A 41752-nucleotide genomic window follows, 5' to 3' on the forward strand; every position below is an offset into this window, starting at 1 on the left:
ATTGCTAAAAAAGTTTATCCGATTGTTTTTGACCTAAAGGAAGCCGCGATGAGTAAAAATGCGATTGCGCATGTGCGCCAGTCCGATGGATTACAGCAGTTACTTATTGATCATTTATTCGAAACCTCTTCGATTTCCGGACAGCTTGCCTCAAAGCTAAATTTAAGTTTAGCCGCCGAACTCCTCGGTCTCCTTCACGACTTCGGTAAATATTCCCAATGCAATACTGGAAAAACAAAGCGATTGCTTTTCTATTGCGGAGATGCAAATGTCTGAATTCATCGCCCATGCCCGCCAAGATTCAAAATGGCATTTTCACCCGCTACAAAACCATCTAGCAAAAGTAGCCAAACTCGCCAAACGCTTTGCGGGGCGTTACGGAGCTTTGTTTGCCGAATATGCAGGGCTTTTGCATGATTTGGGAAAATTTCAGGCAGCTTTTCAGGAATATATCCGTAAGGTTACAGGATTTGAGCGGGAAAACGCGCATCTTGAGGATATTGAATCTTCCAAACCCCACAAAATTCCCCATTCAACCGCAGGTGCAAAATACGCAATGCAGAATCTTGAGCCCTTCTTCGGCCATTTATTGGCATATTTAATCGCAGGGCATCATGCCGGTTTGGCGGATTGGCATGACAAAGGCAGCTTGAAACACCGTTTGGCACGGGCAGATGATGAATTGGCAGAATCTTTAGCCGGTTTGGAAAAAAGCGGGCTGCCTGAAGACTTTTTATCCTTATCGGATGATGCACTTGAAGAAGACCTTTTAAACTTTTGGAAAAACGGAATCAATCCTGAAGAACTACATATTTGGATGCGTTTTCTCTTTTCTTGTTTGGTGGATGCCGATTTTTTAGATACCGAAGCCTTTATGAACGGTTTTGCCGATGCGGATGCGGTGCAACAGGCAGGTTTCCGCCCGAAATTTCCCGGTTTGGAAGAGCTGCACTGCCGTTATGAGCAGCATCTGTTTGAGCTTGCAGAGAAACCGGATAAGGATTCGGCATTAAACCAAGAGCGTCGTGCTATTTTGGCGCAATGTTTTTCTGCCGCAGAATCCGACCGCACTTTATTTTCTTTAACCGTGCCGACAGGCGGCGGCAAAACCTTGGCAAGCTTGGGGTTTGCTTTAAAACATGCTTTGAAATTCGGCAAAAAACGCATTATCTACGCCATTCCTTTTACCAGCATTATTGAACAAAACGCCGATGTTTTCCGTAAAGCATTGGGCGATGGTGCAGTGCTGGAACATCACAGTAATTTGGAAGTCAAGGAAGACAAGGAAACTGCCAAAACGCGCCTTGCTACGGAAAACTGGGATGCGCCGTTGATTATTACCACCAATGTGCAATTGTTTGAAAGCCTGTTTGCGGCAAGAACCAGCCGCTGCCGCAAAATTCACAATATCGCCGACAGCGTGATTATTTTGGATGAAGTCCAACAGCTTCCGCGCGATTTTCAAAAACCGATTACCGATATGATGCGGGTATTGGCACGTGATTACGGCGTTACCTTTGTGCTTTGCACGGCAACCCAGCCGGAGCTTGGCAAAAATATTGACGCATTCGGACGTACCGTTTTGGAAGGTTTGCCGGATGTGCGCGAGATTATGGCGGACAAAATCGCCTTATCGGAACGTCTGCGCCGCGTCCGTATCAAAATGCCGCCGCCAAATGATAAAACGCAGAGCTGGCAAGAGATTGCCGACGAAATTACCGAACGTTCATGTGTTTTGGCGGTGGTCAATACCCGCAAACACGCCCGCAGGCTTTTTGCCGCGCTGCCTTCGGGCGGTATCAAACTTCATCTTTCCGCCAATATGTGTGCTACGCACCGTAGCAAAGTGATTGCACTGGTTCGCCGTTATTTGGAACTGTATCGCAAAGGTCGTCTGAAAAAGTCTTTATGGGTAGTCAGCACCCAACTGATTGAAGCGGGCGTCGATTTGGATTTTCCCTGTGTCTATCGGGCGATGGCGGGGCTTGACAGCATTGCTCAGGCAGCCGGACGGTGCAACCGCGAAGGTAAATTGCCGGATTTGGGTGAAGTCATCGTTTTTCGAGCCGAGCAAGGCGCGCCAAGCGGCAGCCTGAGACAGGGGCAGAACATTACCGAAGAAATGTTAAAAGCAGGCTTGCTTGCCGACCCGCTTTCTCCGTTGGCATTTGCCGAATATTTCCGCCGCTTCAACAGCAAAGGCGATTTGGATAAACACAAAATCACTGCGCTTCTGACGGCAGAATCTTCAAATGACAATCCGCTGGCAATCAAGTTTCGCACTGCAGCTGAGCGCTTTCGCCTGATTGACAATCAAGGTGTGGCACTGATTGTGCCGTTTATTCCGCTTATTCATGAAAACGGGGACAAATCGCCAAAAATCGTCCAGGCAAGTGAGCTAGACGATTTTTTCAGACGACATCTTGACGGCGTGGCGGAATCGGATTGGCAGAAAACCTTGGATGACTATCGTTATCCGTCGCCACCCGATAATCATTTTGGTCAGACCGACAAACCGCCTCTACCCGAACCGTTTGAAATGTGGTTTAAACTTTTGGAAGCCGACCCGCTTAAAAACAAATGGGTTTACCGCAAATTGCAGCGTTACACGATTACGGTATATGAAACCGAACTGAAAAAACTGCACAAAGACGCGGTTTTCTCCAGAGCGGGTTTATTGGTGCTGGATAACGGACATTATCATGATGTACTTGGCGCAGATTTTGATGATGATACTGTTTTGTCGTCTAATAGGTTAGTTTTATAAAAAAATGCCCCTATTATTAGGAGCATTTTGCCATTTTTAGTATGGAGTTATAGTTTCAACACACAGCCGCCCGACGGCGGCTGCCGCCCCTCAACTCTGCTTAGCGGCAGTAAGTTGAAGTGAAACGTATTTTACAGGGTATCAACAAAATAAGCGAATCATGCTTGACATAAATTTAAAGTTATATCGGTATGGATTTATAGAAATTTAATTGGAGGTGAGATGAGCTTTATCCTAGAAATCAGTGGCGAACTGGCGTGCTTTACCCGACCCGAACTCAAAGTGGAACGCGTCAGCTATCCGGTTATCACGCCGTCTGCCGCCAGAAATATCTTGATGGCGATATTGTGGAAGCCCGCTATCCGCTGGCGTGTGCTTAAGATAGAAATATTAAAACCGATTCAATGGATTAATATTCGACGTAATGAATTAGGTAGTAAAGCAACAAGAGATGCCGAATGTTTATATATAGATGATTTAAAATATGATGCAAAATCAGATAGTTTTAAACTAAAGCATCGCCAGCAGCGCGCGTCAATGTTGCTCAAAGATGTGGCTTATCGTATTCACGCTGATTTTGAAATGACGGATGAAGCGGGAGAAAGTGATAACTATATGAAATTCGCCGAAATGTTCAGACGACGTGCCAAAAAAGGACAGTATTTTCACCAACCTTATTTGGGCTGTCGCGAGTTTCCCTGCCATTTCAGGCTGCTTGAAAAAACAGAAGACGGCTTGCTGCGCGAAGATATTACCCAAGATTTCGGTTTTATGCTTTACGACATGGACTTCAGCAAATCCGACCCGCGCGATTCCAACCGTGCCGAGCCGATGTTTTATCAATGCAGAGCGGTAAACGGTGTGATTACTGTGCCGCCTGCCAATAGCGATGAGGTGAAACGATGATTCTGCATGCACTCACCCAATATTATCAACGCAAAGCTAAGTATGATGGCGGCGTTGCGCCTGAAGGATTTGAAAATAAAGAAATTCCTTTCATTATCGTCATTGATAAACAAGGCAAATTTATTCAGCTTGAAGATACCAGAGAGCAAGAAAGAAAAAAGAAAATAGGACGAAAGTTCCTTATTCCCAAAGACCAGCATACAACAGGTAAAAATGCTTATAAAGTAAGTAACATTTTGTGGGATCACTATGGTTATGTACTAGCTTTTCCGAAGGAAGTAGAAGGAATTTCTAAAAAAACACCAGAAGAGATTGAAGCTGAAAAGAAAAAAATTATATTTTAGCCAATAATCAGCACATCAGCTTTATCGCCAAAGTAGATGAGCTAAAGCAGGCATTGCCCGACGATACAGGCATTTCTGCGGTTGCTGCCTTTTTGGCTTCTTCGGAAGAAAAACACAAAGTCATGCAATCTAAAAACTGGGCGGAATGCAGCAAAATCAAAGGCTGCAATTTAAGTTTCCGCTTGGCAGAAGAAACGGCGGCTTTAGTGTGCCAGTCGCAGGTGGTACAAGACTATTTGCGCCAAACCAATCAGGATAATTCCGACAATGCGCCAAAGGGAATTTGCTTGGTAACGGGTAAACCTGCTTCAATAGCCCGTCTGCACAATGCGATTAAAGGCGTAAACGCCAAACCTTCTCCGTTTACCTCGGTAAATTTGTCGGCGTTTGAATCTTACGGCAAAGAGCAAGGCTTTATCTTCCCTGTCGGCGATGTTACGACAGTATGTTGGGGCGAAAACAGGGCTGACTACATTTTTGGAATGTTCTAAAAAAGCGGAAAGTCATAGAGTATCAGCTAATTCTTTTTTGAAGATTAAGAATAAGGCTAGACATTTAAGAGAGGTAAAAAGCAAAGTAATTAGCGATGAAGAATATGAAAGGTTAGTAAATGAACTTTTGGAGCAGAAGGATGAATTGAATTCAATTAGCTTGGCTATCCCAAAGTTTGCATATAAAAAGGCGCAAACTGAAATAGAAAAAGGGTTTGCAGATTATCGCATTGATAGAAAAAAGGATTAAAGATGACAGTCAGTTCGTATTTAAATGATTTAGCTGATCAATTGATTATTAGAGATTCAGAAAAAGATTCAATCAGAAGGTCTTTTAGTACATTAGATTATCGTTTGAATAACTATTTTAAGGACGATATTGAATTTGTAAGGAAATTTGGTTCATACCATAGAGAAACAATACTACCAAGAGACTACGATATTAGTTCTGACGTTGATGTCTTGGTTAAGTTCACAGATAAATCATATAAGCCACAAACATACCTAAATAAACTGAAACAGTTTGCTGAACATTGGTATTCACATTCAGAAATTTATCAATCAAGCCCTACTATCGTGCTAGAGTTAAATCACATTAAGTTTGAATTGGTTCCTTGTCTTGATGCTGAATGGTATGAAAGCGGTAACTATAAAATACCATCAAAAGCCAGTGATTATCAGGAATGGTTATTAACATCACCATTTGAGTTTAATGATGCGCTTACAAGAAAGAATAAAATATTTAACTATAAAATCAAGCCATTGATTAGAGTTCTGAAACGATGGAATGTAAGTACTAGATATTCAAAAATTTATGATTCTTTTAAATTGGAAGAAAAAATTGTAAACCATGGTTTTTCTTACCTAAATAGCTGCCTAAAAGATTATTTCTTTGATTTTGTAACGAATATGAATGGATTTGATTTGCCCGATTATAAAAGAGAAGAAGTCGAAAAACTAGTTAATATGGTAAAGGAAATACAGCGTGATGAAGATAATTATCCTATTTGGGCTGAAAATGAATTGAGAAAAATTTTTGATTAGCAAGCCGTAGCCTGTATCCATCCAACGCGTGCGTGGCTGCGCCACACACCCTACCTGTGGAATGGCACGAAACTTTAAAATCAACGCGTAGGGTGTGTGCGGAACGCACGCACGCGGGGTGTGGTGTTTGAATCGAAGTCCTAAATTTCAGGCTGCCTTAAATATGGCAAGCAAGCGTAGGTTAGGTTAGCCAGGCGTAACCCAACAGAATGCTGAAATTCTTCAGTCAAGGTCGTCTGAAAAATAATATTTGAAAAACCAAGCCGTTGTGTTGGGTTACGGCGTTCCGCCTAACCCAACCTACCGATAATTTTCAGGTAGCCCAACAACCCGTTAACCCCCCAAAAGTGCGGTCAAAACTTAAGGAGTTTTCCCATGCGGAAACTGCAAAACACGCTCTACATCACCACTCAGGGCAGTTATCTGCATAAGGAGCGGGAGACGCTGGTGGTGGAGCAGGAGAAGAAGAAAGTGGCGCAACTGCCGGTGCATTCCATCGGGCATATTTTCTGTTTCGGCAATGTGTTGGTGTCGCCGTTTCTCTTGGGATTTTGCGGGGAGAATAATGTCAATCTGGCGTTTTTTACTGAAAATGGGCGTTTCTTGGGTCGGCTTCAGGGGCGGCAAAGCGGCAATGTGCTGTTGCGGCGGGTACAGTATCGGGTGTCGGAACAAAATCCGGTGCCGATTGCGCGCAATATCATCGCGGCGAAGATTCAGGCGAGCAAACGGGTGCTGCAGCGGCAGATTCGCAATTATGGGGCAAATGCACAGCTCCAAAGTGCGGTCGATTCTTTGAATGTTTCCTTACGGCAACTGGCTTGCGCCGAAAATCTTGATGAGGTTCGTGGTATCGAGGGCGATGCGGCGGCGCGTTATTTCGGCGTATTTAATCTGCTTATTCGTGAGAATACGGGGTTTCATTTTGACGGTCGAAACCGTCGCCCGCCAAGAGACGGCGTGAATGCTTTGCTTTCTTTTTTATATAGTGTTTTGGGGAAAGATATTAGCGGTGCGCTGCAAGGCGTGGGGCTGGATCCGCAGGTGGGTTTTCTGCACGCCGACCGCCCGGGCAGGGATAGTCTGGCGCAGGATATTTTGGAAGAATTTCGCGCGTGGTGGGTCGATCGTATGGTGCTTAGTATGATTAATCGCTTGCAGATTAAACCGGCGGATTTTATGAGTGAAGCGGGTGGTGCGGTAACTTCGAAACCTGAAGCCAGAAAACTGCTGTTTCAGGCGTTGCAGGCGAAAAAGCAGGAGAAGATTGTTCATCCGTTTTTGGGAGAAGAGGTGGAAATCGGTTTATTGCCTTATATTCAGGCTATGTTGTTATCACGCCACTTACGTGGGGATTTAGCCGAATATCCGCCATTTTTGATGAGGTGAAAAATGTTAATGTTGATTACCTATGATATTTCTTTAGGAGACTCGGAGGGGCAAGCCAGGTTGGGCCGTATTGCGAAGCATTGCTTGGATTATGGCGTACGGGCGCAGTATTCGGTGTTTGAATGTGATGTAACGCCGGATCAATGGGTAAAATTGAAGGCTAAGCTACTAGCGACTTATGATCCGGATTGTGATAGTTTGCGCTTTTACCACCTAGGCAGCAAATGGCGGCGCAAAGTGGAGCACCACGGGGCGAAGCCGGCGGTGGATGTGTTTAAAGATGTGCTTGTTGTCTAGCTCGCTAACCCCTGGTTCTCATCAAATTCCTGCTGAGCTAGCGATCCTTGTTTTCTTTAACAATTTGGAATAGTTAATTCATTTGTATAACGACGATATGCCCGTTATACTTATTCCACTCTCTATTTTGAAATAAGTTAGCGAAATGCAGTAAGTAATCTACTGATTTTTCTTATTTTTTCATATAGGGACAGCCACCTTCAGGTGGCTGTGTGTTGAAACAGGTAAGCATTCAGGCAAAGCCGAAAAAAACGAAGCAGCCACCTTCAGGTGGCTGTGTGTTGAAACACCAATACATGAACGTGGAACGCATAGAAGACATCAGCCACCTTCAGGTGGCTGTGTGTTGAAACAAATTAGTGTAAGAGGTCATTTATGGCATTAGTGCAGCCACCTTCAGGTGGCTGTGTGTTGAAACATCGCCGGAATGTGTACCGGTCTGCCAGTTTGGCCAGCCACCTTCAGGTGGCTGTGTGTTGAAACGGTAGAAATCCAACAAGTAAAACCAAAACCCGCCCAGCCACCTTCAGGTGGCTGTGTGTTGAAACACTACCGGCACCTGGAATTGGTTAGCCAATACCCGCAGTCACCTTCGGGTGGCTGTGTGTTGAAACGGGGACTCTGTTACATCTGAACTCTGATACCAACTAAACTAAGCGCTTTATAAAAATAAGGTGCTTTTCTTTTCCCGCATACCAACACAAAACTCCTTGCCCTTCCTCCACAAAATATATAGACTGAGTTCCGTTATTAGTCGGGGTGCTTTGTGCTGAGATGATACCCGTGAACCTGATACAGTTAATTCTGGCGTAGGAAACTAACAGAGAATCATATTTCCTTTCTTTTTCTCTTCTTCTCTTCATCGTCATTATTGCTGATTATCTTTTTTCATCGAAAAGGAAAAATTATGCAATATGGTTTTTGTCGCCCTGTGCCGGTAAATGGCGGAGGGCATTATGAGTAAGGTTGCGAGGGTTGACTATCGCCGGTTAGGACAGCGGCGGCGGTGCATGTCGTTTGGTTCATCGGTGACCGTGCAAAATACCTTGAACATGGTTGATATTTATGCCGTATCACTCTAAACCATCCAATGTCAGCTGAAAGCCATTGTGACAGATTTTTGATATTCGCACCTTTAAAATCGGTATGCCGGTCGGGCTGGCGGAGACTCCGGTGATGATTGCCAAAAGCGTTAGCGTGAAACAGACTATTGAAACCGTGAAAGATTATATCACGGCAGCCATCCGTTAAATATCGGGCACGGACCGACTAATCACTGGGCGTATCACGACAAGGATTAATTCAAACAGAGGAACAGACAAATGAAAAAAACACTTTTATTTTTGACCGCACTTTCTTTAACCGTAGGCACGGCGTTCGCCGACAATCAGAGGGAAAGCGTGAACATTTACACTTACGACTCTTTCACTTCCGATTGGGGCGCCGGTCCGAAACTTAAGCAGGCGTTTGAGCAAAAATTTCCCCGTTGCGTGGTGAATTATATGCCTTTTGAAAGTGGCGGCACGTTGTTTAATCGTGTGCGTTTGGAAGGGCATAAAACCAAAGCGGATATTGTGTTGGGGCTGGATAATTTCGTCTTGGATGAAGCTAAAAAAAGTAAATTGTTTGATGTGAATAAGGTGGATTTGAGCAAACTTTCGCTGCCGAGCCAATGGGCAGATAACAGCTTCCTGCCTTACGATTTCGGCACTTATGCTTTTGTGTATGATAAAAATAAACTGAAAAATCCGCCGAAAAGCCTGAAAGAATTGGTGGAACGTGAGGATTTGCGCGTAATTTACCAAGACCCGCGCACCAGCAGTGTCGGACGCGGTTTGTTGGTATGGATGAATGCCGTTTACCCGGCGGATCAAGTGGCGCAGGCGTGGCAGCAGCTTACGAAGCACACGGTGACGGTGGGGAAAGGCTGGTCGGACACTTACGGCGCATTTCTGAAAGGTGAGGCGGATTTGGTGTTAAGTTACAGCACGTCGCCTTTGTATCATCAATTATTTGAAAATAAAGATAATTATGTCGCCACCGAATTCGCCGAAGGCAATTTGACGCAGGTGGAACTGGCGGCGCGCATTGCCGAACACAAAAATCAATGTGCTGATCAGTTTATGGATTTCCTCATTACACCGGAAGCGCAGAAACACATTGTGACGGATAACGTGATGTTGCCGGTGATTCACGCGCCTGTTGAACCGCACTTTGATGCGTTAAAAGAAAAATTGTTACGGCAATCTTTCCTGAACACCTCCAACGTCACCCCAGAAGCGTTACGCAGCTGGATCAGCCAATGGCAAACCACCTTAACGCAATAACCTGAACGATGTTTTTGTCGTCCCCATCCTTATTCGCCAATCCGCAATTCCACCCGCGTCATTATGTGGGCGGCGTTGCGGTGATGTTGTTAATTTCTCTATTTTACGGCTTCGCCTTGCGCGCGGTATTGGCGCAGGGCAGTGAATTTCAGTGGCAACAGGTCTTTTCCGATGCCTATTTGCATCATGTTATCGCCTTTAGTTTCGGTCAGGCGTTGCTTTCCGCGCTGTTGTCGCTGTTTTTCGGCGTGCTGTTAGCCCGTGCTTTTTATTATGTGGATTTTCCCGGCAAGGTATTTTTGCTGAAAATCATGTCGCTGACGTTTGTGCTGCCGGTGTTGGTGGCGATTTTCGGCTTAATCGGCATTTACGGCGCTTCCGGTTGGATTGCGCAAAGTCTCGGTTTGTTCGGCGAAACCTGGCAGGGCAGCATTTACGGCTTATCGGGTATTCTAACCGCCCATCTTTTCTTTAATATTCCGCTTGCTACCAAGTTATTTTTGCAAAGTCTGGAAGCCATTCCTTACGAACAGCGCCAACTGGCGGCGCAACTGAATATTCGCGGTTGGCGTTTTGTGCATTTGGTGGAGTGGTATTATCTGCGCCGCCAAATCCTACCCACTTTCAGCCTGATTTTTATGCTCTGTTTCACCAGTTTCACCGTGGTGCTGACCCTCGGCGGCGGACCGCAATATACCACGCTGGAAACGACGATTTATCAGGCGATCCTGTTTGAATTCGATTTGCCGAAAGCGGCGCTGTTTGCGTTGCTGCAATTTGTATTTTGCCTGCTGTTATTCAGTGCCGGCAGCCTGTTTAGTTCCACCGCGCAAACTACGTTAAGCAGCCCTTATCGTTGGCTTGATACGCCCAAAAGTGCGGTCAAAATTTTCCACGTTTTTTTGCTGGTGATGTTTCTGTTGTTTATGTTATCGCCGTTGCTGAATATTATGGTGAGCGCGCTGACCTCGGAAAAATTATTGACGGCGTGGCACAATCCGCAGTTGTGGAAAGCCTTGGGTTATTCGTTAACCATTGCGCCCACGTCTGCGCTGCTGGCGTTGTTGATGGCGGTGGCGTTATTGCTGTTATCCCGTCGTTTGCAATGGCTGTATTATGTGAAAACCGCGCAATTTATCATCAATGCGGGCATGGTGATTTTGGCGATTCCCATTTTGGTGTTGGCGATGAGCTTGTTTTTATTGCTGCGCGAAATCGATTTTAACAACGCTTATTTATTCGCCATCGTGGTCGCCTGTAATGCCTTGAGTGCCATGCCGTTCGTGTTACGCATTCTCACCGAACCCTTTAATAACAATATGTTGTATTACGAACGTCTGTGCAATTCCCTTGGTATTCTTGGTTGGCGGCGTTTTCGGCTGATTGAATGGCACGATCTTCGTGCACCACTAAAATATGCGTTCGCCTTGGCGTTTGCCTTATCCTTAGGGGATTTCACCGCTATTGCCTTGTTTGGCAATCAGGATTTTACCTCGTTGCCCCATTTGCTGTATCAACAGTTAGGCAGCTATCGTCATCAGGACGCGGCGGTGACGGCAGGCATTTTGCTGTTATTATGCGGGGGGATTTTCGCCTTAATTGAGAATCAAAAGGAACAATATGATTCGCTTAGATAACTTATTTTTAGCCGACGACGCTTTGCCCATGGAATTTGATTTACAGGTGGCGGCAGGGGAGCGTGTTGCCGTGGTCGGTCCGAGCGGCGCAGGCAAAAGCACGTTACTCAATTTAATCGCCGGTTTTGTGTTACCGACACGCGGCGAGATTTGGCTGAACGGCGAAAATCACACCCGCAGCGCGCCTTATGAACGACCGGTGTCCATGTTGTTTCAGGAAAATAACCTGTTCCCGCATTTAACGGTTCAACAAAATTTGGCGCTGGGCTTAAAAACGTCTTTAAAACTGACCGCACTTGAGCAGCAACAGTTGACGCAGGTCGCCGACGCCGTGGGGTTGGGCGCCTTTTTGCCCCGCCTGCCGAACAGTCTTTCCGGCGGGCAAAAACAACGGGTGGCACTGGCGCGCTGTTTGTTGCGCGATAAACCGATCTTGTTGCTGGACGAACCTTTTTCCGCCCTTGACCCCGAATTGCGCGTGGAAATGTTAAACCTGATCGACGAACTTTGTCGCAGCAAACACTTAACCCTGTTGCTTGTCACCCATCAACCTTCAGAGCTGGCGGGAAAAGTGGATCGTATTCTGCGTATTGAGAATGGTCGGATAACCTCGTTATAAGCGAATTGCTATTATGTGCGGACTAAATAGCATAAAAATGTAATCTATAGATTACAATTAAATCAAATTAAGGGATAATATGAATATTCTTTTAACCAGTGAGAAATTTGATAAGTGGTTAAGTCGTTTAAAGGATAAATTGGCGGTTGCTATGATCGCCCGTCGATTAGATCGTGCCAGATTGGGGCACTTTGGCGATTGTAAGTTTGTCGGGCAAGGTGTATATGAAATGCGGATTGATACCGGAAAAGGGTATCGAATTTATTATGCCCGGCAGGGAGAAGTGACCTATTTTTTAATCAATGGCGGTGATAAACATAGCCAACAACAGGATATTAATGAAGCCATTAAATTATGGCTTGAATATCAACGAGGAGAATCAGCATGAAGTTCGTCGAATATGATGCGGCAAAATATCTAACAGATGAAGAAACGATTGCATTTTATTTAACAGACGCATTGGAAAATGGCTCGGAAGCGGAGTTTTTACTTGCCTTGAAAAATGTTGCAAAGGCAAGGGGAATGACACAGTTAGCCAAGGATTCCGGTGTGCCTCGTGAAAGTTTATATAAAACTTTATCGGGCGAGAGCAAACCCCGTTTTGAAACGATTACTAAAATTGTTAATGCGTTAGGCGTAAATCTTGCCTTTACCCCTAAAATCACTAATGTTTAATTTATCGAGAGACCTATGTTAACCAGTACCCTGCAGATTTACTCCATCACACCGCACCCAAGCGTGGAATATTGGTCGGTGTGCAAAGTGGAAGCATTGTTTGAAACGCCGTTTTTAGATTTAGTTTATCGCGCGGCACAAGTGCATCGTCAGAATTTCAATCCGCGTGCCATTCAGCTTTCAACTTTAATGTCTATTAAAACCGGTGGTTGCCCTGAGGATTGTGGTTACTGCCCGCAATCGGCGCGTTATCAAACGGGCGTGCAAAATCAGCAATTATTGGATGTAGAAGAAGTTGTCGCTAAAGCGAAAATCGCCAAAGCCCGTGGGGCGGGGCGTTTTTGCATGGGGGCGGCATGGCGCGGACCAAAACCGAAAGACATTGCCAAAGTGACGGAAATTATCAAAGCGGTGAAAGCCCTCGGCATGGAAACTTGCGGCACCTTCGGCTTATTGCAAGACGGCATGGCGGAAGAATTAAAAGACGCGGGCTTGGATTATTACAACCACAATTTAGATACCGCGCCGGAGCATTACAGCGAAGTTATCGGCACACGCCGTTTCGACGATCGGATCAGCACTTTGGGCAAAGTGCGCAAAGCAGGCTTGAAAGTGTGCTGCGGCGGCATCGTGGGCATGAACGAAACCCGCAAAGAACGCGCCGGGCTGATTGCCAGTCTCGCCAATTTGGATCCGCAACCGGAATCCGTTCCGATTAACCAATTAGTGAAAATTGAAGGCACTCCGCTTGCCGACGCGGAAGAGTTGGATTGGACGGAATTTGTTCGCACCATCGCCGTGGCGCGTATCACCATGCCGAACAGCTATGTGCGTTTATCCGCCGGTCGCCAGGGCATGAGCGAAGAAATGCAGGCAATGTGCTTTATGGCGGGCGCCAATTCCATTTTCTACGGCGACAAACTCCTCGTCACCGGCAACCTGGAAGAAGACGGTGACCGTCTGCTGATGGAAAAACTCGATTTAGAACCGGAGACGGAAGAAAACAAGCATTTGCGTTGATGATGGATTAGAAAGGAAAAGCTACTTTGTATGTAAAGTGGCTTTTGTTTATAGCTAGGCAACATCTAACTATAAAAACCGTACGCTATGCGTATGGAATCAAAGAGCTTAAGTGGTCAACATAAAAAATCACGTCAATGATAAGTAAAGTCAATGACGACTCAAGTCTATCACACACCAAATGGAACTGTAAGTATCAACATTGTCTTCACACCGAAATAGAGAGGAAAAGCCATTTACGGAAAGTTTAGAACGGATATAGGTAGCATATTAATAAATTATGCGACTACAAAAATGTGGAAATAATAGAAGCATATGCGATGAAAGAGCATATTCATATGCTTACAAATCCTGCCTAAATTATATCTGTATCAAGTTTTATAAGGTATTTAAAGGGGAAATCATCGTTAATGATTTTTGAAAGGCATGCGAACCTAAAATACAGCTATGGTAACCGATATTTTTGGTCGAAAGGCTATTATGTAAGCACGGTAGGGCCAAATACAAAGGTAGTGTAGGAGTATATAAGGAATCAGGAAAAGGAGGGCATGATTCAGGATAATTTATTGAAGAAAGAATATGTGGACCCGCGAAGTACTAGGTCTTTATAGGGTAGTCTAAAAATCGCATGTTTCCCGTGCAGGTTGGTATTTTTGCCGAAAATTAAAAATAATGTGCTAAAGGTTGCTACCGGTTATCTGACATGTCATCAACATATCCCGTGCTATTTAAGTAAAGTTCTTCATCCTTATCACCTACAAAATCAAAAGTGTAACCATGTTTTTAATAGGAATGTTGTAGAACATTAAATTTTACTTTGACATGTCTATCGATATTTTCGTCTTGCTCGCTGGCTTGTTCTCCGCCTTTGGTTTCCAACAGCCAAATCAAGCCATCCTATGTTTGTATAATGTAATCGGGGAAAAATAAGAGTTGTTTACCGAATCGTGTGTTGTAAACAATAGAAAGATAGTTTTTGTGCCGAATAGCCATTTTTATAAAATATATTGGCATATTTTGAATCGGGCGGTGTTGGCTTTTTTGTTTATACATTGAAAAAAGTGGGTTAATGCCTCGTACTATAAAGCCTTAACCCACTTTTTATCAACTATTTTACCTGCTATGCCTTGAGAAAATGGTTAGTTAAGCGAGGTAGTATCATATCGCAAAACGCCTTGATTTTTGACCGCACTTTTTTATGGCTTATCGGCTTTTATCTTCTTAGTTAATAAAAAAGCTTGGAGAATGTTCCAAGCTTTTATCAATAGTTAGACGAAAACTCACTTCACTTTTGCTTTAATCGCCTCCGCTATCAATTCTGCTTCGGGGCCAAGAATCACTTGTAACCCGTCATTACCTAGTTTGGCATTGCTTTTAGAACCGAGGGATTTGAGTTGTTCCTCGTTGATTTTGTTACGATCAACTAAGGTTAAGCGCAAGCGGGTGATACAGGCGTCAATGGTTTTGAAGTTGTCAGCACCACCTAAAGCGTCGATAAATTTGACCGCTCTTTCTTCACGGGATTGATTGTTTACGCTTTGCACAGGGACGGATTCTTCCGTTTCTTCCGTGCGACCGATGGTTTTTAAATTAAAGGCTTGGATGGCGAAACGGAATACCAAATAATAAATGGCGAAGAACACTAAACCTTGCACCAATAACATATACCAGTTAACGGCAAGCGGGTTGCGGGAGGAAAGCACCATATCCACCAACCCGGCACTGAAACCGAAGCCCGCGATCCAGTGCATACTGGCGGCGATAAATACGGAAATCCCGGTTAATAAGGCGTGTAAGACATAAAGAATCGGCGCCACGAACATGAAAGAGAATTCGAGCGGCTCGGTAATACCGGTAAAGAAGGAAGCGAAAGCACCGGCGAGCATGATGGAGGCGACTTTCACTTTTTGGCTTGGTTTCGCACATTGGTAAATTGCCAGTGCCGCACCCGGTAAACCGAACATCATGACCGGGAAGAAGCCCGCTTGATACATACCGGTGACGCCCACGGTTGCCGTGCCTTCGGCGATGGATTTGGCGCCGCCTAAGAAATTCGGAATGTCGTTAATGCCCGCAACATCAAACCAGAACACGGAGTTTAACGCGTGGTGTAAGCCAACCGGGATTAACAAACGGTTGAAGAATCCGTAAATCCCTGCGCCCACGGCACCGAGATCTTTGATGGATTCCCCGAAGGACACTAAAGCATTGAAGATATAAGGCCATACGTAGAGTAAAATGAAAGACAAGGCGATCATGACGAAAGATACCACAATCGGCACTAAACGTTTTCCGCTGAAGAATGACAGGGCTTTCGGCAATTCCACTTGGTAAAAGCGATTGTAAAGTTCGGCGGAAAGCACACCGATTAAGATGCCGATAAATTGGTTATTGATTTTGCCGAACGCGGCAGGCACCTGGCTCGGATCAATATGTTGCAATTGCGCCACGCCGCCCGGTGCAAGCAGGGTAGTGACCACATAATAGCCCACCAAACCGGAAAGGGCGGCGGAACCGTGTTTGTCTGTGGACAACCCGAACGCCACGCCCACGGCGAATAATAAGCCCATATTGTCGATGATCGCCGCGCCGGACTTGATTAATAAGGCGGCCGGTTGGCTGTTGGCGCCCCAGCCGTCGGGGTCAAGCCAGTAGCCGATCCCCATTAATACGGCGGCTGCCGGCAAAACGGCAACAGGCACCATTAAGGCTTGCCCGATTTTTTGGGCATAACTTAAAACACTCATAAGAACTCCTTTAATTTATTTTTGATTCCATAAGATTTTTCATTAAACGGAAGACAGCATATGCCTATGCGATTTCCTTTGGCAAATAAAAACTTCCGTTTTTGTGAGAAGTATCATGCAACGGCGTGTTATTAGCGGCGGCTCATTTTAAAACGGTTTCCTTTTCCGTAAATTTTCGTACGCCATAATAACAATGAAGGATTAAACGTTATCGGTGTAATCCTTCATTTTTTACGTATTTGGCAGATTATTCGACACTTAATTTTTTGCCGTCGTAACTCATGCTTTGTACGGAAGTTAGTGCTTTGCCGCTGTCGGTTTCACCGCCAATCAAAAGTACTTGATTGTTGTAAGACACCGCAACGCCATAGCCGATACCGGCAGGCAATTCACCGATAATTTGCCATTTGCCGTTGTTTAAGGTGTAAATGTCTTTATGCCAGGCTTTGCTGAAGCCTTTGTGGGCGTGAAGTATCCCTGCTTTAAATTGCTTGACGGAGCCCGGGAAATTCGCCCCGCCGGTGACCAAATAATGACCGTGGCTATAACCTGCCATGGCGCCCGCTAAACCGTCTTGGCTTTGCCCTTTCGGTGCCGGCAAATCAGGCAGGTTTTTCCATTGCACGCCTTTGTCGGTGAATTTACCCTGATGGGTTTCCGCTGTGCGCAAGCCCGGTTTGATTTCGCCGTTCACGACGATTAACTCATTGCCTTGAATGGTGAACGCCGCGCCGGCACGTCCGGAGAACGGCACGCGACCTTCATTGCGCCATTTGTTGGTGGATGGTTCATAGCTGAGCAATTCGGTGGTGAAGAAATAATCTTCAGGGCGTTGTTCAAAATAGGCTTTGGCGATGTCGTCTTTTTTCGCTTTGTCTTCACCGGCGGCAACGGTGTCTTGGAAGAAGCCGTTGAAAATGGAGAGATTAGAACCGCCGACGATATAGACTTTGTCGCCGTGAGACGCACCGCTGGATCCCACTAAACCACGCGGTGAACGGGTCGGCAATTTGTTCCAGATATTGCCGGCAGGGTTGTAGCTGTAAGCGTCATTGATGAGTTGTAATTCGCCTTTTTCATTTTTTTGTAAGCCGCCGAAAACGTACAATTTGCCGTCAACCGCCACCGCGACAGGTTGGTTACGTTCGCCACCCGGGAACGCGGCAATTTCTTTCCATTGCGCGTTCGGGGTTTTTAAATCCAAGGCATAAAATTTATCCCCGCCGGAGCCCAAGCCCACATAAACCGTATCGCCGATTAATGCGCCCGCACCGCTTTTAATCGCCACGGGTAAGTCGGGATAGGCCGCTTGCGTAGTCGCGGCAAAAGCCGTTGCAGCAAAAAATAAAGTCGCTAATGTTGTTTTTTTGAATGTCATAACACACCTCGTTTTGAGTTATTGTTTGCTATTCGTAAACGGCATGAATAGGTTTTTTATGGTAGGGCGCTGGTTGCCCCCCTACGGTTTTAAGTGCGGTTAAAATTCACAGCGTTTTTCAACCGCACTTTTTTCCTAAGGTATTAATAAATTCGGCACAAAGGTAATAATTTGCGGAAAGATGGTGATTAATACCAAAGTAATAAAAATCGGTACTAAGAATGGCAATACCCCTTTGGTCACGGTGGAGACGGACATATTGCCCACCCGTGCGACCACGAACAATGCCATTCCCATCGGCGGTGTTAAGATACCAATCATCATGTTCAAGGTGGTCATTACACCGAAGAACACAAGGTCGATACCAAATTGCATGGCGATTGGAATAAGCATCGGTAATACCAAGAATTGCAAGGCAAGGGCGTCAATAAACATACCGAGGAATAATAACAAGGCGTTAATCATCACCAATACCATTAACGGGGAATCCGCCACGGCAACGAACACATCGGCAATACGCATTGCCACTTGTTCGCGGGCGATCATGTCGCCGAAGAAGGTCACCGTCATGATCATCAGGGCGACTACGCCGGTAATCGCCATGGCTTCCACACAGCTGTTGAACAGTATTTTAAGGGTAAGTTCTTTATACACGAATTTACCGATAATGATGGAATAGAATGCCGCCACTACCGCAGATTCTGTCGGGCTGAATAAACCGGAGAAGATCCCGCCGATAATCAATAACGGGGTTAAAATCGCCCAGAATGCCCCTTTAAAAGAGGCGCAAAGGTGCGCCCGGGTGGTTTTAGATGTTTTTGGATATCTGCGTTTTTTAGCAATGTAATAGTTCATACCCATTAGTGCGATGGTGACTAAGACGCCCGGGATGAAGCCGGCAATAAATAATTTCGCAATGGATTCGTTGGCGATAACGCCGTAAATAATCATGGCGATACTTGGCGGCACTAGCGGACCAATGATACAGGAAGCCGCAGTGATACCACCACACACGTCGTCGTCATAACCTGCGTCGCGCATGGCTTTGATTTCCAGTTGACCTAAACCGCCGGCATCGGCAAGGGCAGAACCCGACATACCGGAGAATAATAAGCTGGCGCCGATGTTAACGTGTCCCATTCCGCCGGTATAGTGACCTAATAAAGTTTTGGCGAAATCAAAGATTCGGGTAGTGATACCGCCGGTGTTCATTAAAATTCCGGTGAGAATATAAAATGGTACGGCAAGGAGTGGAAAACTGTCCAAGCTCATGGTCAGTTTTTCGGAAGCCGCATTGACCACGTTCCAACGGGTCATAGAGAAATAAAGCAGGGTAGTGATGAATAGTGACCAGCCCACCGGTACGCCTAAAAACATGATAATCAACCAGAAGACCAGTGCGACATAAACCGCATTGGAACCAAATTTGACATATTCCGTGATGCGCAGTGCCCTGTACCATTCAGGGGTGGCAAATAAAATACCCAATAAAATAACTGCACTTATAATGAAAAAGGTTGCCGGCAGATAGCTTTTATTGTCTTTGAAATTATCCGCTTGCGCTTGAAAGAAGCGAATTAACATCAAAATGGAAATAATCGGCAGGGAAGCGTAAATCCATTTTTCCGAAATACCACCTAAGGCATCAATGGGGAAACCGGCACCTGCGAAGGTTTTTATACCGAAATGGATAAAGAAAATCACACCGAGGAAAATCACCAATTGCACAAAGGAATTGACGACTTTTTTGATTGTCGGCGGCATTAAGTTGGTGAGAAAGTCGATATAAACATGTTCTTGTTTTCTGATGGCGACACTGATACCAAGCATACCTACATAAACGAACAGCAGTTTTGCCAGTTCTTCACTCCAAATTAATGGAGAGTGGAAAGCTTGTCTGAACAGAATTTGTAAAACAAGAATGCAGAATATCACGAGGAATAAGACACCACCGATCCATTCTTCAAGTTTATTAAAGATTTTCATTTTCAACTCCGTTCAATCATAATGGAGGAAATGCCTGCCGAAACAGGCACACGTATGCGTCAATTATTTGTTAATTGCTTGAATCTGTTTGAGAACTTCTTCCCCTTTTGTGCCGGTTTGTTTTACAAATTCGGCATAGTAAGGTTTCATGGCGTCTTTAAACGGTGTTAAATCAGGATGCGTAACGGAGACACCTTGTTTTTCAAAGAAAGTCACCAATTCTTTTTCCCCGTCAACGAAGAGTTTGGTGTGATATTCCGCCGCTTTTTGGGCGGCTTCTTTCACCACTTTTTGTAAAGCTTCCGGTAGGTCGGCGAAGGTTTCACTGCTGACCAAATAAAGTTGGTCGTTCAGAATGTGGTTGGTCATCGCCAAGTATTTTTGCACCTCATAGAATTTTTGCGCCTGCACGGTTGCCAATGGGTTTTCCTGACCGTCCACGGAATTGGTTTGCAGCGCTAAATATACTTCGGAGAATGCCATCGGTGTCGGAGAGGCGCCCACATATTTGGCATACGCCAGGTTGGTTGCGGCATTCGGTACGCGCAGTTTCAAGCCTTTCATGTCGGCAATGCCGTTGATGGCGCGGTTTGAGGTGGTTTGGCGAGTGCCGTTGTAGGCTTGGGATAACAAGGTTAAGCCCAATTCTTTGTTCATTTTTTGGATTAAATCTTTACCGAATGCAGTGTCATGTAACGCTTTTTGCGCCACTTCATAATTGGTGATCACATAAGGCAGGGCAAATACTGCCGCCTCAGGATAGAATAATTGGAAACGAGCGGATTCCGCAAAGGTGAAATCCAATGCGCCGTCTTTTAATTGTTTTAACATGGCGCGGTCGTCACCCAATTGGGAACTCGGATAAAGGGAAATTTCAATTTTGCCGTTGGATTTTTCTTTCACTTCTTTGGCAAACATTTCGGCAGCTTTGTATTCATTGGATGAAGTGCCTGCATTCATACCGAATTTCAAATCATATTCGGCGGCATTGGCAATGGAGGTCATACCTAATGCAATTGCAGTTGCAAGGAAAAGTTTGGTTAGTTTCATGGCTACACTCCTGTAGTAACAAATAATGAATATGGGATGTTTGAATTACAGCTCAGTTTGCATTCTAAAGTAAAAAAATCGTTTTTAAATAGAGAATGAAGCTTTATTTCAAAAATGAGAAGTAGATCACATAGTTGGAATATCACTTCAAAAAATATTTTAAAATGAAATTTTATTTTAGTAGAATGTCCCCACTGACTAGAATGACTGCCAAATGCAGTTGTAAAAAAGAGGAGTGTCTATGTCACAGCGATTACAAAAATTATCTCATCAAGCCGTTTTCGCTCAACTTCAGAACGGGTTAATTGCCTCCTGCCAACCGGTGGATGATGGTCCGATGGATAAACCGGAAATTGTCGCCGCCATGGCACAGGCTTCGGTTGCCGGCGGGGCAGTGGGGCTGCGTATTGAAGGCGTGGACAATTTAAAAGCCGTGCGCCCGATCGTAAATGTGCCGATCATCGGTATCGTCAAACGGGATCTTCCCGACAGCCCGGTGCGCATCACGCCGTTTTTACAGGATATTGAAGACTTGGCGCACGCCGGAGCGGATATTATCGCGGTGGACGGTACTCATCGCCCGCGTCCGGTGGACATTGAAAGTGCGGTCAAAAAAATTCATGAAATGGGCTGTCTTGCTATGGCGGATTGCTCCAATTTGGAAGAAGGGTTGTATTGCCAAAAACTCGGCTTTGACATCGTGGGCAGCACCATGTCGGGCTATACCGGCGGCACCGTACCGACAGAACCGGATTATCAGCTGGTGAAAGATTTGAAAGCGGCAGGTTGCAAAGTGATGGCGGAAGGGCGTTATAACACGCCGGAACTTGCCAAAACCGCCATTGAAATCGGCGCGGATTTCGTCACCGTCGGGTCGGCATTAACCCGCCTGGAACACATCGTCAGTTGGTTCACAAGTGCGGTCAAATCTGCAGACAAATAAAAGAGGGATTCATGATGCGTTGCTTAGCCTTAGATATCGGCGGAACCAAAATCGCCGCCGCCATTGTTGATCAGAACCAAGTCACACAACGGAAACAAATTCATACGCCACAGGAAAATGTGGTGGCGGCAATGCATCAAACTCTCGCGCAATTACTCACGGATTATGCGGGGCAATTTGATTACGTTGCGGTTGCCTCAACGGGCATCATCAATAAAGGAATATTGACCGCACTGAATCCGAAAAATCTGGGAGGACTTGCCTACTTCCCGTTAAAAGAAAGCCTTTCCAAGCATACGTCCAAGCCGGTGTATTTATTAAACGATGCGCAGGCGGCGACTTATGCGGAATATCAACTGCAAGATAAAAATAACATTCAAAACTTTGCCTTCATTACCGTCTCCACCGGTGTGGGAGGCGGGTTAATTTTAAATCGCCAATTACTTACCGAGCCAAACGGCATTGCCGGTCATATCGGACACACCATTGCGGATCCGAACGGACCGCTGTGCGGTTGCGGACGTGTGGGCTGTGTGGAAGCCATCGCATCGGGGCGCGCCATTGAAGCGGTTTCCAGACAATGGGACGATCTTTGCGATACGAAAGAAGTGTTCGCCCGTTTTCGAAAAACGGACGAAAAAGCCACCGCACTTGTATTCCGTTCAGCAAAAGCCATCGCTAATCTGGTGGCGGATTTGGTTATCGGTATGGATATTCAAAAAGTGGTTATCGGCGGCAGTGTAGGGCTGGCGGAAGGCTATTTGCCTTTGGTGCAAACCTATTTGCAGCAGATGCCGGAAGTGTATCGCGGCGCTATCGAATCGGCGCAATTAGGGCAGGATGCAGGGCTTATCGGTGTGGCTTCATGGACGCTGGCGCAAATCCAGGCTGCTGCGTAAGGGGAATTTATGGCAACCAATGGCAATGTGCTTAGCACCATTAGCGCGTTATATCAGAGTTTAACCAAAACGGAAAAGAAAATTGCCGATGTGATTTCGCAATCGCCGGAAATGGTCATGCAATATTCTCTTTCCGAGCTTGCGTCGAATTTGAATGTGGGCGAAGCGACTTTTGTGCGTTTTTGTCGGACCTTGGGTTTCAAAGGCTTCAGTGATTTCAAACTGGCGTTTTCCATTGAGCTGGCAACTGCCAGAGAAAGCCGTGACGACACCGTACTTGAAACGGAAATCATGCCCGATGACGATTCATTGAAAATCGCCCACAAATTGCAAGCGGCGATTTCCAAAGTGATGGACGAAACGGTGAATTTGCTGGATTTCCAACAGCTTGAAGACGTGGTACGGGCAATTCAAAAAGCCAAACGGGTCTTTTTATTCGGCGTGGGTTCCTCCGGCGTGACGGCGGAAGATGCAAAAAATAAATTTATGCGTATCGGCGTGCCGGTGGATGCCACAGGCAATAATCATTTCATGTATATGCAGGCGGCACTGCTGAAGGAAACCGATGTGGCGGTTGGGATCAGCCATTCCGGTTATTCGCAGGAAACCGCTCATACTTTAAAGATCGCCAAACAAAATGGGGCGACGACGGTGGCGTTAACGCACAGTTTGCGTTCGCCTATTACCGAACATGTGGATTTCGTGCTGGTCAACGGTAATAAACAGGGAAAACTGCAAGGGGATTCCATCGGCACGAAAATCGCTCAATTATTTGTATTGGATTTGATCTACGCGTTATTGGTGCAAGCCGAACAGGACGCGGCGACCAAAACCAAACAGAAAACACTTAATGTTATTTTAGAACAACGTATTAAATAGGAGAAAACTATGCGGGATTTAAAAGGAATTTTCAGTGCATTATTAGTATCATTCAACGAAGACGGCTCCGTGAATGAAAAAGGTTTGCGTGAAATTATTCGTTACAACATCGATAAAATGAAAGTGGACGGCTTGTATGTGGGCGGTTCCACCGGTGAAAACTTCATGCTCTCCACGGAAGAGAAAAAACAAATCTTCCGCATTGCCAAAGATGAAGCCAAAGACCAAGTGGCGTTAATCGCTCAAGTGGGTAGCGTGAATTTACAGGAAGCCGTTGAACTCGGTAAATACGCCACCGAATTAGGCTATGACAGTCTGTCTGCGGTCACCCCGTTCTACTACAAATTCAGCTTCCCTGAAATCAAACATTACTACGACACCATCATTGCCGAAACCGGCAACAACATGATCGTGTATTCCATTCCGTTCTTGACCGGTGTGAACATGGGGATCGAACAATTCGGCGAGCTTTACAAAAATCCGAAAGTACTTGGCGTGAAATTCACTGCAGGCGATTTCTATTTGTTGGAACGCTTGAAAAAAGCCTATCCGAACCACTTAATCTGGGCAGGTTTCGACGAAATGATGTTACCGGCAGCCTCTTTAGGCGTCGATGGTGCCATCGGTTCAACATTCAACGTAAACGGTGTTCGTGCGCGCCAAATCTTTGAATTAACCAAAGCGGGTAAACTCAAAGAAGCCCTCGAAATTCAACACGTCACCAACGATTTAATCGAAGGCATTTTGGCGAACGGTTTATATTTAACCATCAAAGAATTGTTGAAATTGGAAGGCGTACACGCCGGCTACTGCCGTGAACCGATGACCGCCAAAGCCACACCGGAACAACTCGCCAGAGCCAAAGAATTAAAAGCGAAGTATTTATAATCTAATGGAAAAAATGACCGCACTTTAATTCGCTTTGTAGGGACAGGGAGAAAGCCGGTCCCTACAATAGATCGGATAGTGCGGTCAATAATAAAGGAATTTCACTATGCGTCTTATCCCACTCACTACAGAACAACAAGTCAGCCGTTGGGCGGCTCGTCATATTGTGGATCGAATCAATCAATTCAAACCCACTGAAGATCGTCCTTTCGTTTTAGGCTTGCCGACCGGCAGCACACCGTTAAAAACCTATCAGGAACTCATTAAACTTTATCAAGCGGGTGAAGTGAGTTTTAAACATGTGGTGACATTTAACATGGATGAATATGTCGGTTTGCTGAAAGAACATCCGGAAAGTTATCACAGCTTTATGTATAACAACTTCTTCAATCATGTGGATATTCAGCCGCAAAATATCAATATTTTAAACGGCAACACGGAAGATCATGATGAAGAATGCCGTCGTTACGAAGAAAAAATCAAATCCTACGGCAAAATCAATTTATTCATGGGCGGCGTGGGCGTTGACGGGCATATCGCCTTTAACGAACCGGCGTCTTCCTTAAGCTCCCGCACCCGTATTAAAACCTTGACGAAAGACACCTTAATCGCCAATTCCCGTTTCTTTGATAATGATGTCAACAAAGTACCGAAATATGCGTTAACCATCGGAGTGGCAACATTATTGGATGCAGAAGAAGTGATGATCTTAGCCACCGGACACCCAAAAGCCCTTGCGGTGCAAGCGGCGGTGGAAGGCTCGGTGAACCACCTCTGGACAGTCAGCGCGTTGCAATTACATCGCCACTTTATTTTGGTTACGGATGAAGCGGCACTGCAAGAACTGAAAGTGAAAACCGTGAAATATTTCACCGAATTGGAAGAAAGAGCCATTCACAGCGTGTTATAGTTAAACGCCGCACGAAAGTGCGGTTGTTTTTTTCGATAAATTTGGGAAGATAAGAATGAAATATGCATTAACGAACTCTGTGATTTACACAAAATATGAGGTGCTACGGGATTATGCCGTGGTGATTGAAGGCGAACATATTCAAGCCGTGGTTCCGCAAAGCGAATTGGAAAGCGGCATTAAAACCATTGATTTGCAAGGACATAACCTCACGGCGGGGTTTATCGATTTGCAACTTAACGGCTGCGGCGGCGTGATGTTTAACGATCAAACCAGCGTAGAAACTTTAGAAATCATGCAAGCCACCAATTTGAAATCGGGCTGCACCAGTTTCTTACCGACCTTTATCACCGCGCCCGATGAAGGCATTAAAAGTGCGGTCAACATTATGCGCGAATATTTAACCAAGCATAAAAACCAAGCGCTTGGCTTGCACATTGAAGGACCGTATTTAAGCGTTGAGAAAAAAGGCGTACACCGCCCAGAATACATTCGCGAAATTTCGCCGGAAATGAAAGATTTCCTTTGTGAAAACGCCGATGTGATCACCAAACTCACGATTGCCGCGGAAAATCCGACCGCCAATTACATTCTGGATTTCGTGAAAAGCGGCATTGTGGTTTCCATCGGGCATTCCAACGCCACCTATGAAGTAGCAAAAGCGGCGTTCCATAAAGGTGCCACCTTCGCCACCCACTTACACAACGCCATGTCGCCGATCAGTTCCGGACGTGCTATGGGCGTGGTTGGCGCGGTGTTGGATTCCGACATTTACACCGGCATTATCGTGGACGGTGTGCATGTGAATTTTGGCAACGTGCGCATTGATAAAAAAGTGAAAGGCGACAAACTCTGCATCGTCACCGACTCCCTTGCCGCCGCCGGCGCAGGCCCGGAATTGGAGAGTTTCACCTTCGTGGGGAAAACCATTTATGTGAAAGACAGTCGTTGCTACGACGGCAACGGCACCATCGCCGGCGCCTCCATCACCATGATGGAATCCATCAAAAACGCTGTGGAATATGTGGAAATCCCGCTCGCCGAAGCCGTTCGTATGAGTAACCTTTACCCTGCACGCGCCATCGGCGTGGACGATCGTTTGGGTTCCGTGGAAGCCGGCAAAATCGCCAACCTCGCCGTATTCACCAATGATTACAAGGTCATCAGCACCGTGGTAAACGGCGAGTGGAAAGCGAATTAATCAATGGTAGGGTGGGAGTTATCCCACCGTTTAAAACTACAATATTTTTAAATTTCGATGGCGCGTGTCTCCTGACCACAGTTGTTCGAAACATTGTAACTATTTATATAAAAAGAAAAAAACTTGGCTCCCCTCGTTCACGGGGGGAGCCGGGCGAAGCCCTGAGGGGGGGCAAAATCTCAATTTTTAAGCATGATCTTGTGGAAACATCAAGATAAATCCCCCCTTCCGCCCTTCGGGCACGTTATTCGCAAGCTCGGAAACTCACTTGCTCACCCCTTTGGGGTCGTTGGCAGAGCCAACGCTCAAAACGCATTGCGTTTTGTCCCCCGTAAACGGAGGAAGGCAAGATATTTAAAAAATATCAATGAATTATAATGTTTCGAACAGCTGTGGTCTCCTGACGCGTGCCTTTTTATATCAACGGGTCATCGGCACAGGCTGTAAAGCGTGCGCCATCAAATATTCTGAAAACAAAAGTGCGGTGGATTTTCCAAGTGTTTTTTAAAACACCGAAAAAATCTACCGCACTTTTATGTGATCAACTATGCCAATACCACAAGTGCCGCGTCGTAATTGGGTTCGTTCTTAATTTCAGAAACCAATTCGCTGTGTAATACGTTGTTGTTTTCATCCAACACAATCACCGCGCGGGCAGTTAAACCGGCAAGCGGGCCGGAAGTGATGTCAACGCCTAAGGTATTGTGCAGAGCGTGGTTGCGGAAAGTGGAAAGGGTTTTGACATTTTCAACGCCTTCTGCGCCACAGAAACGGGCTTGGGCGAACGGTAAATCGGCGGAAATGCAAAGCACTACGGTATTTGCTAAATTTGCCGCTTTTTCATTGAATTTGCGTACCGATGTGGCGCAAACACCGGTGTCGATACTTGGGAAAATGTTTAAGACTTTGCGTTTACCGGCAAAGCTGTTAAGTGACACATCTGCCAATTCATTGTTGACTAAAGTGAAATCGGCGATTTGCGTATCTGTTGCAGGAAAAGTGCCTGCAACATCAATCGGGGTGCCTGTTAAAGTGACTTTACTCATAATTTTCTCCTAAATTGAATTAAAAATATAATGCCGCGCTATTAATGGCAACGGCTGCTTAATTGACCTGAAGTTTGCACTTCAATGATCGGAACTTCGTTTATATTCGGCACATTGCAGTTATTGCATTTCATTTTGCCGATCATATTCAGTAATAGTTTACCAAGCGCTTCGATATGCGCCGGTTCGGCATTGAGCGCCGGGATGTAGTGATAACTTTGTCCGCCGCTGGCTAAAAATAGTTCGCGGTTTTCTTCGGCGATTTCTTCCAAGGTTTCCAAACAATCGGCGGCAAAGCCGGGGCAGACGACGGCGATATTTTTAATGCCCTGCTGTGCCGCGCCGGCAAGAAAGTCGTCGGTGTAAGGCTGCAACCATTCTTCTTTACCAAAGCGGGACTGGAAAGTCACTCCCCACTGTTTTTCATTTAAACCCAAACCTTGCGCTACAGCAGCGGCAGTTTGTTGACAGTGGGTGCGGTAATAATCGCCGGTGTTTTCGTAACGCAACGGAATGCCATGGAAAGAGAACAGTAAAAACTCTTCGGATTTCAACCGCACTTTGCAGGATTCAATCAGGGCTGTAATGTAATCTTGGTTTAATTGATAAGAATGAATGAAATCGAACGGCACGATGCCACGCTGTTGTTTCAGCGCCGCAGCGAAGGAGTCAAACACAGCGCCTGTGGTGGTGCTACTGTATTGCGGATAAAGCGGCAATACAATGATGTGATCCACTTTTTTATCTATTAATTTTTGTACCGCATCGGGTATTGACGGATTGCCATAAGTCATGCCGATTTCGATTTCCATATTAAGGTTTTGTTGTTGCAGAAAAATCGCTAATGCTTCTTTTTGTTGTTGAGTTATGGTAAGTAGCGGCGAACCTTGTTTGGTCCAAATGGACCGGTAGTTTTTTGCAATACGTTTGGAGCGCAAGGGCAAAATAATGGCTTTGAGCAGCGGAAACCATTTATAGCGTGGCAAATCTACTACGCGCGGATCCGTTAAAAATTGCCATAAGTAGCGGGAAATATCCTTAGGATTGGGCGAGTCCGGTGTGCCTAAATTGGCAAGGATAACGCCGATTTTTGCTGCTTTATTCATGAGTGATTACAGAAAGAGTTAAACGTGAAACGCAGCATAGTTTATCTTGCTCGTCACGAATGTCAATTTGCCAAACCTGCACATTTTTGCCTAAGCGAATGGGAGTGGTTTTGGCGTACACATTGCCTTGATGTACGGCACGCAAGTGATTGGCGTTAATTTCCAACCCGACCACCGCCTGATTTTCCGCCACACAACAAAATCCAGCTGTTGAAGCGATAGTTTCCGCCAATGCCGCAGAAATGCCGCCGTGCAATAACCCCATGGGTTGCGTCGTGCGTCGATCTACCGGCATTCGTGCTTCCAACCAATCATCACCTTTGGCGATAAATTCAATACCCAAATGTTCCACTGCACAGTTTTTACAAAACGCATTCAGTTGTTCCAACGTAAGATTTTTTTTCCAGATACTCATGGGATCTCGTTATTTAAATAAAGTTAATAAGGCTTGCACGGGGTGTTTCGGCTGATAATGGGCGAAACGTTTAACTTGACTGCGGCAGGAATAGCCGGTGGCCAAACAATAGTCAGGACTTTTATTTTGCAGTTTTTGCTCCCACGAAGATACATAAATGGCTTTCGACATCTCGATGTGTTGGGTTTCATGCCCGAAAGTGCCCGCCATGCCGCAACAACCCACGCTTTCAACCTGTAATTGTTGAGTGAACGCGGCAAAAATTTGTTGCCATTCTTTTGCGCTGTTCGGCATTGCGGTGATTTCCGTGCAATGCGGGAATAAATACCACTGATGTGGCTCAAAAGTGCGGCCATTTTTCCCGGCGTTTTTCATGTGCTGTAACAACGTGCCGTTATCAAGCTGTTGTTTTAGCCATTCGTGGGCGGTTAGCACATGGAAATCGCCCCGCGCCTCCCTCAGGATTTCTTTATACTCATCCCGATAAGACAACACAATCGCCGGATCTACGCCCACCAGCGGCAAGCCGAGTTTCGCCATACGATTAAGAAAATCCGCCTGATTTTTCGCGGTTTTCGCAAAACGGGTTAAAAAGCCTTTAATGTGCTGCGCCTTGCCGTTCGGTTTGAATGGCAATAATACCGCTTTAAAGCCTAATTTTTCGATCAGCGCCACAAAATCGGCAACCACTTTGGCATCATAATAGGAGGTAAAAGGATCCTGCACGATGAGTAAAACATTCTGTTTTTCCACCGCACTTAGGCGCTCCAGTGTTTCCAAGGAATCGTTTTTATGCCCGATTTGAATGAGTTGCTGCTGCAAATTCGGCGTGGACAACAACGGTAAATCCGTCATGCCTAAATATTTTTCCGCCGCTTTTTGGCTCACTTTTGCCGCTGTGAAGTAATTGAAGAAGTTTGCCTGTTTTGCCATCAGCGGCGCAATAAATTCCACATTGGACACCACATAATCTTTTATCGGGCGCAAATAGCGTTGGTGATAAAAATGAAAGAATTTAGAACGGAAACTCGGCACATCGATTTTAATCGGACATTGGCTGGCGCAGGCTTTGCAGGCAAGGCAGGTATCCATAGCGGCTTTCACTTCATGGGAGAAATCATATTCGCCACGGCGTTTTTTGCGGCTGTTTTGGATTTTTTTCACGATATTCGTGAGTTTCATTGTGGATTGTTTGAAATCCAGTTGTTCTGGACGAACCTGCTCATTTGCCAATAAACGCAACCATTCGCGAATCATCGCGGCGCGTCCTTTCGGTGAAAAAATACGGTTTTTGCTCACTTTCATGGACGGACACATGGCGCTGTGCACGTCAAAATTAAAGCATAACCCGTTGCCATTACAATTCATGGCGCCGATAAACTCTTCTTTCATTTGAATCGGAATTTGACGATCCAAATCGGCGCGCATCGGCGATAAGATGGAGTAGAGTTCTTGCTCGCTGTTCAGCGGGGTGCAGATTTTCCCCGGATTTAAGCGGTTTTGCGGATCGAACAGGAATTTGATGTAACGTAACTCGCGCCATAGTGCCGGTGTGAAGAATTTTTCGCCGTATTGCGAGCGCATACCTTTGCCGTGTTCGCCCCAAATTAAACCGCCGTATTTGTGGGTTAAGTTCGCCACTTGGTCGGAAACCCGTTTGAACAGTTTCACCTGTTCCGGATCGCATAAGTCCAACGCCGGACGCACGTGTAACACGCCCGCATCCACGTGTCCGAACATACCGTATTGCAGATGGTGGCTGTCCAACAAAGCGCGGAATTCACTAATATAGTTCGCCAGATTTTCCGGTGGCACGCAGGTGTCTTCTACAAACGGAATGGGTTTTGCAGCGCCTTTGGCGTTGCCCAGCAAGCCCACGGCTTTTTTGCGCATGGCGTAAATTCGTTCAATAGAAGGCAAGTCGGAACACGCCTGATAGCCGATGATATGATCTTGTCCGTCGGCAATTTTTTGATCCAACGCGGCACATAATTGGGACACTTGATTTTCAATGATCGCCTGGTTATTGCTTGCATATTCTACAATATTTAAGCCGAGAATCGGATTTTGCTCTTCTTCTGTTAAGAGTTCTTTCACCGAATGCCAAATAATGTCCTGCTTCGCCAGATTCAACACTTTGGAATCCACGGTTTCCACGGAAAGGGCGTTGGCTTTCACCATAAACGGCGCGTTGCGTAATGCCGCATCAAAGGAGCTATATTTAATGTTAATTAAGGTGCGATATTGCGGAATCGGCGTTAAATCCAGCACCGCTTCGCAAATAAAGGCGAGAGATCCTTCCGAGCCGGTGAGAATACGGGTTAAATTGAATTCGCTTAAATCAGCGTTAAAAACATTTTTTAAATCGTAACCGGTGAGAAAGCGATTCAATTGTGGCAAATCATGGATAATTTGTTCACGGTTTTCTTTGCAGCGTTGGAAAATTTCCTGATGGATTTTTTTTCCGCCGGCAGACAAATGACTTTCTTCGATAGTATGAAAAACGTCGTCAGATTTGACCGCACTTGTGTCCAGAATTTCGCCGTTCATCAATACGGCACGCAATCCCAAAACATGGTCGGAGGTTTTGCCGTATTGTAAGGAACCTTGCCCGGAGGCATCCGTATTGATCATGCCGCCCAAGGTGGCGCGGTTGCTGGTGGAAAGCTCCGGCGAGAAAAATAAACCGTGCGGTTTGAGAAACTGATTGAGCTGATCTTTCACCACGCCCGCTTGCACGCGTACCCAACGTTCTTTTACGTTTAACTCTAAAATTTTCGTCATGTGGCGGGATAAGTCCACAATAATATTGTTATTGATAGATTGCCCGTTGGTTCCCGTGCCGCCGCCGCGCGGGGTAAAGGTCAGCGGAAGGTATTTTTCCTGTTGCGCCAGTTTGGTCAGGCGCACCACATCGGTGACGGTTTTGGGGAATAAAATGGCTTGCGGCAGTTGCTGATAAACGCTATTATCGGTGGCTAAACTGAGACGATCGGCATAATTGGACGCAATATCGCCTTCAAAATGTTGCTGACGTAGGGTATTCAAATAATCTTTAACTAAAGGAGAGCATTGGGGAACATTTTTTAAACGAGGTAGTATTTGCATAGCGCTTGATTAGTTAGAGCGGTAGAAAGTAACCGAATCTTAACATACAAATGCAGAATATTGTCAGTAGAAAAAGGCAAAGAAATATTAAATTTACTGAATAAATTCTTAAGATTGGTTGATTAGTGAACTAGAAAGGTGTTAGATTGTTTAAAAAACAATCAAAAAAACTTAAGTTGTTTGATTTTCGGCTTTTTAGTGGGATAATGTCTGAACTTTTAAACAGTCATTTCATAAGGGATATGTATTTGTTAAAAGTATATGGGGTGAATTTAACTTCGTATTAAACAATATTTTAGTTCGTTAATTGTAAAGAATTTCACTTTTTTACTTAAACGGTTTAAGATGACAGGTAACACAAGTCCTTGTGTTGGTTTTCAGCTGTATCGGCTGATACTGTTTTAAATTAAAGATGACTAAGTTAAAGAGGATCATCAAAATGAAAAGAACTGCAATCGCATTAGCTATCGCTGGTTTAGTAGCAGCAACAGTAGCACAGGCAGCACCACAAGCAAACACTTTCTATGCTGGTGCAAAAGCCGGTTGGGCTTCGTCTCATCACGGATTAAATCAATTTAAACAGAAAGGAGTTTCTATAAATCGTAACTCTGAGGCTTACGGCGTTTTCGGTGGTTATCAAATTACAGATAACTTCGCTGTTGAAGCAGGTTATGAATATTTTGGACGTTCTAAGGCTAAAGTTAATGGTGCCCAACGCTTTAGACATACTGCTCATGGTACAACTTTAGCACTTAAGGCAAGTTATCCTGTGTTGGACAACTTAGATGTTTATGGACGTGTTGGTGCCGCTTTAATTCGTAGTGATTATAAAGTTGGTCAAGCCAATAAACCTGATAGATATCACAATTTGAAAGTATCTCCGGTTTTTGCGGGTGGTGTTGAGTACGCCATTCTTCCTGAACTGGCATTACGAGCAGAATACCAATGGGTTAGCCGTGTAGGCAACTTAGGTCGTGCAGAAGAAAGAGCCGACCGTTCTGCACGTACAATTGATTATTCACCGGACATCGGTTCTGTAGCAGTTGGTTTGTCCTACCGTTTCGGTCAAGGTGTAGCACCTGCTCCGGCTCCTGAAGTTGTAAGAAAGACATTCAGCTTGAACTCTGATGTGACTTTCGCATTCGGTAAAGCTAACTTAAAACCGCAAGCACAAAGCACATTAGACGGCATCTACGGCGAAATCGCTCAAGTGAACAATGCTAATGTTCAAGTTGCAGGTTATACAGACCGTATCGGTTCTGACGCTTACAACCAAAAATTATCTCAAAGACGTGCTGAAACTGTAGCAAACTACCTTGTATCTAAAGGTGTTTCTCAACAAGCCATCTCTGCTACCGGTCATGGTAAAGCAAATCCGGTTACCGGTAACAAATGCGATGCAGTTAAAGGCCGTAAAGCGCTTATTGCTTGCTTGGCTGATGACCGTCGCGTAGAAATCGCTGTTAATGGTACTAAATAATTCATTTGTTGATTATTAGCAAATAGAAATAATAAAGACCTAAACGAAAGTTTAGGTCTTTTGTTTTATGTAGTCAGGTTATTTAAATATAAGGAATGAAAATGAAAAAATGGCTTATTTTAATCGCAGTTATTGTGATTGCGGCAGTCACCTTGATTCCAAGCTATAACGGTTTTGTAAAAGCGGAAGAAGAAATTTATTCTGTGTGGATAAATGTGTGGAATCCACTTACCACGTCGTAGCGACTTAATTCCGAATTTAGTGAATATGGAAAAAAGTCAGGCGAATTTTGCAAAAGGAACCTTAACCGGTGTTGTTGAAGCCGTGCAAAAGCGGTACAAAACAAAATCGATCCGTCTAAATTTAACGGAAGAACCATTAACTCAATTCCAACAAAATCAAATGCTATGAGTTCGGCGTTATCCCGTTTGTTGGTAAGCGGGAAAATTATCCTGAATTGGGTGCCGATGAAGGCTTCATGAATTTAGCGTAAAAAAGTGCGGTGGTTTTTTATCGCGTTTTTATGGCGACATCGAAGCTGTAACAAGCGGAAATTATTCCGGTTGTGGTAATCGGTAAAATCAACTGGCGCCGACCTTATGTCAGCCCAATGAATCATGTGCTGAATGAAGAATTAACCTAAATCTTGCCGCCCTAATGGACGAGGTGAGGGCGCTCCGGTAGTAGCCGGTAAATCCGAGTCAAACATTCAGGCTTTTATTGGTGGGGGAAAATTGTTTGTGATACAATACGCGCGTTTTTTCCTTCAATAAACACAAGGAACATTATGGAAACTTTAGATAAAATCAAAAAACAAATTAGCGAAAATCCAATTCTTATTTACATGAAAGGCTCGCCGAAATTCCCGTCTTGCGGTTTTTCCGCCCGTGCAGTCGAAGCGTTAATTCACTGCGGAGTGCCGTTCGGTTATGTGGATATTTTGCAACACCCTGATATTCGTGCCGAATTGCCGGCTTACGCCAACTGGCCAACGTTCCCGCAATTGTGGATAGAAGGCGAGTTAATCGGCGGTTGCGACATCGTGCTGGAAATGTACCAACAAGGTGAGCTTAAAACCTTATTACAAGAGGTTGCGACAAGACATCCGCAAGCGTAAAAACGCGTTTTAAAATGACCGCACTTTGGTTTCCGGAGTGCGGTTTTTTGTTGCTTGACGCAGGGAAAAACAGGCGGCCTGTGCTATAATTCACCGCAAATTTTTACCGCGCTTTAGGATCAATATGTCGTTTCAATTCAACACGATCGCCTTACTTTTGGTGATTTTAATTTTATTAGGTGTACTCAGCCACAACAGTTCCATCACCATTTCCGCCGCTGTATTGCTTATCATGCAACAAACCTTGCTCGCCAAATATATTCCTTATTTGGAAAAATACGGCTTAAGCATCGGTATCGTGATTTTAACCATTGGTGTATTAAGCCCGCTGGTTTCCGGCAAAATCCAATTGCCGGGCTTGTCGGCGTTTTTTAGCTGGAAAATGTTTGTCGCCATTGGTGTCGGCGTGTTGGTGGCGTGGCTTGCCGGCAAAGGCGTTCCGCTCATGGGAGAACAACCGGTTCTGGTAACCGGCTTGGTTATAGGCACTATTATCGGCGTTTCTTTTCTCGGCGGCATTCCCGTGGGTCCACTCATCGCTGCCGGTATTTTGGCATTATTAATAGGAAAATTTTAAATGAAAAACAAATGGTTATTCATTGCCGCCGTGAGCGGTTTTTTATCTGTCAGTATTGGCGCTTTTGCAGCACACGGTTTAAGCCAAGTGTTGGAACCGAAAGCTTTAGCCTGGATTGACACCGGCGTGAAATATCAAATGTTCCACACCCTCGCCATCATGGGAATCGGCATCGCGCAATTATGCCGTGAGCAATTCGTCGCCAACAAAAGCGCCAATGTTGCCGCCGGCGCGTGGACCTTCGGCATCCTTCTCTTTAGCGGCAGTTTATATGCTCTCGCACTTGGCGCAGGTAAATTTATGGTTTGGCTCACGCCCATCGGCGGCACGCTATTTTTAATCGGCTGGCTTGGTTTGGCTTACGGCAGTTTCAAAAGTAAATCAGAATGAATAAAATAACGATAAAACAAGAACTTAATCCTTTACAACACTCCCTTTTCACACAACTGAATGACGTCATGCTTGCGGATAAACGCCGTTTATCCGCGCGTATTCATGGCATTGGCAAAATTAAAAGCACCGATGCACAACAAGCCGTCGCCACGGAGATCGAACAACAAATTCAACAGGCGAAATTGCGCGTGGAACAACGGAAAAGTGTGGTGCAAAATCCGATTGTTTTTCCGGAAAGCCTGCCTGTTAGCCAACGCAAAGCGGAAATCGAAAAATTATTGTCCGAACACCAAGTGATTGTGGTGGCAGGGGAGACCGGTTCGGGCAAAACGACCCAGTTGCCAAAAATGTGTCTGGAGTTGGGGTTAGGCAACTTCGGCATGATTGGACACACCCAACCACGCCGCATTGCCGCCCGTTCCGTCGCCGCGCGTATTGCGGAAGAATTGCAAACGGAATTGGGTGATTTGGTGGGTTACAAAGTGCGTTTTAACGACAGTCTCTCCGACAACACCCAAATCAAGCTGATGACCGACGGGATTCTGTTGGCGGAAATTCAAACGGATCGTTTTCTTAACCAATATTCCTGCCTGATTATCGATGAAGCCCACGAACGCAGCCTGAATAACGATTTTATTCTGGGTTATCTGAAACAGCTTTTGCCGCGTCGCCCGGATCTTAAATTGATTATCACCTCCGCCACCATTGATGTGGAGCGTTTTTCCAAGCACTTTGATAACGCGCCGATTATTGAAGTTTCCGGCAGAACCTATCCTGTGGAAGTGCGTTATCGCCCTATCGCCGAGGAAGACGATCAAGACCAGTTGCAAGGTATTTTAAATGCGGTGGATGAGCTGCAAGCAGAAGGGCGCGGCGATATTTTGATTTTTATGAACGGCGAACGAGAAATCCGCGACACGGCGGAAGCCCTGCAAAAACAAAATTTAAAACACACGGAAATCCTACCGCTCTTTGCGCGCTTATCGGCACAAGAACAAAACAAAATTTTCCACCCGAGTGGCTTAAATCGTATCGTGCTTGCCACCAACGTGGCGGAAACTTCCCTCACCGTGCCGGGCATTAAATATGTTATCGACCCCGGCACCGCGCGCATTTCTCGTTACAGTTACCGCACCAAAGTGCAACGCTTGCCTATTGAGCCTATTTCACAAGCCTCCGCTAATCAGCGCAAAGGGCGTTGCGGACGTGTGAGCGAAGGTATTTGTATTCGTCTTTATTCGGAAGAAGATTTTAACAATCGCCCGGAATTTACCGATCCGGAAATCTTGCGCACCAATTTAGCATCCGTTATTTTGCAAATGACGGCGTTGGGTTTGGATGATATTGAAGCCTTTCCGTTTGTGGACGCGCCGGATAAACGGCATATTCAGGACGGGGTGAAGTTGTTGGAAGAGTTGGGGGCGTTAGAATGGAAAGTAACACGCCAGCCCCCCTCAGCCCTGCGGGCAGCTCCCCCCGCAAGCAAGGGGAGCCAAGATTCTTTTTCTACACAACTTCATAATCTTTCCTCCATCCGTAAACAGGGGGAGGGAAAGGGTATTTTATCAGAAGAAGGAGCTTCGCTCCCTCCGTTTACGGGGGGAGCTGCCCGCAGGGCTGAGGGGGGGAATACTCCAACTTTTAAAGAAAAACGCGTTCTCACAAATCTCGGTCGCCAACTCGCCCAGCTCCCCGTGGATCCACGCCTTGCCAAAATGCTGCTAAGTGCGGTCAATTTTGGCAGCGTTTATGAAGTGATGATCATCGTTTCCGCGTTATCCATTCAAGATCCGCGTGAGCGCCCGACAGAAAAACAACAAGCAGCGGAAGAAAAACATCGTCGTTTTGCCGATAAAAAATCGGATTTCTTGGCGTTTTTGAATCTGTGGAATTATCTGCAAGAACAACAAAAAGCCTTGAGCAAAAACCAATTCCGTCGCCAATGTCAAAAGGATTTTCTCAATTATCTGCGCATTCGCGAGTGGCAGGATATTTATCAACAAATTCGCCTTGCGGTGCGTGAAATGGGCTTGCCGATTAATTCCGAAAAAGCGGAATATCAGCAAATTCATACCGCACTTTTAAGCGGTTTGCTGTCCCATATCGGGCTGAAAGAAGCGGAAAAGCAGCAATATCTCGGCGCACGCAACGCCCATTTCACCATCTTCCCTAATTCCGTGCTTTTCAAAAAGCAGCCGAAATGGGTGATGGCGGCGGAGTTGGTGGAAACGTCCAAACTCTGGGGACGCATGGTGGCGGAAATCGAGCCGGAATGGATTGAACCGCTTGCGGTGCATTTAGTGAAAAAATCCTATTCCGAACCGCGTTGGTCGAAATCGCGCGGGGCGGTGATTGCCGATGAAAAAGTGAGTTTGTACGGCGTGCCGATTGTGGCGGCGCGCCCTGTGAATTACGGCGCTATCGATCCTGCGGTGAGCCGCGAGATTTTCATTCAATCGGCTCTGGTTGAGGGCGATTGGAATACGAAGCACTCGTTCTTCAAACAAAATCAACAGCTTATCCGCGAAGTGGAAGAACTGGAACACAAAAGCCGCCGCCGTGATATTTTGGTGGACGAGCGCACGCTGTTTGAGTTTTACGACCAACGAATCGGCACGGAAGTGGTGTCTCAAAAGCATTTTGATACTTGGTGGAAAAAAGCGTCCAAACAGGATCCGGAACTGCTGAATTTCGAGCGTTCTTTCCTGATTAATGACGACGCGGAGCAGGTGAGCAAACTGGATTTTCCGAATTTCTGGCACCAAGGCAATTTGAAACTCAAACTCACCTACCAATTTGAACCCGGCACTGACGCGGACGGCGTGACCGTGCATATTCCGCTGCCGTTGCTTAATCAGGTGGAAATGACGGGCTTTGACTGGCAAATCCCGGGCTTGCGTGAAGAACTGGTGATTGCGCTGATTAAATCCTTGCCGAAATCCTACCGTCGCAACTTCGTGCCTGCGCCGAATTACGCGCAAGCCTTTTTAGGGCGCGCCGTACCGTTGGAAAAACCGTTATTGGATACGCTGATTTATGAATTGCGCCGCATGACGGGCGTGACCGCGGAAGCGGAACATTGGAACTGGGCGCAAATCCCGAGCCATTTAAAAATGACGTTCCGCGTGGTGGATGAAAAGGGCAAGAAAATTGCCGAATCTATGGATTTGGACGCGCTGAAGTTTGAGCTGAAAGACCGTGTGCAGGAAAGCATTTCTGCGGTGGCGGACGACGGCATTGAACAAAGCGGCGCGCACATTTGGAATTTCGCCGACCTGCCGCAATTTTATGAGCAGAAAAAACAGGGTTTCAGCGTGAAAGCCTTCCCGGCAATCGTTGATGAAAAAGATGCCGTGGGCCTGAAACTGTTTGAAACGGAATTTGAGCAAGCCGTGGCAATGCAGCAAGGGCTGCGCCGCCTGTTGTTGCTCAACGTGCCGTCGCCGATTAAATATTTACACGAAAAACTGCCGAATAAATCCAAACTCGGGCTTTATTTCACGCCGTTCGGACGTGTGCTGGATCTGATTGATGACTGTATCGCCTGCGCCGTGGATAAACTCATTGTGGATTTCGGCGGTTTTGTGTGGAACGAAGAAGGCTTTGAAAAACTGCGCGATTTTGTGCGCGAAAACCTCAATGATGTCACCGTGGATATTGCACAAAAAGTGGAGCAAATCCTTACGCTCACCCATCAATTAAACCAACGACTGAAAGGCAAAATGGACTTCACCATGGCGTTTGCGTTGTCCGATATGAAAAGCCAAATCGCCGGCTTGATTTATCAAGGCTTCGTACAAAAAAGCGGCTACGCCCGCCTGCCGGATTTACTCCGCTACCTGCAAGCCATCGACAAACGCATGGACAAACTTGCCCAAGACGTCAATCGCGACCGCGCGGCAATGTTACGCGTGGAACAGGTACAACAAGCCTACCAACAGTTGCTCGCCAAACTCCCGAAATCCAAACCGATTTCTGATGAAGTAGCTGAGATTCGATATATGATCGAAGAATTGCGCGTGAGTTTATTTGCGCAGCAGCTGGGGACGAAGTATCAGGTGTCGGAGAAGCGGGTGTTGAATTTGATTATAAATATTAGTTATTAAGGACTTTTTATGAGTAAGATATTAATTCCACTAGAGATTATTGCTTTTTTATCCAGAGAGTTACCTGGCTTTAATTCACATACAGAATTAGATACATTATTTTTATCTGCAGGTATAGCATCAGATAGTATTTCTAATGAAAATAAGGAAAAAAAGGTTCAACGTAAATTATCAAATATAAATGATACTTGCCCAGAACCAATACAAAAATTAGAGATCTTGCTTAATGAAGCTACAAAACCTTTGATGGGAAATGATTTTCCCTATGGATATAAAAAAACTCAAGAAGAGAACAAGAAAAAATTTAAAGAGGATATAGAAACAGAACTAAGTAACCATGGTTTCACATATATTAATGGGAAAATCTTACCATCAAAATCGTTATCGCCTGTTAGCATCACTTTGTTTGATTTGATTAAAAATAGAGATGTTTCCTCAATAAATCGAGAATTTGATAGAGCGCTAAAAAGTTTAAATACAAATCCATTAGATGCGATTTCTTCTGCATGTAATATTTTAGAGTCTATTTTAAAATTTTATATTTCAGAGAAATGTTTAGAACTACCTAATACACAAATATTAAAAGAATTGTGGAAAGTAGTTAAAGAAGATTTTAAGTTTGGATTAAGTAAATTAGGACAAGATGATTTACAGAAAATTAATTCTGGTATTACATCTATAATTGATGGTGTAGCATCAATAAGGACACACGAAAGCTCAGCACATGGTGGAGGTCCAGAATCCTATATTCCTGAGGTTAGACAGGCAAGATTGGTTGTTAATGCAGCTCATTCTTTGGCTATATATATATTAGAAACATGGGAGGCTCAAGATAGCCTTTCACCATCGCCAAAACGTCTCAGATAGTATAAGTCCCCAACGATAGCACGTCTCCCGACGCGTGCTTATTTTCAAGCATTAGGCACGCGTCGGGAGACGCGCGCCAACGTAATAGATCAAAAAGTGCGGTCATTTTATTCGCAATTCGGCATTGCCGACTTGCTCACCCTTCGGGTCGTCGGCAAGCCGACGCTCAAAACGCGTTGCGTTTTGTCTCAATCGTTTTTCTCGCTCAAAAAACACTTCCAAAACCGACCGCACTTTTCTATTTTTCTCAATAAACCGATTAATGATGTAACTGTTGAATGACGCGCAAGATTTCTTTCATGTCTTTACCACAATAATCGGCTTCGGATTGGTCGATGTGCATGCGTTTTTCTTCGTAGGCGATGACGGGAATGCCTGCGGTTTTAGCGGCTTGAATGCCGGAAAAAGAATCCTCAATCGCCACGGCATTTTGGGCTTGTACGCCTAATTTTTCGAGGGTGTAACGGTAAATTGTCGGGTCCGGTTTGCTGCGCTTAAATTGTTCGCCGCTGACAATAAAATCAAAATGTTGAATGATGCCGCATTCGGTCAGAATATTTTGAATGTGGTCAAGGTGGGAGGAGGAGGCGACGGCTAATTTTATACCGTTTTGTTTGGCGAAATCAATGATTTGCTGAATATCGGCTCGGAAAATCGCGCGGTAATCCACGGTGGCAAAAAGCTGTTTGAAGAAATCAAAATAGCGCTGTTTGATTTCTTCTAAGGAGAGCGAGGAACCACTCAATTTTTTCACGATTTCAGGGATTTCCGCCAGTCCTTTGCCTACCACTTCCGAACGTTCGAGCGGGGTTAACGTGCAGTCGTGTTCCTTAATGGATTCAATAAATTGCGCTTGTAAGTCGTATTCTAAAAATTCGGTATCGACAATCACGCCGTCCATATCAAAGATGATCGCTTGTAGCATAGATTTTCCTTATAACAGTTGGATTTTTGTAAAAACTTTAAATTTTGTTGGCGCGCGTTTCCCGACGTTTGCTTATTTTCAGACATCAGGAACACGCGTCAGGAGACGCGCGCCAGTGGTGTTTTTTTGTGTTTTCGCGTAGATACTGTCTCCCAGCCCCAAAGTCAAATGTTTTTTCACTAAGCTAAACAAACTTGTGGTTGGTAAAAAGTTTT

At 45.4% G+C, this 41752-nt stretch carries 36 protein-coding genes, 3 pseudogenes, 1 CRISPR repeat array and 1 riboswitch; of the genes and pseudogenes, 30 read left to right on the plus strand and 9 right to left on the minus strand.

Translation table 11 applies throughout. The features are described from left to right. Positions 1-48: 48 nt before the first annotated feature. The 17 genes and pseudogenes from DK423_RS04125 to tnpA all read left to right on the plus strand — a co-directional run bounded on the left by DK423_RS04125 (position 49) and on the right by tnpA (position 14127). Positions 49-276 (plus strand): CRISPR-associated protein Cas3, encoded by a 228-nt coding sequence (locus tag DK423_RS04125; protein WP_032996654.1) that lies wholly within the window; start codon positions 49-51, stop codon positions 274-276. Then, entirely contained in the window at positions 269-2767 is a 2499-nt protein-coding gene (locus DK423_RS04130; protein WP_032996656.1) for a CRISPR-associated helicase/endonuclease Cas3, read from the plus strand. The genes DK423_RS04125 and DK423_RS04130 overlap by 8 nt, the downstream gene beginning before the upstream one ends. 222 nt (positions 2768-2989) lie before the next feature. Next, a complete protein-coding gene (gene cas5c, locus DK423_RS04135) occupies positions 2990-3673 on the plus strand; it encodes a type I-C CRISPR-associated protein Cas5c (RefSeq protein WP_061886394.1) in 684 nt (227 codons plus the stop codon). After that, a complete protein-coding gene (locus DK423_RS11490) occupies positions 3670-4017 on the plus strand; it encodes a type I-C CRISPR-associated protein Cas8c/Csd1 (RefSeq protein ID WP_233114982.1) in 348 nt (115 codons plus the stop codon). Before cas5c ends, DK423_RS11490 begins: the two co-directional genes overlap by 4 nt. A gap of 23 nt (positions 4018-4040) precedes the next feature. Next, positions 4041-4508 carry a type I-C CRISPR-associated protein Cas8c/Csd1 gene (locus DK423_RS11495; protein ID WP_267895855.1) on the plus strand — a complete coding sequence of 156 codons (468 nt, stop codon included), beginning with the start codon at positions 4041-4043 and terminating at the stop codon, positions 4506-4508. After that, entirely contained in the window at positions 4495-4758 is a 264-nt protein-coding gene (locus DK423_RS04145; protein WP_231102145.1) for an SLATT domain-containing protein, read from the plus strand. Before DK423_RS11495 ends, DK423_RS04145 begins: the two co-directional genes overlap by 14 nt. Positions 4759-4760: 2 nt before the next feature. Beyond that, complete coding sequence (locus DK423_RS04150; RefSeq protein ID WP_061886391.1) at positions 4761-5552, plus strand: SMODS domain-containing nucleotidyltransferase; 792 nt, start codon at positions 4761-4763, stop codon at positions 5550-5552. A 375-nt stretch (positions 5553-5927) separates the two neighbouring features. Then, positions 5928-6941, plus strand: a complete 1014-nt coding sequence (gene cas1c / locus DK423_RS04155; protein WP_061886390.1) for a type I-C CRISPR-associated endonuclease Cas1c — start codon at positions 5928-5930, stop codon at positions 6939-6941. A 3-nt stretch (positions 6942-6944) separates the two neighbouring features. After that, positions 6945-7238 (plus strand): CRISPR-associated endonuclease Cas2, encoded by a 294-nt coding sequence (cas2, locus tag DK423_RS04160; protein ID WP_061886025.1) that lies wholly within the window; start codon positions 6945-6947, stop codon positions 7236-7238. 191 nt (positions 7239-7429) lie between these two features. Further along, positions 7430-7853: direct repeats of the CRISPR family, unit length 32 nt; unit sequence CAGCCACCTTCAGGTGGCTGTGTGTTGAAACA. Positions 7854-7983: 130 nt separating this feature from the next. Continuing rightward, a riboswitch (TPP riboswitch) is annotated at positions 7984-8071 on the plus strand. Between the two features lie 346 nt (positions 8072-8417). After that, positions 8418-8539 (plus strand): annotated as a pseudogene (locus tag DK423_RS11650) (bifunctional hydroxymethylpyrimidine kinase/phosphomethylpyrimidine kinase); the annotation flags it as partial. A 21-nt stretch (positions 8540-8560) separates the two neighbouring features. Further along, positions 8561-9565 (plus strand): thiamine ABC transporter substrate binding subunit, encoded by a 1005-nt coding sequence (thiB, locus tag DK423_RS04170; RefSeq protein WP_005557290.1) that lies wholly within the window; start codon positions 8561-8563, stop codon positions 9563-9565. An 8-nt stretch (positions 9566-9573) separates the two neighbouring features. Continuing rightward, positions 9574-11202: a thiamine/thiamine pyrophosphate ABC transporter permease ThiP gene (gene thiP, locus DK423_RS04175; protein WP_005557292.1), complete on the plus strand. Its 1629-nt coding sequence runs from the start codon at positions 9574-9576 to the stop codon at positions 11200-11202. After that, the gene (gene thiQ / locus DK423_RS04180; RefSeq protein WP_005557294.1) at positions 11186-11821 is read left to right on the plus strand and encodes a thiamine ABC transporter ATP-binding protein; all 636 of its coding nucleotides are present in this window, start codon (positions 11186-11188) and stop codon (positions 11819-11821) included. The genes thiP and thiQ overlap by 17 nt, the downstream gene beginning before the upstream one ends. Before the next feature lie 79 nt (positions 11822-11900). Further along, complete coding sequence (locus tag DK423_RS04185) at positions 11901-12209, plus strand: type II toxin-antitoxin system RelE/ParE family toxin (protein WP_005557296.1); 309 nt, start codon at positions 11901-11903, stop codon at positions 12207-12209. Beyond that, positions 12206-12496: an addiction module antidote protein gene (locus DK423_RS04190; protein WP_005557298.1), complete on the plus strand. Its 291-nt coding sequence runs from the start codon at positions 12206-12208 to the stop codon at positions 12494-12496. Before DK423_RS04185 ends, DK423_RS04190 begins: the two co-directional genes overlap by 4 nt. 15 nt (positions 12497-12511) lie before the next feature. Continuing rightward, positions 12512-13516 carry a biotin synthase BioB gene (bioB, locus tag DK423_RS04195; RefSeq protein WP_005557300.1) on the plus strand — a complete coding sequence of 335 codons (1005 nt, stop codon included), beginning with the start codon at positions 12512-12514 and terminating at the stop codon, positions 13514-13516. Between the two features lie 137 nt (positions 13517-13653). Then, a pseudogene (gene tnpA, locus DK423_RS04200) lies at positions 13654-14127 on the plus strand (IS200/IS605 family transposase). Between the two features lie 669 nt (positions 14128-14796). Here the strand turns inward: tnpA and nagE are convergent. The 4 genes from nagE to DK423_RS04225 form a co-directional block, all read right to left on the minus strand. Next, complete coding sequence (gene nagE / locus DK423_RS04210) at positions 14797-16263, minus strand: N-acetylglucosamine-specific PTS transporter subunit IIBC (RefSeq protein ID WP_005557305.1); 1467 nt, start codon at positions 16261-16263, stop codon at positions 14797-14799. Between the two features lie 247 nt (positions 16264-16510). Next, positions 16511-17641 (minus strand): N-acetylneuraminate epimerase, encoded by a 1131-nt coding sequence (locus tag DK423_RS04215; RefSeq protein WP_005557307.1) that lies wholly within the window; start codon positions 17639-17641, stop codon positions 16511-16513. Positions 17642-17776: 135 nt separating this feature from the next. After that, a complete protein-coding gene (locus tag DK423_RS04220; RefSeq protein ID WP_109043883.1) occupies positions 17777-19627 on the minus strand; it encodes a TRAP transporter large permease subunit in 1851 nt (616 codons plus the stop codon). Positions 19628-19690: 63 nt separating this feature from the next. Next, the gene (locus tag DK423_RS04225; RefSeq protein ID WP_005557315.1) at positions 19691-20677 is read right to left on the minus strand and encodes a sialic acid TRAP transporter substrate-binding protein SiaP; all 987 of its coding nucleotides are present in this window, start codon (positions 20675-20677) and stop codon (positions 19691-19693) included. Between the two features lie 241 nt (positions 20678-20918). Here DK423_RS04225 and DK423_RS04230 point away from each other — a divergent pair, with 241 nt between their 5' ends. The 6 genes from DK423_RS04230 (at position 20919) to nagA (ending at position 26397) form a co-directional block, all read left to right on the plus strand. After that, positions 20919-21620: an N-acetylmannosamine-6-phosphate 2-epimerase gene (locus DK423_RS04230; RefSeq protein ID WP_005557317.1), complete on the plus strand. Its 702-nt coding sequence runs from the start codon at positions 20919-20921 to the stop codon at positions 21618-21620. A 14-nt stretch (positions 21621-21634) separates the two neighbouring features. Next, positions 21635-22519 (plus strand): N-acetylmannosamine kinase, encoded by an 885-nt coding sequence (locus tag DK423_RS04235; RefSeq protein WP_005557319.1) that lies wholly within the window; start codon positions 21635-21637, stop codon positions 22517-22519. A gap of 9 nt (positions 22520-22528) precedes the next feature. Then, positions 22529-23398, plus strand: coding sequence for a MurR/RpiR family transcriptional regulator (locus DK423_RS04240; protein WP_005557321.1), 870 nt, complete (start codon positions 22529-22531; stop codon positions 23396-23398). A gap of 9 nt (positions 23399-23407) precedes the next feature. Next, a complete protein-coding gene (gene nanA / locus DK423_RS04245) occupies positions 23408-24286 on the plus strand; it encodes an N-acetylneuraminate lyase (protein WP_005557324.1) in 879 nt (292 codons plus the stop codon). 106 nt (positions 24287-24392) lie between these two features. Beyond that, a complete protein-coding gene (gene nagB, locus DK423_RS04250; protein WP_005557326.1) occupies positions 24393-25196 on the plus strand; it encodes a glucosamine-6-phosphate deaminase in 804 nt (267 codons plus the stop codon). Positions 25197-25251: 55 nt separating this feature from the next. Continuing rightward, positions 25252-26397: an N-acetylglucosamine-6-phosphate deacetylase gene (gene nagA / locus DK423_RS04255; RefSeq protein ID WP_109043884.1), complete on the plus strand. Its 1146-nt coding sequence runs from the start codon at positions 25252-25254 to the stop codon at positions 26395-26397. A 545-nt stretch (positions 26398-26942) separates the two neighbouring features. On the opposite strand, the gene tpx is transcribed toward nagA, so the two are convergent. The 4 genes from tpx to ydiJ are packed head-to-tail and all read right to left on the minus strand — an operon-like array spanning position 26943 to position 32072. Then, positions 26943-27443 (minus strand): thiol peroxidase, encoded by a 501-nt coding sequence (tpx, locus tag DK423_RS04260; RefSeq protein WP_005559038.1) that lies wholly within the window; start codon positions 27441-27443, stop codon positions 26943-26945. A 41-nt stretch (positions 27444-27484) separates the two neighbouring features. Further along, complete coding sequence (gene hemH, locus DK423_RS04265; RefSeq protein ID WP_005559039.1) at positions 27485-28549, minus strand: ferrochelatase; 1065 nt, start codon at positions 28547-28549, stop codon at positions 27485-27487. Continuing rightward, positions 28542-28964: a hotdog fold thioesterase gene (locus DK423_RS04270; RefSeq protein WP_005559040.1), complete on the minus strand. Its 423-nt coding sequence runs from the start codon at positions 28962-28964 to the stop codon at positions 28542-28544. The genes hemH and DK423_RS04270 overlap by 8 nt, the downstream gene beginning before the upstream one ends. Positions 28965-28973: 9 nt before the next feature. Then, positions 28974-32072: a D-2-hydroxyglutarate dehydrogenase YdiJ gene (gene ydiJ, locus DK423_RS04275; RefSeq protein WP_005559041.1), complete on the minus strand. Its 3099-nt coding sequence runs from the start codon at positions 32070-32072 to the stop codon at positions 28974-28976. A 439-nt stretch (positions 32073-32511) separates the two neighbouring features. Between ydiJ and ompA the strand changes: the two genes are divergently transcribed. The 7 genes and pseudogenes from ompA to DK423_RS04315 all read left to right on the plus strand — a co-directional run bounded on the left by ompA (position 32512) and on the right by DK423_RS04315 (position 40612). Beyond that, positions 32512-33552 carry a porin OmpA gene (ompA, locus tag DK423_RS04280; protein WP_005559042.1) on the plus strand — a complete coding sequence of 347 codons (1041 nt, stop codon included), beginning with the start codon at positions 32512-32514 and terminating at the stop codon, positions 33550-33552. Between the two features lie 101 nt (positions 33553-33653). After that, positions 33654-34039, plus strand: a pseudogene (locus DK423_RS04285) (LemA family protein); the annotation flags it as partial. A 300-nt stretch (positions 34040-34339) separates the two neighbouring features. Further along, positions 34340-34669 (plus strand): Grx4 family monothiol glutaredoxin, encoded by a 330-nt coding sequence (gene grxD / locus DK423_RS04295; RefSeq protein WP_005559045.1) that lies wholly within the window; start codon positions 34340-34342, stop codon positions 34667-34669. Between the two features lie 124 nt (positions 34670-34793). Next, positions 34794-35246, plus strand: a complete 453-nt coding sequence (locus DK423_RS04300; RefSeq protein WP_005559046.1) for a DUF441 domain-containing protein — start codon at positions 34794-34796, stop codon at positions 35244-35246. After that, positions 35247-35636, plus strand: a complete 390-nt coding sequence (locus DK423_RS04305; RefSeq protein WP_005559047.1) for a DUF423 domain-containing protein — start codon at positions 35247-35249, stop codon at positions 35634-35636. It begins immediately after the preceding gene. After that, entirely contained in the window at positions 35633-39745 is a 4113-nt protein-coding gene (gene hrpA, locus DK423_RS04310; protein ID WP_109043885.1) for an ATP-dependent RNA helicase HrpA, read from the plus strand. The genes DK423_RS04305 and hrpA overlap by 4 nt, the downstream gene beginning before the upstream one ends. Positions 39746-39754: 9 nt before the next feature. Next, the gene (locus tag DK423_RS04315) at positions 39755-40612 is read left to right on the plus strand and encodes an abortive infection family protein (RefSeq protein ID WP_005559053.1); all 858 of its coding nucleotides are present in this window, start codon (positions 39755-39757) and stop codon (positions 40610-40612) included. 259 nt (positions 40613-40871) lie between these two features. Here DK423_RS04315 and DK423_RS04320 read toward each other — a convergent pair whose 3' ends face one another. Continuing rightward, positions 40872-41537 carry an HAD family hydrolase gene (locus DK423_RS04320; RefSeq protein WP_005559057.1) on the minus strand — a complete coding sequence of 222 codons (666 nt, stop codon included), beginning with the start codon at positions 41535-41537 and terminating at the stop codon, positions 40872-40874. Positions 41538-41752 lie beyond the last annotated feature (215 nt).

The organism is Aggregatibacter actinomycetemcomitans (assembly GCF_003130205.1).
In the GTDB taxonomy this organism is placed as follows: domain Bacteria; phylum Pseudomonadota; class Gammaproteobacteria; order Enterobacterales; family Pasteurellaceae; genus Aggregatibacter; species Aggregatibacter actinomycetemcomitans_A.

What these genes read in the sequence shown, in the direction of transcription:
- DK423_RS04125 (WP_032996654.1), top strand. Translation starts at nt 49, where the DNA reads ATGAGTAAAAATGCGATTGCGCATGTGCGCCAGTCCGATGGATTACAG.
- DK423_RS04130 (WP_032996656.1), top strand. Translation starts at nt 269, where the DNA reads ATGTCTGAATTCATCGCCCATGCCCGCCAAGATTCAAAATGGCATTTT.
- cas5c (WP_061886394.1), top strand. Translation starts at nt 2,990, where the DNA reads ATGAGCTTTATCCTAGAAATCAGTGGCGAACTGGCGTGCTTTACCCGA.
- DK423_RS11490 (WP_233114982.1), top strand. Translation starts at nt 3,670, where the DNA reads ATGATTCTGCATGCACTCACCCAATATTATCAACGCAAAGCTAAGTAT.
- DK423_RS04150 (WP_061886391.1), top strand. Translation starts at nt 4,761, where the DNA reads ATGACAGTCAGTTCGTATTTAAATGATTTAGCTGATCAATTGATTATT.
- cas1c (WP_061886390.1), top strand. Translation starts at nt 5,928, where the DNA reads ATGCGGAAACTGCAAAACACGCTCTACATCACCACTCAGGGCAGTTAT.
- cas2 (WP_061886025.1), top strand. Translation starts at nt 6,945, where the DNA reads ATGTTAATGTTGATTACCTATGATATTTCTTTAGGAGACTCGGAGGGG.
- thiB (WP_005557290.1), top strand. Translation starts at nt 8,561, where the DNA reads ATGAAAAAAACACTTTTATTTTTGACCGCACTTTCTTTAACCGTAGGC.
- thiP (WP_005557292.1), top strand. Translation starts at nt 9,574, where the DNA reads ATGTTTTTGTCGTCCCCATCCTTATTCGCCAATCCGCAATTCCACCCG.
- thiQ (WP_005557294.1), top strand. Translation starts at nt 11,186, where the DNA reads ATGATTCGCTTAGATAACTTATTTTTAGCCGACGACGCTTTGCCCATG.
- DK423_RS04185 (WP_005557296.1), top strand. Translation starts at nt 11,901, where the DNA reads ATGAATATTCTTTTAACCAGTGAGAAATTTGATAAGTGGTTAAGTCGT.
- DK423_RS04190 (WP_005557298.1), top strand. Translation starts at nt 12,206, where the DNA reads ATGAAGTTCGTCGAATATGATGCGGCAAAATATCTAACAGATGAAGAA.
- bioB (WP_005557300.1), top strand. Translation starts at nt 12,512, where the DNA reads ATGTTAACCAGTACCCTGCAGATTTACTCCATCACACCGCACCCAAGC.
- nagE (WP_005557305.1), bottom strand. Translation starts at nt 16,263, where the DNA reads ATGAGTGTTTTAAGTTATGCCCAAAAAATCGGGCAAGCCTTAATGGTG.
- DK423_RS04215 (WP_005557307.1), bottom strand. Translation starts at nt 17,641, where the DNA reads ATGACATTCAAAAAAACAACATTAGCGACTTTATTTTTTGCTGCAACG.
- DK423_RS04220 (WP_109043883.1), bottom strand. Translation starts at nt 19,627, where the DNA reads ATGAAAATCTTTAATAAACTTGAAGAATGGATCGGTGGTGTCTTATTC.
- DK423_RS04225 (WP_005557315.1), bottom strand. Translation starts at nt 20,677, where the DNA reads ATGAAACTAACCAAACTTTTCCTTGCAACTGCAATTGCATTAGGTATG.
- DK423_RS04230 (WP_005557317.1), top strand. Translation starts at nt 20,919, where the DNA reads ATGTCACAGCGATTACAAAAATTATCTCATCAAGCCGTTTTCGCTCAA.
- DK423_RS04235 (WP_005557319.1), top strand. Translation starts at nt 21,635, where the DNA reads ATGCGTTGCTTAGCCTTAGATATCGGCGGAACCAAAATCGCCGCCGCC.
- DK423_RS04240 (WP_005557321.1), top strand. Translation starts at nt 22,529, where the DNA reads ATGGCAACCAATGGCAATGTGCTTAGCACCATTAGCGCGTTATATCAG.
- nanA (WP_005557324.1), top strand. Translation starts at nt 23,408, where the DNA reads ATGCGGGATTTAAAAGGAATTTTCAGTGCATTATTAGTATCATTCAAC.
- nagB (WP_005557326.1), top strand. Translation starts at nt 24,393, where the DNA reads ATGCGTCTTATCCCACTCACTACAGAACAACAAGTCAGCCGTTGGGCG.
- nagA (WP_109043884.1), top strand. Translation starts at nt 25,252, where the DNA reads ATGAAATATGCATTAACGAACTCTGTGATTTACACAAAATATGAGGTG.
- tpx (WP_005559038.1), bottom strand. Translation starts at nt 27,443, where the DNA reads ATGAGTAAAGTCACTTTAACAGGCACCCCGATTGATGTTGCAGGCACT.
- hemH (WP_005559039.1), bottom strand. Translation starts at nt 28,549, where the DNA reads ATGAATAAAGCAGCAAAAATCGGCGTTATCCTTGCCAATTTAGGCACA.
- DK423_RS04270 (WP_005559040.1), bottom strand. Translation starts at nt 28,964, where the DNA reads ATGAGTATCTGGAAAAAAAATCTTACGTTGGAACAACTGAATGCGTTT.
- ydiJ (WP_005559041.1), bottom strand. Translation starts at nt 32,072, where the DNA reads ATGCAAATACTACCTCGTTTAAAAAATGTTCCCCAATGCTCTCCTTTA.
- ompA (WP_005559042.1), top strand. Translation starts at nt 32,512, where the DNA reads ATGAAAAGAACTGCAATCGCATTAGCTATCGCTGGTTTAGTAGCAGCA.
- grxD (WP_005559045.1), top strand. Translation starts at nt 34,340, where the DNA reads ATGGAAACTTTAGATAAAATCAAAAAACAAATTAGCGAAAATCCAATT.
- DK423_RS04300 (WP_005559046.1), top strand. Translation starts at nt 34,794, where the DNA reads ATGTCGTTTCAATTCAACACGATCGCCTTACTTTTGGTGATTTTAATT.
- DK423_RS04305 (WP_005559047.1), top strand. Translation starts at nt 35,247, where the DNA reads ATGAAAAACAAATGGTTATTCATTGCCGCCGTGAGCGGTTTTTTATCT.
- hrpA (WP_109043885.1), top strand. Translation starts at nt 35,633, where the DNA reads ATGAATAAAATAACGATAAAACAAGAACTTAATCCTTTACAACACTCC.
- DK423_RS04315 (WP_005559053.1), top strand. Translation starts at nt 39,755, where the DNA reads ATGAGTAAGATATTAATTCCACTAGAGATTATTGCTTTTTTATCCAGA.
- DK423_RS04320 (WP_005559057.1), bottom strand. Translation starts at nt 41,537, where the DNA reads ATGCTACAAGCGATCATCTTTGATATGGACGGCGTGATTGTCGATACC.